54 protein-coding genes, 1 tRNA gene and 1 riboswitch (2 of these 56 running past the window's edge) are annotated in these 55,177 nt (G+C 68.1%); of the genes, 31 read left to right on the forward strand and 24 right to left on the reverse strand.

The features are described from left to right. From RX333_RS04945 to RX333_RS04970, 6 genes are all read left to right on the forward strand, one after another. On the forward strand, window positions 1-263 hold the 3' end of the coding sequence (locus RX333_RS04945; RefSeq protein ID WP_316013814.1) for a crotonase/enoyl-CoA hydratase family protein. Its footprint begins 526 nt before the window's first position; 263 of the gene's 789 nt are visible here — the last part of the coding sequence; its start codon lies off the left edge, out of view; the stop codon is at window positions 261-263. An 82-nt stretch (window positions 264-345) separates the two neighbouring features. Beyond that, window positions 346-1,203, forward strand: coding sequence for an NAD(P)/FAD-dependent oxidoreductase (locus RX333_RS04950; RefSeq protein WP_316013815.1), 858 nt, complete (start codon window positions 346-348; stop codon window positions 1,201-1,203). Next, entirely contained in the window at window positions 1,200-1,547 is a 348-nt protein-coding gene (locus RX333_RS04955) for a hypothetical protein (RefSeq protein WP_316013816.1), read from the forward strand. The genes RX333_RS04950 and RX333_RS04955 overlap by 4 nt, the downstream gene beginning before the upstream one ends. A gap of 15 nt (window positions 1,548-1,562) precedes the next feature. Beyond that, window positions 1,563-1,639 (forward strand) — tRNA-Met (locus RX333_RS04960). Between the two features lie 108 nt (window positions 1,640-1,747). Beyond that, complete coding sequence (locus RX333_RS04965) at window positions 1,748-2,083, forward strand: glycine zipper domain-containing protein (protein WP_316013817.1); 336 nt, start codon at window positions 1,748-1,750, stop codon at window positions 2,081-2,083. Window positions 2,084-2,086: 3 nt separating this feature from the next. Then, window positions 2,087-2,437, forward strand: a complete 351-nt coding sequence (locus tag RX333_RS04970) for a hypothetical protein (protein WP_316013818.1) — start codon at window positions 2,087-2,089, stop codon at window positions 2,435-2,437. 13 nt (window positions 2,438-2,450) lie between these two features. Here RX333_RS04970 and RX333_RS04975 read toward each other — a convergent pair whose 3' ends face one another. The 5 genes from RX333_RS04975 to gcvT all read right to left on the reverse strand — a co-directional run bounded on the left by RX333_RS04975 (window position 2,451) and on the right by gcvT (window position 8,238). Further along, window positions 2,451-3,293, reverse strand: a complete 843-nt coding sequence (locus RX333_RS04975; RefSeq protein ID WP_316013819.1) for a 1-acyl-sn-glycerol-3-phosphate acyltransferase — start codon at window positions 3,291-3,293, stop codon at window positions 2,451-2,453. A 19-nt stretch (window positions 3,294-3,312) separates the two neighbouring features. Further along, window positions 3,313-3,783, reverse strand: a complete 471-nt coding sequence (locus tag RX333_RS04980; RefSeq protein WP_316013820.1) for a DNA starvation/stationary phase protection protein — start codon at window positions 3,781-3,783, stop codon at window positions 3,313-3,315. Window positions 3,784-3,887: 104 nt separating this feature from the next. Further along, window positions 3,888-6,725, reverse strand: coding sequence for an aminomethyl-transferring glycine dehydrogenase (gcvP, locus tag RX333_RS04985; protein WP_316013903.1), 2,838 nt, complete (start codon window positions 6,723-6,725; stop codon window positions 3,888-3,890). 61 nt (window positions 6,726-6,786) lie between these two features. Continuing rightward, entirely contained in the window at window positions 6,787-7,152 is a 366-nt protein-coding gene (gene gcvH, locus RX333_RS04990) for a glycine cleavage system protein GcvH (protein ID WP_316013821.1), read from the reverse strand. Between the two features lie 3 nt (window positions 7,153-7,155). Beyond that, window positions 7,156-8,238 (reverse strand): glycine cleavage system aminomethyltransferase GcvT, encoded by a 1,083-nt coding sequence (gcvT, locus tag RX333_RS04995; protein ID WP_316013822.1) that lies wholly within the window; start codon window positions 8,236-8,238, stop codon window positions 7,156-7,158. 193 nt (window positions 8,239-8,431) lie between these two features. After that, window positions 8,432-8,521, reverse strand: a riboswitch (glycine riboswitch). A gap of 76 nt (window positions 8,522-8,597) precedes the next feature. On the opposite strand from gcvT, the gene RX333_RS05000 reads away from it, so the two are divergent. Continuing rightward, the gene (locus tag RX333_RS05000; RefSeq protein WP_316013823.1) at window positions 8,598-9,803 is read left to right on the forward strand and encodes a class I SAM-dependent RNA methyltransferase; all 1,206 of its coding nucleotides are present in this window, start codon (window positions 8,598-8,600) and stop codon (window positions 9,801-9,803) included. Here RX333_RS05000 and RX333_RS05005 read toward each other — a convergent pair. Both RX333_RS05005 and RX333_RS05010 read right to left on the reverse strand, forming a co-directional pair. Continuing rightward, a complete protein-coding gene (locus tag RX333_RS05005; protein WP_316013824.1) occupies window positions 9,793-10,488 on the reverse strand; it encodes a haloacid dehalogenase type II in 696 nt (231 codons plus the stop codon). The two genes, RX333_RS05000 and RX333_RS05005, sit on opposite strands and share 11 nt — an antisense overlap. Next, the gene (locus RX333_RS05010; protein WP_316013825.1) at window positions 10,485-11,303 is read right to left on the reverse strand and encodes a mechanosensitive ion channel family protein; all 819 of its coding nucleotides are present in this window, start codon (window positions 11,301-11,303) and stop codon (window positions 10,485-10,487) included. Before RX333_RS05010 ends, RX333_RS05005 begins: the two co-directional genes overlap by 4 nt. A gap of 55 nt (window positions 11,304-11,358) precedes the next feature. Here RX333_RS05010 and RX333_RS05015 point away from each other — a divergent pair, with 55 nt between their 5' ends. The 3 genes from RX333_RS05015 to recQ are packed head-to-tail and all read left to right on the forward strand — an operon-like array spanning window position 11,359 to window position 15,501. Then, entirely contained in the window at window positions 11,359-11,802 is a 444-nt protein-coding gene (locus RX333_RS05015) for a thiol-disulfide oxidoreductase DCC family protein (RefSeq protein WP_316013826.1), read from the forward strand. Next, window positions 11,799-13,436 (forward strand): DUF4166 domain-containing protein, encoded by a 1,638-nt coding sequence (locus RX333_RS05020; protein WP_316013827.1) that lies wholly within the window; start codon window positions 11,799-11,801, stop codon window positions 13,434-13,436. Before RX333_RS05015 ends, RX333_RS05020 begins: the two co-directional genes overlap by 4 nt. Before the next feature lie 10 nt (window positions 13,437-13,446). Continuing rightward, a complete protein-coding gene (gene recQ / locus RX333_RS05025; protein WP_316013828.1) occupies window positions 13,447-15,501 on the forward strand; it encodes a DNA helicase RecQ in 2,055 nt (684 codons plus the stop codon). 204 nt (window positions 15,502-15,705) lie between these two features. Here recQ and RX333_RS05030 read toward each other — a convergent pair whose 3' ends face one another. The 5 genes from RX333_RS05030 to RX333_RS05050 form a co-directional block, all read right to left on the reverse strand. Then, a complete protein-coding gene (locus RX333_RS05030; protein ID WP_316013829.1) occupies window positions 15,706-16,287 on the reverse strand; it encodes an SOS response-associated peptidase in 582 nt (193 codons plus the stop codon). A gap of 2 nt (window positions 16,288-16,289) precedes the next feature. Continuing rightward, window positions 16,290-17,459, reverse strand: a complete 1,170-nt coding sequence (gene rlmN, locus RX333_RS05035) for a 23S rRNA (adenine(2503)-C(2))-methyltransferase RlmN (RefSeq protein WP_316013830.1) — start codon at window positions 17,457-17,459, stop codon at window positions 16,290-16,292. Window positions 17,460-17,549: 90 nt separating this feature from the next. Continuing rightward, entirely contained in the window at window positions 17,550-18,053 is a 504-nt protein-coding gene (locus tag RX333_RS05040) for a DUF1993 family protein (RefSeq protein ID WP_316013831.1), read from the reverse strand. Continuing rightward, complete coding sequence (locus RX333_RS05045; protein ID WP_316013832.1) at window positions 18,050-19,291, reverse strand: ABC transporter substrate-binding protein; 1,242 nt, start codon at window positions 19,289-19,291, stop codon at window positions 18,050-18,052. Before RX333_RS05045 ends, RX333_RS05040 begins: the two co-directional genes overlap by 4 nt. A gap of 34 nt (window positions 19,292-19,325) precedes the next feature. Continuing rightward, entirely contained in the window at window positions 19,326-19,856 is a 531-nt protein-coding gene (locus RX333_RS05050; RefSeq protein ID WP_316013833.1) for an invasion associated locus B family protein, read from the reverse strand. Window positions 19,857-20,110: 254 nt separating this feature from the next. On the opposite strand from RX333_RS05050, the gene RX333_RS05055 reads away from it, so the two are divergent. The 9 genes from RX333_RS05055 to RX333_RS05095 all read left to right on the forward strand — a co-directional run bounded on the left by RX333_RS05055 (window position 20,111) and on the right by RX333_RS05095 (window position 28,042). Next, window positions 20,111-20,650 carry a sigma-70 family RNA polymerase sigma factor gene (locus RX333_RS05055; protein ID WP_316013834.1) on the forward strand — a complete coding sequence of 180 codons (540 nt, stop codon included), beginning with the start codon at window positions 20,111-20,113 and terminating at the stop codon, window positions 20,648-20,650. Next, window positions 20,643-21,671, forward strand: a complete 1,029-nt coding sequence (locus RX333_RS05060; protein WP_316013835.1) for an asparaginase — start codon at window positions 20,643-20,645, stop codon at window positions 21,669-21,671. The genes RX333_RS05055 and RX333_RS05060 overlap by 8 nt, the downstream gene beginning before the upstream one ends. 73 nt (window positions 21,672-21,744) lie before the next feature. Further along, window positions 21,745-22,938, forward strand: coding sequence for an ABC transporter substrate-binding protein (locus RX333_RS05065; RefSeq protein ID WP_316013836.1), 1,194 nt, complete (start codon window positions 21,745-21,747; stop codon window positions 22,936-22,938). A 102-nt stretch (window positions 22,939-23,040) separates the two neighbouring features. Further along, entirely contained in the window at window positions 23,041-23,817 is a 777-nt protein-coding gene (locus tag RX333_RS05070) for an ABC transporter ATP-binding protein (RefSeq protein ID WP_316013837.1), read from the forward strand. Beyond that, window positions 23,814-23,996, forward strand: a complete 183-nt coding sequence (locus RX333_RS05075) for a hypothetical protein (protein ID WP_316013838.1) — start codon at window positions 23,814-23,816, stop codon at window positions 23,994-23,996. The genes RX333_RS05070 and RX333_RS05075 overlap by 4 nt, the downstream gene beginning before the upstream one ends. 134 nt (window positions 23,997-24,130) lie before the next feature. After that, complete coding sequence (locus RX333_RS05080; RefSeq protein ID WP_410056048.1) at window positions 24,131-24,811, forward strand: ABC transporter ATP-binding protein; 681 nt, start codon at window positions 24,131-24,133, stop codon at window positions 24,809-24,811. Window positions 24,812-25,258: 447 nt separating this feature from the next. Then, window positions 25,259-25,675 carry a hypothetical protein gene (locus RX333_RS05085; RefSeq protein WP_316013840.1) on the forward strand — a complete coding sequence of 139 codons (417 nt, stop codon included), beginning with the start codon at window positions 25,259-25,261 and terminating at the stop codon, window positions 25,673-25,675. Window positions 25,676-25,727: 52 nt separating this feature from the next. Next, the gene (locus RX333_RS05090; RefSeq protein ID WP_316013841.1) at window positions 25,728-26,738 is read left to right on the forward strand and encodes a branched-chain amino acid ABC transporter permease; all 1,011 of its coding nucleotides are present in this window, start codon (window positions 25,728-25,730) and stop codon (window positions 26,736-26,738) included. Continuing rightward, window positions 26,735-28,042 (forward strand): branched-chain amino acid ABC transporter permease, encoded by a 1,308-nt coding sequence (locus RX333_RS05095; RefSeq protein ID WP_316013842.1) that lies wholly within the window; start codon window positions 26,735-26,737, stop codon window positions 28,040-28,042. The genes RX333_RS05090 and RX333_RS05095 overlap by 4 nt, the downstream gene beginning before the upstream one ends. Window positions 28,043-28,249: 207 nt before the next feature. Here the strand turns inward: RX333_RS05095 and RX333_RS05100 are convergent, their stop codons facing one another. The 3 genes from RX333_RS05100 to RX333_RS05110 all read right to left on the reverse strand — a co-directional run bounded on the left by RX333_RS05100 (window position 28,250) and on the right by RX333_RS05110 (window position 30,709). Then, window positions 28,250-28,975, reverse strand: coding sequence for an enoyl-CoA hydratase/isomerase family protein (locus tag RX333_RS05100; protein ID WP_316013843.1), 726 nt, complete (start codon window positions 28,973-28,975; stop codon window positions 28,250-28,252). After that, window positions 28,972-29,757 (reverse strand): exodeoxyribonuclease III, encoded by a 786-nt coding sequence (locus RX333_RS05105; protein WP_316013844.1) that lies wholly within the window; start codon window positions 29,755-29,757, stop codon window positions 28,972-28,974. Before RX333_RS05105 ends, RX333_RS05100 begins: the two co-directional genes overlap by 4 nt. A 265-nt stretch (window positions 29,758-30,022) precedes the next feature. Next, the gene (locus RX333_RS05110; RefSeq protein ID WP_316013845.1) at window positions 30,023-30,709 is read right to left on the reverse strand and encodes a response regulator transcription factor; all 687 of its coding nucleotides are present in this window, start codon (window positions 30,707-30,709) and stop codon (window positions 30,023-30,025) included. A 181-nt stretch (window positions 30,710-30,890) separates the two neighbouring features. Between RX333_RS05110 and ribA the strand changes: the two genes are divergently transcribed. Both ribA and RX333_RS05120 read left to right on the forward strand, forming a co-directional pair. Then, window positions 30,891-31,955, forward strand: coding sequence for a GTP cyclohydrolase II (gene ribA / locus RX333_RS05115; RefSeq protein WP_316013846.1), 1,065 nt, complete (start codon window positions 30,891-30,893; stop codon window positions 31,953-31,955). Then, entirely contained in the window at window positions 31,952-32,452 is a 501-nt protein-coding gene (locus RX333_RS05120; RefSeq protein WP_316013847.1) for a L,D-transpeptidase, read from the forward strand. Before ribA ends, RX333_RS05120 begins: the two co-directional genes overlap by 4 nt. On the opposite strand, the gene RX333_RS05125 is transcribed toward RX333_RS05120, so the two are convergent. Together RX333_RS05125 and RX333_RS05130 are read right to left on the reverse strand one after the other, a co-directional pair. After that, window positions 32,443-33,093, reverse strand: a complete 651-nt coding sequence (locus tag RX333_RS05125; protein ID WP_316013848.1) for a YggS family pyridoxal phosphate-dependent enzyme — start codon at window positions 33,091-33,093, stop codon at window positions 32,443-32,445. The two genes, RX333_RS05120 and RX333_RS05125, sit on opposite strands and share 10 nt — an antisense overlap. A 115-nt stretch (window positions 33,094-33,208) precedes the next feature. Then, complete coding sequence (locus RX333_RS05130; RefSeq protein WP_316013849.1) at window positions 33,209-34,234, reverse strand: porin; 1,026 nt, start codon at window positions 34,232-34,234, stop codon at window positions 33,209-33,211. 240 nt (window positions 34,235-34,474) lie between these two features. Between RX333_RS05130 and RX333_RS05135 the strand changes: the two genes are divergently transcribed. The 6 genes from RX333_RS05135 (at window position 34,475) to RX333_RS05160 (ending at window position 40,112) form a co-directional block, all read left to right on the forward strand. Then, entirely contained in the window at window positions 34,475-34,966 is a 492-nt protein-coding gene (locus RX333_RS05135; protein WP_316013850.1) for a DUF3576 domain-containing protein, read from the forward strand. Window positions 34,967-35,011: 45 nt separating this feature from the next. Next, window positions 35,012-37,588 (forward strand): leucine--tRNA ligase, encoded by a 2,577-nt coding sequence (gene leuS, locus RX333_RS05140; RefSeq protein WP_316013851.1) that lies wholly within the window; start codon window positions 35,012-35,014, stop codon window positions 37,586-37,588. After that, window positions 37,575-38,090, forward strand: a complete 516-nt coding sequence (gene lptE / locus RX333_RS05145; protein WP_316013852.1) for an LPS assembly lipoprotein LptE — start codon at window positions 37,575-37,577, stop codon at window positions 38,088-38,090. The genes leuS and lptE overlap by 14 nt, the downstream gene beginning before the upstream one ends. Further along, window positions 38,087-39,109, forward strand: a complete 1,023-nt coding sequence (gene holA, locus RX333_RS05150) for a DNA polymerase III subunit delta (protein ID WP_316013853.1) — start codon at window positions 38,087-38,089, stop codon at window positions 39,107-39,109. The genes lptE and holA overlap by 4 nt, the downstream gene beginning before the upstream one ends. A gap of 81 nt (window positions 39,110-39,190) precedes the next feature. After that, on the forward strand, window positions 39,191-39,469 hold the full coding sequence (locus tag RX333_RS05155) for a hypothetical protein (protein WP_316013854.1): 279 nt from the start codon (window positions 39,191-39,193) through the stop codon (window positions 39,467-39,469). Between the two features lie 28 nt (window positions 39,470-39,497). After that, window positions 39,498-40,112, forward strand: a complete 615-nt coding sequence (locus RX333_RS05160) for a glutathione S-transferase family protein (protein ID WP_316013855.1) — start codon at window positions 39,498-39,500, stop codon at window positions 40,110-40,112. Between the two features lie 245 nt (window positions 40,113-40,357). On the opposite strand, the gene RX333_RS05165 is transcribed toward RX333_RS05160, so the two are convergent. Both RX333_RS05165 and RX333_RS05170 read right to left on the reverse strand, forming a co-directional pair. Beyond that, window positions 40,358-41,470, reverse strand: a complete 1,113-nt coding sequence (locus RX333_RS05165; protein ID WP_316013856.1) for a TRAP transporter substrate-binding protein — start codon at window positions 41,468-41,470, stop codon at window positions 40,358-40,360. Window positions 41,471-41,484: 14 nt separating this feature from the next. Further along, a complete protein-coding gene (locus RX333_RS05170; protein WP_316013857.1) occupies window positions 41,485-42,537 on the reverse strand; it encodes a hypothetical protein in 1,053 nt (350 codons plus the stop codon). A 320-nt stretch (window positions 42,538-42,857) separates the two neighbouring features. On the opposite strand from RX333_RS05170, the gene RX333_RS05175 reads away from it, so the two are divergent. Then, window positions 42,858-43,169, forward strand: a complete 312-nt coding sequence (locus tag RX333_RS05175; RefSeq protein ID WP_316013858.1) for an HNH endonuclease — start codon at window positions 42,858-42,860, stop codon at window positions 43,167-43,169. Here the strand turns inward: RX333_RS05175 and RX333_RS05180 are convergent. Both RX333_RS05180 and RX333_RS05185 read right to left on the reverse strand, forming a co-directional pair. After that, complete coding sequence (locus RX333_RS05180; RefSeq protein WP_316013859.1) at window positions 43,166-43,624, reverse strand: hypothetical protein; 459 nt, start codon at window positions 43,622-43,624, stop codon at window positions 43,166-43,168. The genes RX333_RS05175 and RX333_RS05180 overlap by 4 nt on opposite strands. An 83-nt stretch (window positions 43,625-43,707) precedes the next feature. Continuing rightward, a complete protein-coding gene (locus RX333_RS05185; RefSeq protein ID WP_316013860.1) occupies window positions 43,708-44,820 on the reverse strand; it encodes a serine/threonine protein kinase in 1,113 nt (370 codons plus the stop codon). Window positions 44,821-44,966: 146 nt separating this feature from the next. On the opposite strand from RX333_RS05185, the gene RX333_RS05190 reads away from it, so the two are divergent. Continuing rightward, window positions 44,967-48,410, forward strand: a complete 3,444-nt coding sequence (locus tag RX333_RS05190; protein WP_316013861.1) for a pyruvate carboxylase — start codon at window positions 44,967-44,969, stop codon at window positions 48,408-48,410. A 249-nt stretch (window positions 48,411-48,659) separates the two neighbouring features. Next, on the forward strand, window positions 48,660-50,981 hold the full coding sequence (gene clpA / locus RX333_RS05195; protein ID WP_316013862.1) for an ATP-dependent Clp protease ATP-binding subunit ClpA: 2,322 nt from the start codon (window positions 48,660-48,662) through the stop codon (window positions 50,979-50,981). Window positions 50,982-51,074: 93 nt separating this feature from the next. Here the strand turns inward: clpA and RX333_RS05200 are convergent, their stop codons facing one another. The 3 genes from RX333_RS05200 to RX333_RS05210 form a co-directional block, all read right to left on the reverse strand. Further along, entirely contained in the window at window positions 51,075-51,371 is a 297-nt protein-coding gene (locus RX333_RS05200) for a DUF4156 domain-containing protein (RefSeq protein WP_316013863.1), read from the reverse strand. An 88-nt stretch (window positions 51,372-51,459) separates the two neighbouring features. Continuing rightward, window positions 51,460-53,460 carry a peptidoglycan -binding protein gene (locus RX333_RS05205; RefSeq protein ID WP_316013864.1) on the reverse strand — a complete coding sequence of 667 codons (2,001 nt, stop codon included), beginning with the start codon at window positions 53,458-53,460 and terminating at the stop codon, window positions 51,460-51,462. After that, window positions 53,460-54,575 (reverse strand): biopolymer transporter ExbB, encoded by a 1,116-nt coding sequence (locus RX333_RS05210; RefSeq protein WP_316013865.1) that lies wholly within the window; start codon window positions 54,573-54,575, stop codon window positions 53,460-53,462. Before RX333_RS05210 ends, RX333_RS05205 begins: the two co-directional genes overlap by 1 nt. Window positions 54,576-54,725: 150 nt before the next feature. Here RX333_RS05210 and RX333_RS05215 point away from each other — a divergent pair, with 150 nt between their 5' ends. Beyond that, window positions 54,726-55,177: the start of a LysM peptidoglycan-binding domain-containing protein gene (locus RX333_RS05215; RefSeq protein WP_316013866.1), read on the forward strand. 694 nt of this gene lie beyond the right edge of the window; the window shows 452 of its 1,146 coding nt (coding positions 1-452); it begins with the start codon at window positions 54,726-54,728; its stop codon lies beyond the right edge, outside the window.

Raw genomic sequence — 55,177 nt, forward strand, 5'->3', positions numbered from 1 at the left:
TGCGACTCGATCTGATCGCCTCCGCTGTTTCCGGAGAGGAGCTGGATGCGGCGGTGGAGGCCGAGGTCCGACCCTACCTGTCCGCCGCCCCCGGCGCGGTCGCCGAGGCCAAGGCACTGGCCCGCGCGCTCGGCCCGCGCATCGACGAGGACGTCATCGCGATGTCGGTCGAGCGGCTCGCAGATGCGTGGGAGGGCGAGGAGGCGCGCGAGGGAATCGCTGCCTTCTTCGACCGGCGCAAACCCGTCTGGTCGCCGAAATAGATGCAAAGACCGAACTGATCCCTTTGCAAGTAGTCGCAGCGCTCCATCTTTCTTAATCGAAGTGGCGTTGCGGAGAGCAGTCATGAATGTCGCGATCGTGGGGGCGGGTCTGGCAGGGCTGAGCTGCGCACGCGTGCTGCACGACGACGGCCTTGCCGTGCAGGTGTTCGACAAGGGCCGTGCGCCCGGTGGCCGCGTTTCGACGCGGACCAGCGAGGCCGGGACGTTCGATCACGGTGCCGCGATGCTGCACGGCCTTCCTGCAGATTTCATCTCGATTCACGCCGCCACTCTCTCATCGGGCGCGGAGGCGGTGAACCCGGCCCCGGTGGCGAACGCGCTGCCCCGGTCGATGGCCGAGGGGCTGGACGTGACGCAGTCCGCGAAGATCACTGGCATCACTCGGGAAGATGCCTGCTGGTCGCTCTCCTTCGAGGATGGCTCCACGCGGCACGCCGACCGGCTGGGCATCTGCATCCCGCCAGCACAGGCGAAAGCGCTGCTGCCGGAGGATGTCGCGTTCGAGATCGCCGCCGAGATGCGGCCTCAGTGGACCCTGATGGCCGCTTGCCGGACCGGGACCGATCGCGATGTCATCCAACTGGGCGACGGCCATGTCGCACGGCGGCAGGGTGGAAGCGATCCCGAACGCTGGGTCGTGCAGGCCGATGCCGCCTGGTCGGCCGACAATGTCGATACCGCGCGCGACGTCGTGCGTGACCTGTTGTGGCAGGCGTTCCGGACGGTGACCGATGCCGGCGGAGCCCACTATCTGGCGATACATCGCTGGCTCTACGCGCGCACCCGTACCCCACTCGACGCGCCGTGCCTGTGGGATCCAGAGGCCGCCATCGGCGTGGCGGGTGACTGGTGCCTTGGGGATACTGCGGGCGATGCCGTGCTGAGCGGTCGTGCCCTTGCAAAGGAGATGCTGACATGAGCCCTCTCGACGATCCGCGTTTCGCAACCCTCCGCGCCGACTGGGAACAAATGGTCGAGCGGCGCCTGCCGCACGCCGCGCGGTCCCGCCATTGGCCGGTCTCGAACGACACGCCCCTCGGGGACATCCTGCTCAGCGCCATCACCGGGCAGCGGGTCGGCAAGGGCGAAACCATCGATGCCGCGATCCTGCCCGATTCGGTCCTGGAGGACGCGCTGGAACTGGGGGAGGCGGTGCTGGAAGGCGCGGCCGACCTGCCCGGCCTGAACCGGCCTCGGGTCAGGCAGGCGATCGGACATGCCAATGCGCCGAACGCGCTTGACGCCCCCGCGCCCCGCGGATAAGTCAGCACCCGTTGTGGCTGGGTAGCTCAGCTGGTTAGAGCGCGCGACTCATAATCGCGAGGTCGGGAGTTCAAGTCTCCCCCCCGCCACCACAACCCCCCTCTTCTCCGGAACGATCGACGTTGTGGACTTGGAACGCAGCGCGCGGGTCCTAAATGGCGACGGGAAACACATCCCGAATTTCGCGAAGGAGATTTCGCATGGCACAGAGCGGTTCGAACCCGGCCCCCGCAACCACGACCAAGAGCACGGATGATCTGGCCAAGCAGGTCGATGCGCTCAAGGCCGATATCGCGGCCCTGACCGACACGATCACCAAGCTGGGCAAGGAAAAGGCCACCAGCGCGAAGGAAGAGGTCGAGCTGCGCGCGCAACTGCTCAAGCAGCAGGGCGTCGATGCGGCCAATTCCGCGCAGGACGAGCTGACCCGCCTGACCGGCGAGGCGGAGCGTGCGGTGCGGGAGCGCCCCGGCGCGGCACTCGCGATCGCGGCGGGCATCGGCCTCGTGATCGGGCTGCTCAGCGGCCGGAAATAAGCCATGCTGCTGGCGGCAGTCTCACGTCTCGGCGCGACGCTCGAGATCAAACGGCGGCGCGCCGTCGGCGCGATCCTCGGCGGGTTCTTCCTGCTGCTCGCGCTGCTGTTCGGGTTTTCGGCGGTCTGGATCTGGGCGGCGGCGCGTTATGGCGCGGTGGGCACCAATCTGGTCTTCGCGCTGATCTTCGCGATCATCGGGGCCGCGATCCTGGTCCTGGGCCGGCCCCGCCGTCCCGCGCCAGTGCTGGTTCCCCCCGTCGCCCCCGTGGCGGCACCCGCGGGCGGTTTGGTGCCCAGCCTGCTCGCAGCCTATGTTGCGGGGACACAGATCGGGCGCGCCGTTCGCAGGTAGGGGCGGATCGCCGTCAGAACCGGTGGCCGACCCGCGCGGGGTCGATCGGCTGCGAGGCCAGCGCCAGGACAGCCTGTCGCAGATGTTCCGTCAGATCGGGCATATGTGCAAAGCGGTGCGACAGGCTCGCACCGTCCAATGGCTTGCCCACGGTCACGTGGATCGGTCCGTCCATCTGACGGGCGAAGCTGCCGATCTGAAGCGCGTGGCGCAGATTGGGATGCACGAAGCCCGCCCGGTGAAACATCTGCCCATGATGGCCCGCGACATGCAGCGGCAGGATGGTCGGCCGCGCGGACCGGACCAGCTTGCCCGTGAAATGGCTCCACCGGCCCTCGGCGGGCGGGGTGCCGGGGGTCGGTGAGCTTTCGGTCGCCCCGGCGGGAAAGACGGCGACCACACCGCCCTCGCTCAGGATGCGTGTCGCAGTTCGACGGGTGGCGAGATTGCGGGCCTGCCCTTCGCGGCTCTTGTCGAAGCTGATCGGCAGGATGACGTCGCGGATCGGCGGGGCGGCCAGGAAGACTTCGTTAGCGACGATGTGGAACGGTCGCCCGGTCCTCGCCAGCAAGTGCCCCACGGCCAGCGAATCGGCGAGGCCGAAGGGATGGTTCGCGATGACGAGCAGGGGCCCGTGCGACGGCACCTCCTCGCCGGTGATCCTGATCGACAATCCGAAAAGGTCGGGGAGCGCCAGCCAGATGTCCGGTTGCCGGTCGAGCGCCGCAGGCAATCGCGCGAGACGTCTCAGAACCGCGATCCGCCCGGTCAGGTTCTCCACCACGCGGATCGTCGCGCGGCCCAGCGGCCCGCGCGCGATGGAGGCATAGGTCAGGTCGCGGGCACGCAATGTCATGCCCGCGATCCTGCCATGATCAGGTCAGGTGCGCACGCAGCATCCAGGCGAATTTCTCATGGATGCGGCCGCGTTCGATGGCGAGGTCCTCGGTCAGCGGGTCGCGCTGCTCGGTCGCGAGATCGGCAAGCTCGCGCAGGCCCGCGGCGACGGTTTCCTGCGCCTTGGCGAGGTCCTCGACCATTTCGAGCGCGGGCAGGACCTTGGTCGCCTCCTCGATATTGGAGCGTTCCAAGAACTGCTTGTAGCTGCCCTCGGAATAATCTCCCAGAGCGCGGATCCGCTCGGCGATGTCATCCTGCCCGGCGAAATGATCGCCGTAGATTTCCTCGAACAGCGCATGGAGCGAGCCGAATTCGGGGCCGGTCACGTTCCAATGATAGAATTGCGCCTTCATCGTGGTGACCGAGGTATCGGCGAGCGCGTTGTGCAGCCCCTCGACGATCGCGGTCTTCTCGTTCGTGTTCAATTCATGTGCAGTATCGGCCATCGGATTGCTCCATAGGAAGTTTAGAATAATTCCAAGGTAGGGTGTCGACCCGCCGGATCAACACCCGCCCAGATGGCAACGTGACACGAGAACGCCGGTTCCGATTACTCCGCGGCCTCTTGATAGGCGTCGAGCGGCGGGCACGCGCAGACGAGGTTCCGATCGCCATAGGCGTTGTCGACGCGATTGACAGGCGCCCAGTACTTGTCGACCCGGAACGCGCCCGCGGGGAAACAAGCTTGTTCCCGGCTGTAGGGCCGATCCCAGTCGCCTACGAGGTCTTCCATCGTGTGCGGCGCGTGGGCGAGCGGGTTGTTATCCCGGTCCAGCGTGCCGTCCTCGATGGCGCGCGCCTCCTCCCGGATCGAAAGCATGGCGGCGATGAAGCGATCAAGCTCGGCCTTCGGCTCGCTCTCGGTCGGCTCGATCATCAGCGTGCCCGCGACCGGCCAGCTCATCGTCGGCGCGTGGAAGCCGTTGTCGATCAGGCGCTTCGCGACATCATCGACGCTGACGCCCGCCGCGTCCTTCAGCGGGCGAGTGTCGATGATGCACTCATGCGCGACATGGCCGGAGGTGCCGCGATAGAGCACGTCATAGGCGCCCTCCAGACGCTTGGCGATGTAGTTGGCGCTGAGGATCGCGACCTTGGTTGCCTGCGTCAGCCCCTCTCCCCCCATCATGGCGCAATAGGCCCAGCTGATCGGCAGCAGAGAGGGCGAGCCGAAGGTCGCGGCACTCACCGCGCCCGAGCCGCCCTCGTTCACATGGCCCGGCAAGTGCGGTGCGAGATGCGCGCGCACACCGATCGGCCCCATGCCTGGACCGCCGCCGCCATGCGGGATGCAGAACGTCTTGTGCAGGTTCAGGTGGCTGACATCTGCGCCGATCTTGCCCGGCTGGCTGAGACCCACCATCGCGTTGAGGTTGGCCCCGTCGAGATAGACCTGCCCGCCATGCGCGTGGGTGATCTCGCAGACCTCCGTCACCGTCTCCTCGAACACGCCGTGGGTGGAGGGGTAGGTGATCATGCAGGCGGCGAGGCGGTCTCCCGCCTCCTCGGCCTTGGCGCGGAAATCCTCGACGTCGATATCGCCGCGCTCGGTGCATTTCACGACGACGACCTTCATGCCGACCATCTGGGCGGAGGCGGGATTGGTGCCGTGCGCGTTGACCGGGATCAGGCAGACGTCCCGCTGATCGTCGCCATTGGCCGCGTGATAGGCGCGGATGGTCAGGAGGCCCGCATATTCCCCCTGTGCGCCGGAATTGGGCTGCATCGAGATCGCGTCATAGCCGGTGATCGCGCAGAGCTTGTCGCTCAGATCCTCGATCAGGGCCGCGTAGCCGAGCCGCTGGTCGGCCGGGGCGAAGGGGTGGATGTCGGCGAATTCCGGCCAGCTGACCGCCATCATCTCCGCCGTCGCGTTCAGCTTCATCGTGCAGGAGCCGAGCGGGATCATCGCGCGGTCGAGCGCGAGGTCACGGTCGGCGAGACGGCGCATGTAGCGGGTCATCTCCGCCTCGGCCCGGTTGTGGTGAAAGGTAGGGTGGGTGAGGTAGTCGGACTGCCGGATCAGCGCCTCGGGCAGTCGGTAGTCGGCCTCACCGTCCTTGCCGCCGAACACCTCGATCAGCGTGGCGATCTCACTGTCCCAGACCGCCTCGTCCAGCGCGATGCCGATCTGCGTATCGCCGACGCGGCTCAGGTTCAGACCCGCCTCGCAGGCGGCGCGCAGGATCGCCTCGCGCGCGGCGCCGACCTCGACGGTGATGGTGTCGAAGAAGGTTTCAGGCACGATGGCGTAGCCCGCCGCCTCCAGCGCGGAGGCGAGGCGCGCGGCCTTCAGGTGCACCTTCTGCGCGATGGCCCGCAGGCCGGACGGCCCGTGGAACACCGCGTACATGCTCGCCATCACGGCCAGCAGCGCCTGCGCGGTGCAGACGTTCGAGGTCGCCTTCTCTCGCCGGATGTGCTGCTCGCGTGTCTGCAGGGCGAGGCGATAGGCCTTGTTTCCCCTCGCGTCGATGGACACGCCCACGATCCGGCCGGGCATCGAGCGCTTGTAGGCGTCGCGGCAGGCCATGTAGGCGGCGTGCGGTCCGCCCGCCCCGAGCGGCACGCCGAAGCGCTGCGTGTTGCCGATGGCGATGTCCGCACCCATCTCGCCCGGCGATTTCAGCAGGCACAGCGCCAGCGGGTCGGCGGCGACGACGGCCAGGGCCTTCGCCGCGTGCAGCCGCTCGATGACCTCACCGAAGTCGTGGCAATGCCCGTGCGTGCCGGGATACTGGAAGATCGCGCCGAACACCGCCTCCGCGTCGAGGTCCGCGAAGGGATCGCCGACGATCACCTCCCAGCCCAACGGCTCGGCCCGCGTACGGATCACGTCGATGGTCTGCGGGTGGCAGTGGTGATCGACGAAAAAGGCCGTCGCCTTCGACTTGCCCGCCCGCTGCGCCAGCGCCATCGCCTCGGCCGCCGCCGTCGCCTCGTCGAGCAGCGAGGCATTGGCGATCTCCAGCCCCGTCAGGTCGGCGATCATGGTCTGGTAGTTCAGCAGCGCCTCCAGCCGCCCTTGGCTGATCTCGGGCTGGTAGGGGGTGTAAGCCGTGTACCAGGCCGGGTTCTCGAAGATATTGCGCGCGATGACCGGCGGTGTGACCGTGCCATGATAGCCCTGACCGATCAGGCTGCGCTTGACCGTGTTGCGCGAGGCGAAGCCGCGCAGCGCCCGCAGCGCCTCCTGCTCGGACAGCGCCGCGCCGATCTCCAGCGGGTCCTGCTGGCGGATGCCCTCCGGCACGATCCGGTCGATCAGTGCGTCGAGGCTGTCCGCGCCCAGCACCTCCAGCATCTCGGCCATTTCCTCCGGCGAGGGCCCGATATGGCGGCGATTGGCGAAATCATAGGGGGCGTAGTCGGTAGGGGTATAGGGCATCGCAACGGGTCCGGTCATGATGTGCCCCGGACGCGCGCGTCCGGGGTGGGAAGGGGTCGGCTCAGCCGATGAACTTCTTGTAGGCGTCCTCGTCCATCAGCCCGTCGAGCTCGGACGGATCGTCGAGTTTCATGCGGAAGAACCAGCCATCCTCCAGCGGGTCCTCGTTCACCAGGCTCGGGGTCTCGACGATTTTGTCGTTCACCTCCGTGATCTCGCCGTCGAGCGGGGCCATGATGTCGGAGGCGGCCTTGACGCTCTCGATCACCACGATCTCGTCATCCTTGGCGACCTTGGTGCCCGGCTCGGGCAGTTCGACGAAGACGAGATCGCCGAGTTGCGCCTGCGCGTGTTCGGTGATGCCGACGACGACCTCGTCGCCGTCCAGCCGCAGCCATTCATGCTCTTCGGTATATTTGAGGGCCATGTCCTACCTCTTGAAACGATGGGGTACGAAGGGAAGATCCGCGATCGCGACAGGCACGTAGCGCCCGCGCAGATGCGCGAAAAGGGTATCGCCGGGCGCCATGTCGGCGGGCACGTAGCCCATCGCGACCGGCCCGCCGACGCTGGGGCCGAAGCTGCCGGACGTGACCATGCCGATCGGCGCGCCGTCGGGGCGGATATGCAGGGTCGTGCCCTGCCGGATCGGCGCGCGCCCCTCGGGCCGCAGGCCGACGCGCCGCCGCTTCGGGCCATCGCGCAAGGCGGACTGGATCACCGCGTCCCCGGCGAAACCACCCTCCTCGCGCCGCCGCTTCTGCATGGCCCAGGCGAGATCGGCCTCGACCGGATTGGTCTCCGCGTCGATATCGTTGCCATAGAGGCAGAGCCCCGCCTCGAGCCGCAGACTGTCGCGTGCGCCAAGGCCGACGGGCGCGACGCCCTCCTGCTCCAGCAAGGCCTCGGCCAGCGTCTCCGCCTCGTCCTTCGCGACCGAAATCTCGAATCCGTCCTCGCCGGTATAGCCGGAGCGGGTGACGATGCAGTCGCCTTCGATCAGCGGCAGGACGCGCGCGTCCATGAACCGCATGTCGCGCACCGCGCCGTTGAGTGCGGCAAGCGCCGCCTCCGCTCCCGGTCCCTGCAGCGCCAGCAGCGCGCGGTCGATCCGCGTGACCGAGGTTTCGGCCGAGATGTGCGGAATGTCGTGATCGGCCCGCGCGGCGTTGACCACGACGTAATGCCAGTCGCCCATGTTCGCGAACATCAGATCGTCGAGGATGCCGCCATCCGCCGCCGTCAGCAGGCCGTAGCGCTGCCGGCCCGGTTTCAGTTCGGCGACGTTGACCGGCATCAACCGCTCCAATGCCGCGACCCGGTCCGGCCCGTCGAGACGCAGCTGCGCCATATGGCTGACGTCGAACAGACCGGCTTTCTCGCGCGTGTGCAGATGCTCCTGCATCACGCCCATCGGGTACTGGACCGGCATCTCCCACCCGGCGAAGGGCACCATCTTGCCACCCAGGCGCAGGTGGAGATCGTGCAGCGGGGTACGGCGCAAATCGCTCATGCCGAGGCCTCCTTCGGATTGGCGCAAATACTCCGGCGCGTCATCGGCATCGGGCGGTCGAATCGGGTCATGGCGAGGCCCCTCATAGCATCCGGCCGCAATCCATCGTGCGGCGTCCGATGCCCCCTCTGTCCTTTCGCCTGAGATCGTTATCCCGTCGGCGGGCGCGTCCGCGCCTCTCTCCAGAGTGTGTCGTCATCCCACCGGTCCGGTCGGCCTGAGAGTTTCCGGGGCGGTTGCTCCTTCGGCAGCGGCGATGCCGCATTCTCCCCGTGGGACGTCGCATATGTTAGATCGGAGCGCGTCGCCTGACAAGAATTTTGCTGCGCACCGCGGCGCGGCGGGATATGTCCGCGCCCATGAGCACCGTGACGATCGACAGGCTGGGCCACCAGGGCGACGGGATCGCCACCCATGAGGGGCGCGATATCTTCATTCCCTTCACTCTGCCGGGTGAGGCGGTGACGACGACCGATCCGGCCGAGGTCTTGCGGCCTTCGCCTGCGCGCGTCACCCCTGTCTGCCGTCATTTCGGCACTTGCGGCGGCTGCGCGGTGCAACATGCCTCCGATGCCTTCGCGGCGGAATGGAAGGTCGATATCGTGCGCCAGGCGCTGGCGGCGCGCGGCCTCGATGCTCCGGTGAAGGGCGTGGCGACCTCGCCTGCGGGTATGCGGCGGCGCGCGACCTTCGGGGGGCGTCGGACGCGCAAGGGAGCGTTGGTCGGGTTCCACCAGCGCGCGTCCGACACGTTGATCGCGATCGAGGAATGCCCGGTCTGCGATCCGTCCATTCTCGCCGCCGTCCCGGCCCTCGAGGCGCTGACGCTGATCGGCGCGTCTCGTACCGGTGTCGTGCGGCTGTCGGTGACCGCCAGCCTCGCCGGGTCGGATGTGGATGTGCGCGAGGCACAGGCGCTCGATGCGAAGATGCTGCCGGACCTTGTCGCAATCGCCGAGGCGCACGACCTCGCCCGCCTGACCTGGAACGGCGAGGCCATCGCGACCCGCCGCCCGCCCGAACAGCGAATGGGCCGCGCGCTGCTGGTCCCGCCGCCCGGCGCGTTCCTGCAGGCGACCCCACAGGGACAGGCGGCGCTGATCGCGACCGTGAAGGCGGCGGTCGGCAAGGGCAGGCGGATCGCCGACCTCTTCGCCGGCTGCGGGACGTTCACCCTGCCGCTGCTCGACGGGGCCGAGATTCACGCGGTGGAGGCAGAAGCCGACATGCTCGCCGCCGTCGATACCGCCTGGCGGCGCACGACCGGCCTGCACGGGCTGACGACCGAGGTGCGGGACCTCTTTCGGCGCCCCCTGCTGCAGTCGGAGCTGGAGCGGTTCGACGCTGTGGTCCTCGATCCCCCGCGCGCGGGGGCTGCCCATCAGGCGGAAGAGCTGGCGGCGAGCAAGGTCGCCCGCATCGCCTTCGTGTCCTGCAACCCCGTCACCTTCGCGCGCGATGCGCAGATGTTGGTGAACGGTGGCTACGGCCTTCGCGAACTGCGGGTGATCGACCAGTTCCGCTGGTCCCCGCATATCGAGATCAGCGCGCTGTTCACCCGCTGATCCGGCTCGCCAGGGTCGCCAGATCGGGCTCCGCGATGTCCCAATCGTCCGTCGGCTCCAGGTCGCGGGTCTGTCCCGGCCCGTGCTCGGTCGGACGCGGGAAGAAGCCGGTCATCAGCCCCGCCTCGCGCGCCGCGGCGAGGTCGTCGTTATGCGCGGCGACCATCATCACCTCGCCCGGCTCGAGCCCCAGCGCCGCCGCGCTCGCACGATAGACCTCGGGCTGCGGCTTGTAGTTTCGGGCGAGCTCCGCCCCCAGGATCGCATCCCAAACCAGCCCGTTCGCCCGTGCGATCCCGATCATCATCGCGATCGAGCCGTTGGAGCAGGGGGCGCAGGGCACGGCCCGCCGGATCTGCGCGAGCACGTCGCCCGTGTCGGGCCAGGCAGGCAGCGCGGACCAGGCGGCGTTGAGCGCATGCCGCTCCTGCTCTTCGGCCACGACATGCTCGGCCTCAAGCACCCGATCCAGGTTTTCCAGATGCAGCACGTCGAGCGAGGCGTAGTCCCGACCGCCCGCGCGCACCCGCTCCATCCCCGGCTGGTACTCCGCCCGCCACAGGTCGGCGAAGCGATGCGGATCGGCGACGCGCCAGCCCAGAACGTCCTCCACCGCCTTGGCGATGCCGCTGCGCCAGTCGGTCAACGTGCCGAACACGTCGAAGAGGCAGGCGCGCGGGGTCATGCCTGCACCACGGTGCGGGTGGGGAAGGGGATGTCGATGCCGTTCTCGTCGAGCGCCACCTTGATCTCCTGCAACAGGGCGCATTTCACGTCGAGATAGTCGGCCCGCGCGACCCAGACCCGCACCTCGAAATCGACCGAGCTGTCGCCGAGGTTCATCACCTTGACGAAGATCGGCCGGTCGTCGTGGATGCGCAGTTCCTCGCCCAAAACTTCGCGGATCACGGTCTCGGCCTTCTTGAGGTCGGCGTCGTAGCCCACGCCGATGGTCAGGTCGATGCGCCGGTCTTCGTGGGCGGAGTAGTTGTGGATCGGCCCCGACCAGATATCGCTGTTGGGCACGAAGATCTGCACGTTGTCGGGCGTCGTCAGTTCGGTCGTGAACAGGCTGATATCGGTGACGGTGCCGCCCTCTCCGCCCGCGTTGACGTAGTCGCCCACCTTGAACGGCCGGAAGGCCAGCAGCATCAGACCCGAGGCGAGGTTCGACAGCGTGCCTTGCAAGGCCAGCCCGATCGCCAGACCGGCGGCACCGATGACGGCGACGAGAGAGGCCGTCTGGATCCCGAACCGCGCGAGGATGAAGATCGCCGCGAAGGTCAGCACCGCATAGCGCGCGACGGTCCCGAGGAAGTTGAACAGCGTCTCGTCGAACCGCGCATGCGTCCGTCCGATCCGCCGGATCTGCGCCTTCACGAAGCTTCCGAGGATGAAGGCGACGACCGCGATCACCCCGGCCACCAGCACGTCGAATATCAGTTCCAGCCACCAGGCCATGTCGTCCTCCGTCACGTCTCGCGTTGCAATATGCCGCATTCCGCGCAGATGCAAAGCGGCGGGCGTCCGGATAGACATGCACCGGAGGTCAACGATGATTCTGGCAAGCGACTGGATGAGCGAACCCGGCCTGCCGACGGGCATCACCCGGCTGGCGGTCATGGACGGGGATTGCGCGCTGTGCTCGCAAGGTGCGCGCATGATCGCCCGGCACGACAGATCGGGAGAGATCCGCATCTGCACGGTGTCGAGCGCGCTTGGCACCTCCCTCATGAGACGTCACGGCCTCGATCCCGCCGATCCCGAAAGCTGGCTTTTCCTGGAACCCGGACGCGCGACGACGGGCATGGACGGCTTCATAGCGGCGGGACGCGCCTGTGGCGGCATCGGCCACGCCGTCCGCGTTCTGGGCGTGCTGCCGCGTCCCGTGCGCGATTGGCTCTACCGTCGGATCGCGCGCAACCGCTATCGCCTGTTCGGGCGACGGCAGATGTGCGAGCTTCCCGATCCCGCGCTGCGGGCCCGCCTGATCGGATGAGCCGCGTCCTGATCCTCGGGGGCTACGGCGTCTTCGGCGGGCGGCTGGCGCGGCTGCTGCTGGCGGACGGGCACGATGTGACCGTCGCGGGCCGTTCGATCGACAAGGCGCGGCGGTTCTGTCGGCGCTGGGGCGGCAGGCCGCTCGCGCTCGACCGGTTCGGGCCGCTCGACGCGTTCGAGGGCGTGGAGGTGGTGGTGGATGCCTCGGGACCGTTCCAGGCGACCGGTGACGATCCTTACCGAGCAGCGCGTGCTGCCCTGAGCGCGGGCGCGCATTATCTCGATCTGTCCGATGATGCGGGCTTCACCACCGGTATCGCGGCCCTCGACGAGGAGGCGAAAGCGGTGGGCCGCGTCGCCCTGTCGGGCGTGTCCTCCGTCCCGGCCCTGTCGGCGGCGGCGGTACATGCGCTGGCAGAGGGGCTAGACCGAATCGACCTCATCGAAAGCGCAATCCTGCCGGGGAACCGCGCCCCGCGCGGACGCGCCGTGATGGGCAGCATCCTCGCACAGGCAGGGGAGCCGATGGTCCTCTATCGTGACGGGCGGACCGAGACTGCAACGGGGTGGAGCGACCCCGCGCCCTTCACCCTCGCCCCCGGTCTGACACGGCGTGCGCGTCTGATCGGCGCGCCGGACCTCTCCCTTTTTCCCCGAGCCTTCGACGCCCGCACGGTCCTGTTCCGCGCGGGACTGGAGCTGTGGCCGCTCCGCGCGGGTCTCGCCGCGCTTTCCGCCGGACGGGCGCGAGGTTTGCTGCCGCGTCTGACCCGCTTCCTGCCCATCCTGCAGCCGCTCGCCGCGCTCTTCGCGCCCTTCGGTTCCGATCGGGGCGGCATGGTGGTGCGCGTCGTCGGCCCCCGAGCGGGCAAGATTGTCGAGCGGCGCTGGCACCTCTTGGCCGAACGGGGTGAAGGGCCGTTCGTGCCCGCGATACCGGCGCGGGCGCTGATCCCTCGCCTCGACGCCCTGCCGCCCGGTGCACGGCCCTGCCTCGCCGAACTGACGCTGGATGCGGCGGAGGCCGCGCTGGCCGATCGCGAGATCACCTGCACCCGTCAGTCGGAGCGCCCGGCCCGTCTCTTCGCGACTGTGGCCGACCTTGAGCTCGAGGCTCTGCCGCCCCCTGTCCGGGACCTCCACGCCGTCCATGACCGGCGCATCTTTACCGGGCGCGCGCGGGTGGAGCGCGGCAGAGCACCGCTCGCCCGTCTCGCCGCGTGGTTGTTCCGCTTCCCGTCCGCAGGTCACGACAGCCGTGTCTCCGTCCGAATGCAGCGCGATGGGGACGGGGAGCGGTGGGAGCGGAGCTTCGATGGCAACCGGTTCCGCAGCCACCTCCGCGTCTCCGACGGCCGCATGACGGAGCGGTTCGGCCCGTTCACCTTCACCCTCGGCTTGCATATCGCGGACGGCGCACTGCACTTCCCCGTCACCGCTGGCCGGATCGGACCGGTCCCGATCCCGCGTGCGCTACTTCCGCGATCGACCGCGCGCGAATATCTCGACGGACAGCGCGCGGCCTTCGACGTGGCCCTCGACCTGCCGCTCGGACTGGGGCGCGTCGTGCGTTATCGCGGCTGGCTGGACCCGATGGACGAGGCTCTGGCCCTCGACGCGCAGGACCGCTAGACCGACCTTCATGTCCGATCTCGCGCCGCTTCTCTCCTCCGTCTTCGGCTTCTCCGCTTTCCGTCCCGGCCAGACCGAGATCGTCGAGGCCGTGGCGGCGGGGGAGGATGTGCTCGCCATCATGCCGACCGGCGGCGGCAAGTCGCTGTGCTACCAGTTGCCCGCGCTGGCGCGCGACAATATCACCGTTGTCATCAGCCCGCTGATTGCCCTGATGCGCGATCAGGTCCGCGCGCTGAAGGCCGCCGGTGTCACGGCGGGCCACCTGACCTCGGCCAATACCGAGGAGGAGACCGACGAGGTCTTCGACGCGATCGAGGCGGGTACGCTGCGCCTGCTCTACATCGCACCCGAACGGCTCGCCGCGGGCGGGACGGAGCGTCTGCTGCGCCGCGCGGGCGTCGGCATGATCGCGGTGGACGAGGCGCATTGCGTCAGCCAGTGGGGCCACGACTTCCGCCCCGACTACCTGCGCATCGGCGAGTTGCGCGCCGCCCTCGGCTGCCAGATGACGGCCTTCACCGCAACGGCGGATGCCGAAACGCGCGCCGAGATCGTCGAGCGTCTCTTCGCCGGGCAGGAGCCTCGCACGTTCCTGCAGGGCTTCGACCGACCGAACCTGACGCTGGCCTTCCTGCCCAAGGACCAGCCGCGGCGGCAGCTCCTCGACTACGCGGTCGCGCGCAAAGGCCGTTCGGGGATCATCTACGCCGCCTCGCGCAAGAAGACCGAATCGCTGGCCCAGGCGCTGCGCGAGGCCGGGGTCGCCGCGATCAGCTATCATGCCGGGATGGACCCCGACGACCGGCGCGAGGCCGAGGCGCAATTCCAGACCGAGGACGGGCTGGTCGTCGTGGCCACCATCGCCTTTGGCATGGGCGTGGACAAGCCCGACATCCGCTACGTCCTCCACGCCGATCTGCCCAAATCGGTGGAAAGCTACTATCAGGAGATCGGCCGCGCGGGCCGCGACGGCGACCCGGCCGAGACGCTGACGCTCTACGGGCCCGACGACATCCGCCTGCGCCGCGCACAGATCGAGGAAGGCCTCGCCCCGCCCGAACGCAAGCAGGCGGATCACGCACGGCTCAACACGCTGCTGGCGCTGGCCGAGGCGCCGATCTGCCGCCGCCAGACCCTGCTCGCCTATTTCGGCGAGGTGCTGGCGGAGCCTTGCGGCAACTGCGACCTGTGCCTCGAAAAGCCCGAGACCTTCGACGCGACCGAGGTGGCGCGCAAGGCGCTCTCGACCGTGTTCCGCGCCGACGAGATGTACGGCGCGGGCCATCTCATCGACATCCTGCGCGGGGAGGAGACGGACAAGGTGCGCGCGCGTGGGCACGAGAGCCTCTCGACCTTCGGCATCGGGCGGGAGTTCAGCAATAAGCAGTGGCAGACCCTGTTCCGGCAATTGATGGCGCTCGATCTCGTGCGGCCCGATCCCTCCCGCATGAACGCGCTGCGCCTGACCGAAGCCGCACGCCCCGTCCTGCGCGGGGAGCAGTCGCTGACGCTGCGCAAGGACAGCCTGACGCGCCGCGATGCAAAGCGACCGCGCGTCGAGGCGCTGGTGCAGGCCGAGGACGAACCGCTGCTCTGGGCACTGAAATCGAAGCGGCGCGAACTGGCCGAGGCGGCGAGGGCCCCGGCCTATGTCATCTTCCCCGACCGGACTCTCGTGGCGATGGTCGAGGCCAAGCCGCGCACGCTCGACGAATTCGGCCGCCTGCCGGGCGTCGGCACCAAGAAGCTGGAGAAGTTCGGCCGCGTCTTCCTCGAGGTTATAACTGGCGAGGCCGAGCCCGAGGCGCACCCGGCCAAGATAAAGGCCGCGGCCCGCGGCGATGCCGCCCTGATCGACCGCCTGCAGGAGATTGCGCGGGACCTCGCCTACGGCATCGATGGTACGCAGAAACGGCTCGACTGCCCGATGGCGACGCTCGCCCGCATAGCCGAGGCGAAACCGGCGACACCTGACGAACTCGCCCGCACCCGCGGCATGGACGACGCCCGCGTGGAAAGGTTCGGCCCCGGCTTCCTCGACGCGATCGCGCAAGGCGGCTGATCCGCCTGTCACGACCCTGCGCCTCCGGCGGGGATATTTGCCGGAAGTGAAAGGCCACCGCCCCGCGGCGCTACGTCGCCGACGAGGTCGCCGGGGGCGGCTTTCACTTCCACGGTCATCGGCGTCCCCGCCTGTACCGTGCGACGAGGATGCGCCGCCAATCCTTTCACTTCCGTTAAATATCCCCGCCGGAGGCATCCGACCTCAGGGCAGGGTGCTCCGCTCGACTTGGAGCAGGCCCGCGACGACCGGCACCATCTCGACATCCGCGCCCGCGAGCCAGGCGGATGGATCGTCGAGGATCACCGGCATGCGATGGTGATAGTCGCGGACATCCGCGTTCGGCGCGCAGGTCAGCGTGGCGAAGTTCACGACCTCGATCCCGCCGGGGGCCTGCCAGATGTCGTAGATCGCCGCGAAGCTCAGGATGGGCCGGTCGGGCGCGTGGATGGCCCACCGCGTCTTGCGCCGCGTCTCGCCGGTCCATTCGTACCAGCCGGAACAGGGAAGGATGCAGCGATTGTGGCGGACGTCCTCGAAGGCGCGCTTCTCGTGCAAGGTCTCGGAGCGGATATTGACGAGCTGTTCGAGCACGGGCCGCCCGCGGGCATTCACCGCTCCCTTCGGGATCAGGCCCCAGCGGGCCCTCACCAGCCGTCCGGGCACCACCAGCCCCAGCATATCCTGCGGGGCGAGGTCATCGCCGGTCGGCACGTCCGATCCGGCGACATCGTAGAAGCGGGCCAGTGCCGCGCCGTCCGTGTGAAGGAAGACGCGGCCGGGCACGCTTACAACCCGGCTTCGGCCGCGATCTGGGCGCGGGACTTGCGCGCGCGCTCCGTGGCCGATTTCAGCTGACCGCAGGCGGCCATGATGTCCTCGCCGCGCGGACGGCGGACCGGGCTCGCATAGCCTGCATCGTTGACGATCTTGCCGAAGGCCTCGATCCGCTTCTTGGTGGACCGCTCATAGGGCGAGCCGGGCCAGGGGTTGAAGGGGATCAGGTTGATCTTGGCCGGGATGCCCTCGATCAGCTTCACCAGCCGTCGCGCGTCCTCGTCGCTGTCGTTCACGTCCTTCAGCATCACGTATTCGAAGGTGATCCGCTCGGAATTGCTGAGCCGCGGGAAGTCGCGGCAGGCCTGCAGCAGGGCTTCGATGTTCCAGCGCTTGTTGATCGGCACCAGCTTGTCGCGCACTTCGTCCGTCGTCGCGTGGAAGGAGATGGCGAGCATGCAGCCGATCTCGTCCCCCGTGCGCGCGATCTCGGGCACCACGCCGGAGGTAGAGAGCGTGATGCGACGGCGCGAAAGGGCGATGCCCTCGGGGTCCATCGCGATCTTCATCGCGTCGCGCACGGCCTCGAAATTGTAGAGCGGCTCGCCCATGCCCATCAGCACGATGTTCGACAGCAGCCGCTTGTCGTCCGGGCCCTTCTCCCACTCGCCCAGATCGTCGCGGCAGACGAGGACCTGGCCGATGATCTCGGCAGGCGTGAGGTTGCGCACCAGCTTCTGCGTGCCGGTGTGGCAGAAGGAACAGGTCAGCGTGCACCCGACCTGCGAGGAGATACACAGCGTTCCGCGATCGGTCTCGGGGATATAGACCGCCTCGACCTCGTGCCCGCCCTCGATGCGCAGGAGGTACTTCCGCGTGCCGTCGGTGGAGACCTGGCGCGTCACCACCTCGGGCAGGGCGATGCGGAACCGCTCGGCCAGCATGGCGCGGAAGGGTTTGGCGAGGTTGGTCATGTCGGCGGGATCGTAGACGCCCTTGTTGTAGACCCAGCTCCAGATCTGGCCGACGCGCATCTTCGCCTGCTTTTCGGGCGTGCCCGCCTCGATCAGCGCGTCGCGCATGGCGGCGCGGCTCATGCCGACGAGGTTCGGCAGGGCGGGGGCGGTCTTGCGCGGGATCGTCAGGACGTCCTGCGTCACGGGGGCGGTCGCTTCGGTCATCATGTGCACTCCAACGAAGACGCCTCCCGGATGAAGGGGAGGCGTTTGAGCCGACATAGCAATTCGCGGGCCATTTGGCCAGATGGGGCGTCACAGGAACGAAAAGCCGGGAGCATAGACATGCAGCCCGTCGAAATCGCCCTTGCCGAGCGGTACGCCTTCGCCCCGCAGGATTGCGTAGGCCATGGCCGCGTGGAACAGCATGTTGGGCAGGATAAAACGATGGACGAGAGCGTCGACTGAAAGGTCCAGGATGGCATCGCCGGCCTCGACCCGAACCGTGTCGACTTCGGCCGTGCGGATGTCGGCAGGGGTGATGCTCGCGAGCGTCACACGGTAGCTCTCGACGATCCGGGCCACGTCAACGAGACCGCCTTCCGTCGTTCGATCCGATGGGATCGGCCTGCCCGCGAGGGGAAATGCGCCGCGCAAGGGGAAGCGGGCAGCGATCAGGATCTGGTCGGAGAGCGCAAACATGTCGGGCGCGAGCGTTGCGTAAGGCGACACGCCCGTCTCCACCCCCAGATGGCAGAAGCGGACCAGACGCGCGAGCGTCCGGTCCGCCTCGACGACCAGCAGGTCGTGCGGTGTCACTGGGCCGAGACGAACCGCTCGATGGCCAGGCGGGTGATGCCGGGGTTGCCGTAATACCCGCCCGGACGTCCGACGGCGAGGATGTAGGTGCCGACATTCACGCGCGCGGCGATCTGCGCGTCGTAGCTCTGCCCGTAATCGTCGTTCTGGTCGATCCGGCGGCCCAGATCGTCGAACAGCGTCAGCATCGGGTCGTTGCCTGCCGTGGCGATGCCTTCGATCAGGATCAGCCCCGGCTCGGTCACGTCGAAGCTGAACCACTGCATGTTCTCGCTGTCGCGCACATCGCGCCGCGCGCGCTGCTCGATCGGGCCGAGCGAGGTAACGGGGTAGGAGCCGTCGAGCGGCGGGCTCGCCTCCGCCTGGTTGTAGAGCCCTTCGAGGTAATCGGCCTCGGAATAGCTGTTCACGCTGACCGTCACCGGCGCATTCTCGTCGCTGAGCGCGCGCAGCCCGATGCAATAGGTGCCAGCCGGGAGCGGATCGATGAAGTCGAGGCGGGAGTTCAGGCCATCGAAATCGTCGTTCTCGCCCAGCAGCGTGCCCGCACCGTCGTAGAGCGTCAGGATCGGGTCGGCGCTCGGGTTCTCCGCCGTCAGGCTCAACGGCTGTGCCGCGTCGAGGGTGAAGCGGTAGTAGGGCGTGCCCGCGATCGAGGCCGTCCGCGACAGGCCCTGCTCCAGCATGTCGTCGAGCGGGCCCTCCTCGCGGAACGCCACCGCGTTCGTGTCGGCGGTGCAGGCCGAATCGGCGAAGCCCGTGCTGCCGCCGGCCGTCAGCGCCTCCTGCTCGGGGCGGGAGACGCGCAGTTCCGCCATCAGCGGGGTATCGTCGAAGCTGGTGCCGGTCAGGCAGTAGGTGCCGGGATCGAGTTGCAACTCGGTGCGCGAGGTCAGGAACCCGCCGCCGTCATCGTCGGATGCGATCACCGTTCCAGCCGCGTTGCGCAGGTCGAGCACGGTGTCGCCCGCGTCGGTGGGGGCCGCCTCGACCCGCACCATCTGCGGTGAACCGACCGAGAAGACGATGGTCAGCCCGCCACCGGCGGGGATGTTGCCGATCGTGCCGAGATAGTCGGATGCCGTGCCGATGTCCGAGGCGGAGGCGTCGCCCCCGGCCCAGCTCGCCCCGGCGCCCATGCCGCCGCACAGGCTCGCCAGGTCTTCCTGCGCCAGGGCAGGTGCGCTCAGCGCGCAGAATGCGGCGCCGCAGATCGCGGTCAGTCTCGTCACGGTCATCCGGTCTCTCCCGTTTCGGTTGGGTTTGGGGGTGTCAGCCGCTGCAGCGCGACGACGCGTCCTCGAGCGCGGCGGTGAAGCCGATCAGCGACACGGTATCGACCGTCGTGGTCCCGCGCGAGGAGGTGCCCGTCACCTGCGCGTCCGAGCCTGCGCGCATCGCGGCGACCGCGCGCTGGTCATCGGCGGCGGAGGAGGGCCAGGCCCATTCGCCCGCCGTGTCGAATTCGAACTGCGATCCGCCGACATTGACCGTCACGGTCGAGCCTTCGCGGAACGGGTAGCCACCCGTGTAGCTCACCTCGTTGGCGATGTCCTGGCCGGGCCGGTTCGAGACCATCAGCCGGATCTTGCCGCGGCGGACCTGCACGGTCGAGCCGTTGCGCGACGCGGTGCTGGTCTGCGGGGCGGAGGCGATCCAGCATTCCTTGCCGCCTGCATCCGTCTCGAAAACGCTCCAGTCGTCGTGGACCGCGACGCGCGTGATCTCGTCCTGCGCGCTCGCTCCGGTCACCGCGACCACTGACAGGGCCAGGCCCAGGGCTGCCGTCCTCACCGAAATCATCTCATGCTCCTCGCTCGAGCGGCCCGCCACACCTCGATCCGGGTGGGTGCGGACGCGCATAACCTCTTCCAAGAACCTTGCCTCCGGCGGGTTCCGCGCGGATAATGTAGCGGCAAGCGGGCCTCCAGCGCCACCCCGCAAGGGCGATTTTTCCGCGGCTCGCTCTCCTGTCGCGACAGGGGGCGAGGCGCGACGACACGGGGGACCCCACGATCCACGCCGACGACCTTCCCGAGCTTTCCGACGAGGAGCTGGTGTCGCGCATCGCCCGCCGCGACCGGGCGGCGTTCGCGGCCTTCTTCCGCCGCTATGCAGGCCGGGTGAAGGCGATGCTGATGCGGCGGGGGATCGCGGGCGACCGGGCCGAGGATCTGGCGCAGGAGGTCATGGTGCAGCTGTGGAGGCGGGCCGAGACCTTCGATCCCGCCCGCGCCTCCGCTGCGACGTGGCTCTACACCATCGCGCGCAACCGACTGATCGACGAGGCCCGCCGCGCCGCGCGCCGGGTGATCGACCCCGAGGAGCCGACGCTCGACCCCGGTCCCGAGCCGGGAGCGGAGCGCGTCGTGGGCGAGCGCGACCGCGACGCGCAGGTGCGCGCGGCGCTCGACGCTTTGCCCGCAGCACAGCGCGATGTGCTCTATGCCAGTTTTCACGGCGGGCTCAGCCAGCAGGAGATCGCCGCGCGCGACGGCGTGCCGTTGGGCACGGTCAAGAGCCGGGTGCGCCTTGCCTTCGCGCGGCTGCGCGCGCAGTTGGGAGAGGATATGCGAGAGGAGCTGACAGATGACTGACCGATCCGCCGAAGCCGTGGACCTCGTCGAACTCTGGCGCGGGGGGATCCTGGAATCCTCCCATCGCGGTCACGCGGTCGTCGCGCGCGCGGACGGCGAGATCGTCGCGCAGTGGGGGGCGCCCGAGGCGATCGTCTTCCCGCGCTCCTCGTGCAAGATGCTGCAGGCCCTGCCGCTCGTGGAAAGCGGTGCGGCGGACGGGCTGAGCGAGGCGCATCTGGCGCTGTCCTGCGCATCGCACCAGGGTGCGCATATTCATGTCGAGCGGGTCGCGGCCTGGCTGAAGGACATGGATCTGGGCGAGGAGGCGCTGCGCTGCGGCGTCCAGTTCCCGCAGGACAAGGCGGAGGCCGACCGCGTGCGCCGGACGGGCGAGCCCGCCTGCCAGTACCACAACAACTGCTCCGGCAAGCATGCGGGCTTCCTGACGCTCAACCGTCATCTGGGCGGTGGGGAGGAGTATCACGAGATCGACCATCCCGTGCAGCAGGCCGTGAAGGCGGCCTACGAGGAGATGGTCGAGGAGACCTCGCCCGGTTTCGGCATCGACGGCTGTTCCGCGCCGAACCATGCAAGCTCCCTGCACGGGCTGGCGCGGGCGATGGCGAAGATGGCTGATCCGTCCGGGCTGGGCCGGGCGCGCGGCGCGGCGGCCGAAAGGCTGGTCGCGGCAATGAAGGCGCACCCGCTGCTGGTCGCGGGCGAGGGGCGGGCCTGCTCGGAAATGATGTCCGCGCTGCCGGGCCGCACCGTCATCAAGACAGGGGCGGAGGCGGTGTTCGTCGCGATCCTGCCCGAGCAGGGCTTGGGCATCGCGCTGAAGATCGAGGACGGCTCGACCCGTGCCTCGGAATGCGCGATTGCGGCCATCCTCGCGCGTCTCGGGGCCGCGGACCCGGCGCACCCGATGATCGCGAAGCGCCTGACCCCGCCGCAGCGCAACTGGCGCGGGATCGAGACGGGCGTCATTCGTCCCGCACCCGGTTTCTGGTCCGATGGCGCGGCGTTGCAGGGGATCTGACGCGCGATAGCCCTTGTGTTCGGCGCGCGGGCGGATTTTCATGCGGCACGGTCCAACCCAAGGGAGAGACATAATGAAAAAATTCATGATTGGCACGGCGCTCGCCGCGCTCACCGCAACCGGCGTGATGGCGCAGGACGAAACCGTCAATATCGGCATCATCCTCGGCTTCACCGGCCCCATCGAATCCCTGACGCCCGACATGGCCGCGTCGGCGGAGCTGGCCATCGCGGAGGCGAACAAGTCCGAGCTGTTCATGGGCGGCGACATGCTGATCGCCCCCGTGCGCGCCGACTCCACCTGCGTCGATGCGGCGGCGGCCTCGGCGGCGGCCGAGCGTCTGATCACCGGCGACAACGTGATCGGCATCATGGGCGCCGACTGCTCGGGCGTGACGACCGCCATCGCGTCCAACGTGGGCGTGCCGAACGGTGTCGTGATGGTCAGCCCGTCCGCGACCTCGCCCGCGCTGTCGGATATCGAGGATAACGGCTACTTCTTCCGCACCGCGCCCTCCGATGCGCGTCAGGGGCAGGTCCTCGCGGATGTCGTGACCGAGCGGGGCGTGAACTCCGTCGCGATCACCTACACCAACAACGATTACGGCCTCGGCCTCGCCGATGCGTTTCAGGCGGCCTACGAGGCGGCGGGCGGCTCGGTCGAGATCGTCGCGGCGCACGAGGACGGCAAGGGCGACTACTCCGCCGAGGTCGGCGCGCTGGCCGCATCGGGTGCCGAGGCGCTGGCCGTGTTCGGCTATGTCGACCAGGGCGGCCGCGGCATCATCCAGTCGGCCATCGACACGGGCGCGTTCGACACGTTCATCCTCGGCGACGGGATGATCGGCGACAGCCTGACCGAGAATTTCGGCCCCGACATCAACGGCACCTTCGGCACCGCGCCCGGCTCCGACAGCGAGGACTTCGCCAATTTCGACGCGATGGCCAAGGAGAACGGCATCGAGGGCGACGGCCCCTATCGCGGCGAGAGCTACGACGCGGCGGCTCTCATCATCCTCGCGGCACAGGCGGCCGGATCGGTCGACCGGGCCGAGATCCAGGCCAACATCATGAACGTCGCCAACGCGCCCGGCGAGCAGATCGGCGCGGGCGAGCTGGAGCGCGCGCTGCAGATCCTCGCCGATGGCGGCGAGATCGACTACCAGGGCGCGACCGGCGTGGAACTGATCGGCGCGGGCGAGGCCGCAGGCTCCTACCGCGAGCTGGAGGTCATGGAAGGCCAGTTCTCCACCGTCAACGTTCGCTGAGGCGAGCCGACGACATGAAACCTGCGGCCCGGGGGCAACCTCGGGCCGCTTTCGATAAGAAGACCACCAAACCATGAAGATTCGGTTGACGAGAGGGCTGCCATGATCCGGGTCGAGGACCTGCACATGCATTTCGGCGGCATCCGCGCCGTTGACGGGGCCAGCATCGAGATCGAGAAGGGCTCGATCACGGGGCTGATCGGCCCCAACGGTGCGGGCAAGACGACGCTGTTCAACGTGGTCGCCGGGCATTACAGCCCCACGCGCGGGAAAGTATTCCTCGACGGAGAGGACATCACCGGCCTGCCGCCGCATGAGCTGTTCCATCGCGGGCTGCTCAGGACCTTCCAGATTGCCCATGAGTTCTCGACACTTACCGTGCGCGACAACCTGATGATGGTGCCCGGCGGGCAGCGGGGCGAGGGCTTGTGGGACGCCTGGTTCAAGGGGGGCGAGGTCCGCGCGCAGGAGCGGGAGATCCGCGCCAGGGCCGACGAGGTGATCGAGTTCCTGGAGATCTCCCACGTCGCGGACGAGCTGGCGGGCAACCTGTCGGGCGGGCAGAAGAAGCTGCTGGAGCTGGGGCGCACCATGATGGTCGACGCCAAGATCGTCTTCCTCGACGAGGTGGGCGCGGGCGTGAACCGGACGCTGCTCAATACGATCGGCGATGCAATTCAACGACTTAATCGCGAGCGGGGTTACACGTTCTGCATGATCGAGCACGACATGGACTTCATCTCGCGGCTCTGCGATCCGGTGATCGTGATGGCCGAGGGGCGCGTGCTGGCGCAGGGCGATGTGGAGAGCGTGAAGGCCGACGAGCGGGTGATCGAGGCCTATCTCGGCACCGGTCTGAAGAACAAGGAGCCGGCGTGAATATCGTTCTTTTTTCGGCGGCGCAGGCCGTCTGCGCCCGGTCTGCGATGCGTATGGCACGCGTATGGCACGCGTATGGCCGAACATCGTTCCGCGCGGATGGTCGCGCGGTGGCCCGCTCGGTAACGCTTTCTCAAGATTTTCCTGATCTGGTCGGCATTGCGCGGAGGATGGCATGAGCGATCCGTTCGACGGCCGCGCGAACCATGACGCGAGCATCGTGAACCCTGCGGCCGGGCCGCGGGAGGTGGGCGCGCAGGAGGAGGGTGAGATCCGGTCGGGGCGCGGGGACGCGTTCCTCGACGCGAGCGGCATGACCGGCGGCTACGGGGCCGCGGACATCCTGCACGGCTGCGACATCTCGGTCGAGCGCGGCGAGATCGCGGTGATCGTCGGGCCGAACGGCGCGGGCAAGTCCACGGCGATGAAGGCCGTGTTCGGGATGCTGCCGTTGAGGCAGGGTGCGGTGACGCTCGACGGCGACGACATCACGGCGCTGAGCCCGCAGCAGCGGGTGGCGATGGGCATGGGCTTCGTTCCGCAGACGGGCAACGTGTTCACGTCGATGAGCGTGCAGGAGAACCTGGAGATGGGGGCCTATCTGCGGCGCGACGACATTTCGGGCGTGATGGAGCAGGTGTTCGAGCTGTTCCCGATCCTGAAGGAGAAGCGCCGCCAGCCCGCGGGAGAGCTGTCGGGCGGGCAGCGCCAGCAGGTCGCGGTGGGCCGGGCGCTGATGACCGAGCCGAAGCTCTTGATGCTCGACGAGCCGACGGCGGGGGTCAGCCCGATCGTGATGGACGAGCTGTTCGACCGGATCATCGAGGTGGCGCGCACCGGCATCGCCATTCTGATGGTCGAGCAGAACGCAAGGCAGGCGCTGGAGATCGCGGACAAGGGCTACGTCCTCGTGCAGGGGCGCAACGCCTGGACGGATACGGGGGCTGCCCTGCTCGCCAACCCGGAGGTCCGGCGGACCTTCCTCGGCGGATGAGGGCAGGCGCGCGCTACCCTTCGGGCGGACCGTGCGGGGCCTTCAGGGCGGCCCCCTTTGCTGGCGTTGCTGCGTATTTGGAGGAAGTTGAAGGGCGCGGGGCGGTCCGTACTGGTGGCGCTTGTCGGTCCGGCGGAACCCTGGATGCGGGCGCGCCGCCGCCCGGAATGGCCGCTGCCGGGATGTCGGTGCGGGCATGGCCGACGGTCGCGAGCAAGTCGCGGGGCGCGGCAGCCGTCGATCAGTCGTATGGCCGGCACGGCCCCGCTGCGGGATGCGGCGATGCGTGAGCCGTTCTCGGGCAGTCGATCACGATCCGGCAGGCACGCGAAGCCGCGTCGGTTCGGAGGCAATCCGGGCGGATGGGGCAGGGGGAGCGCCAACTGGTATTTCGCGGCGTTCCTTGCAGGCATTTTCGGTCTGATCGCCTATGGCGTCTGGTGGAACGTGAGCGACATCCGCGCGCGGTCCGCGGCGCGGGCCGAGGCGGCGCCGCGCATGGCGTGCCGCTTTGCCGAATGGTGCGTGGCCGGGACCTGCGATGTGCCGCCACCCGGCGATTTCGTTTTGGTGACGCGTGGCGAGTACGACCGGGCCTATCTGCGTATGGCCGAGCGCAGCGGCGACCTGAGCCTGTTCGTCGGCGAGACCGACCGCTTCGCCCGCGCGGCGCGCGAGGATGCACGGTGGCCGCGGCGCTACATGCACACGCAATCCGGGCGTGGCATCGTTAATATCCACTTGAACGCGGCGCTCGATTTCGTGATGACCTACGCGTTGCGCCCGACCGACACGCCCGATCTCGGCCCCGCCTCGGGCGAAGGTCGCGGAACCTGCGCGTGGATCGTGGAGGAGGCGGCATGAGCGGCTGCCGCCGGAAAGACAGGGCGCGCCTTTCGGGTGCGGAGCGAATGACATGACAGATATCCTCAACGCCATCGTCCTGCTGTCGAATTTCGTGCTGATCCCCGGACTGGTCTACGGCTCGCAGCTGGCGCTGGGTGCGCTGGGGGTGACGCTGATCTACGCGGTGCTGCGGTTCTCGAACTTCGCGCATGGCGATCTGATGGCCTTCGGCACGGCGGCGGTGATCCTGATGACCTGGTGGCTGCAATCGCTGGGGGTGAGTGCCGGGCCGCTGCCCACGGCGCTGATCGCGCTGCCGGTCGGGATCCTGGCGGCGGTGCTCCTGAGCCTCGGGATGGACCGGGCGGTCTATTCCTTCTACCGCGAGAAACGCGCCGCGCCCGTCGTCTTCGTCATCGCGAGCGTGGGCGTGATGTTCGTGCTAAACGGGCTGACGCGGTTGATCATCGGGCCGGACGACCAGCGCTTCGCCGACGGTGCGCGCTTCGTTATCAACGTGCGCGATTTCCGGGAGATGACGGGGCTCGATCAGGGGCTGGCGCTGCGCACGACGCAGGTGCTGACGGTGGTGGTGGCGATCGCGCTGGTGGTGGCGCTCTTCGCCTTCCTCAACCGCTCGCGCATGGGCAAGGCGATGCGGGCCTATTCGGACAACGAGGATCTGGCGCTGCTGTCGGGGATCGATCCGCAGAAGGTGGTGTTCTGGACCTGGGTGATCGCGGCGGGGCTCGCGACGGTGGCGGGGACGCTCTACGGGCTCGACAAGTCGTTCAAGCCGTTCACCTATTTCCAGCTGCTGCTTCCGATCTTCGCCGCCGCCATCGTGGGGGGCATCGGCAACCCGGTGGGCGCGGTCGCGGGCGGCTTCCTGATCGCGTTCAGCGAGACGACGGTGACCTATGCCTACAAGCAGTTCGCCGGCTATCTGGTGCCGGGATGGCAGCCGGAGGGGCTGCTGCAACTGCTGTCGACCGATTACAAGTTCGCGGTCAGCTTCGTCATCCTGGTGGTGGTGCTGCTGATCCGGCCGACCGGGCTGTTCCGGGGGAGGGTGATATGAGCCAGGGCGTGCGGATCGCGGTGCTTTACGCCGCGATGGCGGCGATCCTCGTCGTCATCGGGCTGGTCCAGTCGGTGCCGCTGGCGCTGCAGATCGTCAACCTGTGCCTGATCTCGGCGATCATGGCGCTGGGCGTGAACATGCAGTGGGGCTATGGCGGGCTGTTCAATGTCGGGGTCATGGGCTTCGCGGCGCTCGGCGGCGTGGCCGCGGTGCTGGTGAGCGAGGCGCCGCGGGCCGAGGCGTGGTCGGCAGGCGGGTTGGGCCTGCTGGCGGCGGGGCTGGCGCTGGTGGTGACGGTCGTGGTCGCGATGCAACTGCGCAAGGTTCTGCCCGCGCGGCTGCGCACCGTCGGCACGCTGGTCATCGTGCTGATCGGTTATTTCATCGTGCGGCGGCTGTTCGGCCCGGCGGTGGATGCGATCGAAGCGCTGGATCCGGCGCGGTTCGGCAATATCGGTGGGCTGGGCCTGCCGGTGGTGCTGAGCTGGGCCGTGGGCGGGCTGTTCGCGGCCGGTGCGGCGTGGCTGGTGGCGAAGATCGCGCTGGGGCTGCGGTCCGATTACCTCGCCATCGCGACGCTGGGCATCTCGGAGATCATCATCGCGGTGCTGAAGAACGAGGACTGGCTGGCGCGGGGCGTGAAGAACGTGTCGGGCCTCGACCGGCCCGTACCCGACGCGCTGTCGCTGCAGCAGGCGGCGTGGTTCCAGGACCTGGCGGCGAGCGTCGGGATGGGCGTGGTCGAGGCATCGACCATCTTCGTGCGGCTGGCCTATGCGGCGATGTTCCTGATCGTGCTGGCCGTGCTGATGTGGCTGGCGGAGCGGGCGCTCAACTCCCCCTGGGGACGGATGATGCGGGCGATCCGCGACAATCGCGACGCGGCGGAGGCGATGGGCAAGGACGTGGTGCGGCGGCACCGGCAGGTCTTCGTCCTCGGCTCGGCGGTGGTCGGGATTGCGGGGGCGATGCTGGTCAGCTATGACGGGCAGTTCACGCCGGGGACCTACAACCCGTTGCGCTATACGTTCCTGATCTGGGTCATGGTCATCGTCGGCGGGTCGGGAAACAACTGGGGCGCGATCCTCGGCGGCTTCCTGATCTGGGTGACGTGGATCGAGGCGGAGGCGCTGGCGCCACTGGCGATGGACTGGGCGACGGCGGCGATGCCGGACAACGCGCTGGCCGATCACCTGCGCGACACGGCCCCGCATCTGCGGCTGTTCATCATGGGGCTGGTGCTGCTGGTCACGCTGCGCTTCTTCCCCAAGGGGCTGATCCCGGAGCAGGTGCGGCGGTAGGTGTCTGTGAGGTGCTAGAGGCGCGGAATCAAGGCGAAGCCGCCGCGCATCGGTCGTGCTGGAAGCACGCCTTCGGCGTGACCCGCCCCCCGGCACGGCGATTTGGTTGATGCAGGCGCGTCGCGGCGAGGTTTCGCGGACTTTGCCACTATAACGTACGAAGCTCGAACGTCGGATCGCCGCACCGCGGCCCGTCGATCCGCGAGGCTAACGCCCCTCGAACACCGCCATCGATTTCGCGCGCCGCGCCTTCAGGGCCGAGCGGTGGTCGGCGCTGTCGAAACAGGCGGTGACGCGGGCGCTGGCGTCGTCGGCTAAGACGAGGCTGCGCTTCATGCCCTGCACGGCGAGCGGTGCGAGGGCGGCGATGCCCTCAGCCAGTGTTTCGAGACGCTCGGGCAGCGCGACCTCCGGCACGGTTTCGGACACGATCCCGCAGGTGCGGCAGGCGGCGGCGTCGAGGCGCTCCGCCGCCAGGAACAGCCGCGCGGCGGTGGCCTGACCCAGCCGTGCCTGCGCGCGGGCGATGGCGGGGCCGGGATAGTGCACCCCGATCGCCGCGGCGGGCACCTGCGCCGTCAACGTGTCGGTGCCGATACGGATGTCGCAGGCGAGCGCGAGGTCGAGCCCCGCGCCGTAGACCCCGCCATTGATCCCGGCGATGACCGGCACGCGCAGACCTTCGATCCGATCGCTGAGCAGGGTCAGCGGCAAGTCGGGGCGGTGGCCCGATTCGAGCTCGGCGAAATCGGCCCCGGCGCAGAAGGTGGCGCCCTCGCCGGTGAGGATCAGAACGCGCAGGGCGGTGTCGCTCTCGACTTCGGAGAGGGCGACCTGCATCTCGTCCATCGCGGCGATGGTCAGGGCGTTGCGCCGTTCGGGGGCCGCGAGGGTCAGTCGCGCGATGGCGCCGTCGCGCTCGAACCGGATCACGGGGCGAAGCTCGCAAAGACGGGTGCGTGGTCGGAGGGTTTCTCCCACCCGCGCGCGTCGCGCAGGATGCGGGTGGAGCCTGCGATGTGGCCCGCATCGGGGGTGGCCCAGATATGGTCGAGACGGCGGCCCTTGTCCGCCGCATCCCAGTCGCGGGCGCGGTAGGACCACCAGGAATAGAGCTTGCCGCCCGGAATGTCGGCGCGGGTCGTGTCGATCCAGCCGCCCGCATCGCGCGCGCGGTCGAGCGCCTCGACCTCGATCGGCGTGTGGGAGACGACCTTCAGCAACTGCTTGTGCGACCAGACATCGTCCTCGCGCGGGGCGATGTTGAGATCGCCGACCATGACCTCCCGCGCGCGGCCCTCGGCCCCCCAGCGGGCCATCTCGGCCAGGAAGTCGAGCTTGTGCGCGAATTTGGGATTGCTCTCGCGGTCGGGCTCGTCTCCGCCGGCGGGGACGTAGAAGTTGTGGACGACGAGGCCGTTTTCCAGCCGGGCGGCACAGTGGCGGGCATGGCCCGTGTCGCAGAAGGCGCGGGTGCCCGCATCCTCCAGCGGCAGGCGCGACAGGATCGCGACGCCGTTATAGCCCTTGTTGCCCTCGGCGATCATGTGGGGGTAGCCGGCCTCGGCAAAGCGCTCGAGCGGGATCTTGTCCACCGGGCTCTTGGTTTCCTGAAGGCACAGCACGTCCGGCGCCTCCTCTGCCAGCAGGCGCAGCACGAGGTCGGCGCGCAGGCGGACGGAGTTGATGTTCCAGGTGCAGATCGTGACGGTCATCGGGCTCTCCGGTTCAGGTTGGGCGGAGAGTTGCGGAGCGGGCCCGCGGGCGCAAGATGCGATTGCCCCAAAAAGAGAAAGCGCCCGATCTGGGGTCAGATCGAGCGGCAATCCCTTTTTCCGGCCACCTTGGAGGGGGGGTGTGGCCGTGAGTGACCGTCAAGTGTGGGGGGGACGGTCCTCCTAGGTTATGGGCAGGTCTTTTGCATTTTTCAATCGGACTCTGCGCCGGTTGCAGAAAATTGCCCGAATTTTGCCATTTTTGTTACGCGACGAGCCGGTAGCCGCCCGACTCTGTAACAAGTAGCGCGGCGTTCGAGGGGTCCGCCTCGATCTTCTGCCGTAGGCGGTAGATGTGGGTTTCCAGCGTATGCGTGGTGACGGCGGCGTTGTAGCCCCAGACCTCGTGCAGCAGCACGTCGCGCCCGACCACGCCGTCATTGGCGCGGTAGAGGAACTTGAGGATGTTCGTCTCCTTCTCGGTCAGGCGGATCTTCCGGTCGTCCTCGGTGATCAGCATCTTGGCCGACGGCTTGAAGGTATAGGGGCCGACGGTGAAGACGGCGTCCTCGCTCTGCTCGTGCTGACGTAGCTGCGCGCGGATGCGGGCCAGCAGGACGGGGAACTTGAACGGCTTTGTGATGTAGTCGTTCGCCCCCGAATCGAGGCCGAGGATGGTGTCGGCATCGGTGATGTGCCCGGTCAGCATGACGATGGGACATTTCACGCCCTGCTTGCGCATCAGGCGGCAGACCTCGCGCCCGTCCATGTCGGGCAGGCCGACATCGAGGATGACGAGGTCGTAGAGGTCCGCCTTCGCACGGTCCAGCCCGGCGGCGCCCGTGTCGGCCTCGAACACGTCGAACTCCTCGGTCACGACCAGCTGGTCGGCGAGGACTTCGCGCAGGTCGACATCGTCGTCCACCATCAGGATCTTCTTCAAATTGCTCATGACACAGGCCTCCCGTGAACTTTTGCTCTGCCGCGAGAGATGCGGATGGCGGGTCGGCTCTGCAAGTTCTTGCGACGGCGACTCACGGATGCGTGTCGTCGGGGCGGCATTTGTTTCACATCGCGCGACAGGCGGCTTATATCCGGGGGCGGACCGCTTCAGCGTTCGAGAGGGACATTCGATGAGCCTGCGCCCCACCGATGACGAACGCATCGCGCGCGCCCGCAACGATCTGCGGATGGGCCTGCCCGTGCGGGTGGGCGGCACCCTCGTCGCGGCGCTGGAGAGCCTGACGGAGGCGCGGCTCGCCGACCTGCTGGCGCTGGGGCGCGGGGTGATCGTGCTTACGGCCCGGCGCGCGGCGACGCTGAAGGCGGTGGCCTATGATGGCGACGTGGCGCGGATCGCCCTGCCGGCTGGCGCGACGCTCGACTGGCTGACGGCGCTGGCCGACCCGGCGCGCGACCTGTCGGCGCCACTCAAGGGACCGTTCCGCGCGCTGCGCGAGGGCGATGCCAGCGTGCACCGCGCGGCGGTGATCCTGTGCAAGCAGGCGCAGCTCTTGCCCGCAGCGCTGGTGATCGAGAACGTGGCGGACATGCCCGAGGACCTGACGGGGGTGGCGCCCGCGGCCCTGCTGCACCAGCGCGACGACGTGGTGCGCCTGGACAAGACGGCGGCGGCGCGGGTCCCGCTCGACGTGTCGCAGGCGAGCCGGGTCCACGTGTTCCGCCCCCGCGACGGGACGGAGGAGCATTACGCGATCGAGATCGGCAGCCCGCGTCGGGATGCGCCGGTGCTGTCGCGGCTGCACTCGGCCTGTTTCACCGGGGACGTGATCGGCTCGCTGAAATGCGATTGCGGTCCGCAGCTGCGCGCGGCGCTGGCGCAGATGGGGGCGGAGGGGCAGGGCGTGCTGCTCTACCTCAATCAGGAGGGGCGGGGGATCGGGCTCGCCAACAAGATGCGGGCCTATTCGTTGCAGGATCAGGGCTTCGACACGGTGGAGGCGAATCACCGGCTGGGCTTCGAGGATGACGAGCGGGACTTCCGCATCGGGGCGCAGATCCTGCGGGAGCTGGGCTTCGCCTCGGTGCGGCTGCTGACCAACAACCCGCGCAAGGTCGCGATGATGGAGGGCGAGGGGATCGCCGTGGCCGAGCGCGTGCCGCTGAAGGTCGGGGAGACGCCGCAGAACGCGAACTACCTGGCCGTCAAGGCGCGCAAGAGCGGGCATCTGCTGTGAGCGATCTGGTCGTGACCCGCTGGGACGCGCGATTCGCCGGGCGTCGTTTCGCGCGTGCGATCGGCAAGGGCGGTTTCACCTCGGACAAGCGGGAGGGGGACGGCGCCACCCCGGTCGGCGCGCACCGTCTGGTCGGCGGGATGTGGCGGGCGGACCGGCTGGCGCGGCCGGAGACCATCCTGCCGCTGCGCCCGGCGGGACCGCGCGACATCTGGTCGGACGATGTGGACCACGCGGGCTACAACCACCTCGGACGGGCCGGGGAAGGCACCTTCCGGCACGAGCGGATGCGGCGGGGCGATCCGCTCTACGATATCGTGTTGTTCAGCGACTGGAACTGGCCGGAGGCGGAGCGGGGGCGCGGCTCGGCCATCTTCGTGCATTGCTGGCGCGGCGTGCGGGTGCCGACGGCGGGCTGCGTCGCGTTCGCGCGGGCGGATCTGCTATGGATCCTGGCGCGCTGGCAGCCGGGATCGCGGCTGGTCGTTCAGCCGTAATCCCGCTCGCCGAAGATGGCGGAGCCGACGCGCACATGCGTCGCGCCGAAGCGGACCGCTTCCTCGAAATCGCCGCTCATCCCCATGCTGAGGCCGGTGAGGCCATTGCGCTTCGCGAGCTTGGCGAGCAGGGCGAAATGCAGGCTGGGCGCCTCCTCCGCCGGGGGGATGCACATGAGGCCGGTGAGCGGCAGGTCGAGGCTGCGGACCTCGGCCACGAAGGCGTCGAGATCGGCGGGGGCGAGCCCTGATTTCTGCGGCTCCTCCCCCGTATTCACCTGAATGAACAGCTCGGGGCAGTGGCCGAGCTCCTGCGCAAGATCGGCGATGCGCTGCGCGAGCTTGGGCCGGTCGAGCGTGTGGATCGCGTCGAAGAGCTGCATGGCGGGGCGCGCCTTGTTCGACTGCAGGGGGCCGATCAGGTGGACCTGCGTGTCGGGGTAGGTTTCGCGGAAGGCGGGCCATTTGCCCTGCGCCTCCTGCACCTTGTTCTCGCCGTAGAGGCGGTGGCCCTGGTCTAGCACCGCCGTCACGCGGGCGTCGGGCTGGACCTTCGACACGGCGATCAGGTGGACGGGATCGGTGCGGCCCGCGGCGGTGCGCGCGGCCTCGATCCTTTGCTTCACGTCGTCGAGCGGCATGGTCCCTCCCCGGTTTCCGGCCCGGTCATTGGCCGGGTTATGGAAGAGCGGGCCGCAAATGAAAAGAGCGGGCACATGGCCCGCTCTTCCCTGACTTCCGTCTGATCCGGGTGGATCAGAAGGACATGCCGATGCCTGCGCCGAAGCGGGTCTCGTCGGCTGCGCCGTCGACTTCCAGGTTACCTGCTGCTGCGACGAAGTTCGCGCCGCCGCCGAGGTCCATGGAGTAGAAGATGCCGTAGCCGTCGACGTCAAACTCGCCACCGCCGTCAACGTCGGTCTCAGCGGTGTGGTAGTTGATGCCGAGCGAGCCTGCGCCGATGTCGAACTGCACAGACGCCTGCAGCGAGTCCTGCTCAAAGTCGTCGCCTGCAGCCGAACCCGCGACCAGGCCAGCAGTTTCGAGGTCAGCTTCGGCACGCTCGTAGCCGATGTTGAAGTCGACTGCACCGAAGGATGCGCCCATGGTGATGCCGTAGACCTGCGCGTCGTCGATCGTACCTGCAACTGCCACGGGCACTTCTGCGATACCGATGGTGTCGCCGACTGCGAGTGCGGCGCCGTCAGAGGTCTGGTAGCCAACACCGAAGTCGAAGCCGCCGAAGTTGAAGCCAGCGCCGATGCCGTAGACATTCTCTTGACCGTCGTCTTCGCCATCTTCGTAGGACGCGGACAGGGTCACGCCGCCGAAGGTGATGTCGTAACGGCCGACCTGGCTTTCCGCATCGCCGGTGCCGTCGAGGCCAGAGTAGCCATTGGCGTAAAAGTCGGCTTCGTCGACCAGACCGCCGGTTGCGATTTCGATCATCGCCTTGTCGTAGGCGCCGTCGGTGTCACCGATGGTGATGGTGCCGAAGCTGCCGGAGATGAAGGCCGAAGTGTCTTCTTCGACATTCGCCTCGTCCCAGTCGCCGGATGCGCCGAACGCCATGCCGCCGTCGGTGACGCCGGTCAGGGCCCAGGTCAGGTCGAAGTCGTTGTGCAGCTGGATTTCACCGTCCTGTGCGCCGCCGTCGTCGACGGAGGTGAAGCCGAGCTCGGCCGAGCCGGAGAGCGTGATGGAGGTGGAAACTTGAGCAAACGCGGTGCCCGCGAAGCCGAATGCAACAAGCGCCGTCGAGGCGAAGAGCACGTTTTTCATGGGAAGTCCCTCATGTGTTTACAGTCACCGACACTCACACCCCTGTGAGCCGGATGAATGCAAATTCCGCAAACCGCCCCGACTCGTCAAAACCTTTCAGGGGGTGCCGTGGCTAAACGCAAGGTATGATGCGGGGATGCCACAGTGGCGGGACCGGGGCCACGGGGGCAAAAGCCTTGTCGCGCAAGGCCCCCGCCGATATGAGGTGGACTACATACTATAGGGAGGCCAGCCGAGCCGATGTCCGCGAAGATCGTAGTGAGCCTGACCGTCGCCATGCTGGTCCTCGGGGCGTGCAATCGCTCCGGCCCCGAACAGCCCGCCGTCACCGCCGCGCGTCAGGCGCAATCGGATGGTGTCCGCATCAACGACCTGCTGTCGGGCGAAATCTTCCGCGACCGGGGTCCCGAGCTGAACGTCAACCGATTCCTGTGGCAGGCCTCGCTGGAGACGCTGGACTTCCTGCCGATCGCCTCCACCGATCCGTTCGGCGGGGTGATCACGACCGACTGGGGCACGCCCTCGGGGGCGGGCAACGAGCGGTTCCGCGCGGTGGCGGTAATCGATTCGGATGCGCTCGCCGTCAGCTCGCTGCGCGTGGCGCTGTTCCGGCAGGTGCTGACGGGCGGTGTGTGGACCGACGCGCCGGTGGCCGATGCCACGGTGCGCCAGATCGAGGACGCGATCCTGTTGCGCGCGCGCCAGCTGCGCCGCGAGGACGCGCTGCAATAACCGCCGCCCCCCGCGGGGGCGTGGCGACAAGATACGGATAAGATGATGTCACGCTACAATGCGCGCACGGCGGAGCCGAAATGGCAGCAGGCCTGGGACGAGGCGCGCGCCTTCGCGGCCGAGGCCGATCCCGAGAAGCCCAAATATTACGTGCTGGAGATGTTCCCCTACCCGTCGGGGAAGTTGCACATGGGCCACGTGCGCAACTACACGATGGGCGACGTCGTGGCGCGCTACAAGCGGGCGACGGGCCATGCGGTGCTGCACCCGATGGGTTGGGACGCGTTCGGCCTGCCGGCCGAGAACGCGGCGATGGAGCGGGGCGTCCATCCCGGCGACTGGACCTACGACAATATCGACGCGATGCGCAGCCAGTTCTCGAAGCTGGGCTTCAGCCTCGACTGGAGTCGCGAATTCGCGACCTGCGATCCAGATTATTACGGTCAGCAGCAGGCGCTGTTCCTCGACATGCTGGATGCCGGGCTGATCACCCGCAAGAAATCGGTGGTCAACTGGGACCCGGTCGACATGACCGTGCTCGCCAACGAGCAGGTGGAGGACGGCAAGGGCTGGCGCTCCGGCGCGCCGGTGGAGCGCAAGGAACTGACCCAGTGGTTCTTCAAGATCTCGGACATGGCGGACGAGCTTCTGGAGGCGCTGGACGGGCTCGACGACTGGCCGGAGAAGGTGCGCCTGATGCAGGCCAACTGGATCGGGCGGTCGCGCGGGCTGCAATTCGCCTTCGACTTCGCGAGCGGTCTCGACGGGTTCGAGACGCTGGAGGTCTACACCACCCGGCCCGACACGCTGATGGGCGCGAGCTTCGCCGCGATCAGCCCGGATCATCCCTTGGCGAAGGCGCTGGAAGCGCAGCGCGAGGACATCCGGGAGTTCAACGAGGAGTGCCGCCGCACCGGCACCTCGGAGGAGGAGATCGAGACGGCGGAGAAGCGCGGCATCGACACCGGGCTGACCGTGACCCACCCGCTCGACCCCGATTGGGAGCTGCCGGTCTGGATCGCGAACTTCATCCTGATGGATTACGGCACCGGCGCGATCTTCGGCTGCCCGGCGCATGACCAGCGCGACCTCGACTTCGCGCGGAAATACGACTTGCCGGTCAAGGACGTGTTCCTGCCCGCCGAGGGTGGGGAGCCGGTGGCGAACGAAGCCTTCGTGCCACCGAAGACGGAGCCGGTGCGCTACGTCAACGGGCTGGGCCAGGTCGAGACGATGACCGGCGAGGACGCGGTCGCCAAGGCGATCTCGCAATGCGAGGCGCAGGGCGTCGGGCAGGGCGTGACCAAGTACCGGCTGCGCGACTGGGGGCTGAGCCGCCAGCGCTATTGGGGTTGTCCGATTCCGGTCGTGCATTGCGACGCCTGCGGCGTGGTCCCCGAGAAGAAGGAGAACCTGCCGGTCGAGCTGCCCAAGGACGTGACCTTCGACCGGCCGGGCAACGCGCTCGACTGGCATCCGACCTGGCGCGACGTGGCCTGCCCGAATTGCGGCGGCGCGGCGAAGCGCGAGACGGACACGATGGACACCTTCGTCGATTCGTCCTGGTACTTCGCGCGCTTCACAGCACCTCGGGCAGAGACGCCGACGGACATGGACGCCGCGCAGTACTGGATGAACGTCGACCAGTATATCGGCGGGGTGGAGCATGCGATCCTGCATCTGCTCTATTCGCGCTTCTTCGCCCGCGCGATGGTCAAGACCGGCCACCTGCCCGAGAGCGCGTCCGAGCCGTTCGACGCGCTGTTCACGCAAGGTATGGTGACGCACGAGACCTATGCCACCACCGGTCCCGACGGTCGGGCGCGCTGGCACGAGCCGGGCGAGGTGATCCGCGAGGGCGACACCGCGCGGCTGGAGGACGGCACCCCGGTCGAGGTCGGCCCGGTCATCAAGATGTCGAAGTCCAAGCGCAACACGGTCGACCCGTTGGAGATCATCGACCAGTACGGGGCGGATACCGCGCGCTGGTTCGTCATGTCCGACAGCCCGCCCGAGCGGGACGTGGAGTGGACCGCCGCCGGGGCCGATGCGGCGTGGAAGCACCTGCAACGGGTCTGGCGCATGGTGGCCGAGTTGGAGGACACTCCGCCCGCGGTCGACGTGGCCGACGGGGCGGACGCGATCGCGCTGCGCCGCGTGCTGCACCGGACGATCGCGGACGTGACCGCCTCTATCGAGGGGTTCGCGTTCAACAAGGGGGTCGCGAAGCTCTACGAGTTGACCAACGCGATCGGCAAGGCGAAGGGCGGCGCGGACGTGTCGCGCGCGAGACGCGACGCGCTGACGATGCTGGCGCGGCTGATGCAGCCGATGACGCCGCATCTGGCCGAGGAGATGTGGGCCGCACTCGGCGGCGAGGGGCTGGTGCTCGACCAGCCCTGGCCGGTGGCGGACGAGACCTACCTGGTCGACGACACGGTGCTGATGCCGATCCAGATCAACGGCAAGAAACGCTCCGAGATCACGGTGGCGAAGGACGCGGACAAGGCCACGGTCGAGGCTGCGGCGCTGGCCGATCCGGCGGTGGTCAAGGCGCTCGACGGTGGCAGCCCGCGCAAGCTGATCGTGGTGCCGGGACGGATCGTCAATGTCGTGGTCTAGGCGCGGCCTGATCGGTGCGGCGCTGGCGCTGGGGGCCTGCGGGTTCGAGCCGCTCTACGGCACGGGCGGAGCGGCCTCGGCCCTGCGCGGTCGGGTTCGGGTCGGGCACATCGCCAGCCGCGAGGGCTATTTCCTGCGTCAGCGGCTTTTGCAGCGGTTCGGCTCGCCCGAGGCGGATGCGCCCTTCGTGCTCGACGTGACGCTGGCCGTGACGCGCGAGGCGCTGGCGATCACCCAGAATGACACCGTCACGCGCTTCAACCTCGCCGGGATCGCCGCCGTCACGCTGCGGGAGATCGGCACGGCGGAGGTTCTGCTGCGCGAGGATTTTCGGGCGGAAGCGCGATTCAACGCGCCCGCCTCGGTGCCGCCGGCGCCACCGACCGCGTCGCAGATCGCCGCGCGCGCGGCGGAGGAGGACGCGGGGCGCCGGTTGGGCGAGTACCTCGCCGAGCAGATCGCCGACCGGATCCTGATCGCGCTGGAGCAACCGGCGCGATGAAGCTGGGGCCGCGCGACGTTGCAGGCTTCCTCAAGAGACCCGACCTGACGCGCGCGGGCATCCTGCTCCACGGCCCGGATGCGGAGCGGGTGGCGCAGCGGCGCCGCGCGTTGGCAGATGCGGTGGTCGGCCCCGACGGCGTGCAGGACATGCGGCTGGAGCGGATGAGCGGGGCCGAGCTGCGCGGCGACGGCGCGAAGCTGACGGATGCGATGAAGGCGCAGGGCTTCTTTCCCGGTCCGCGTGCCGTGGTGGTCGAGGATGCGACCGATACGCTCGCCAAGACCGTGGCGGCGGCGCTCGACGACTGGCGGGAGGGGGACGCGTTTCTGATCGTCTCCGCCGGGCAGCTGACGGCCCGCTCGGCGCTGCGCAAGCTGTTCGAGGGTGCGGGCAATGCCTATGCGCTCGCCATCTATGCCGATCCGCCGGGGCGCGAGGAGATCGAGGCGGCGATCGAAAAGGCGGGCCTGTCGGTCGAGGCCGCCGCGCGGGAGGAGTTGACGGTGTTGGGCCGCGGTCTGCCGCCGGGCGATTTCGCGCAGTTGCTGGAGAAGCTGGCGCTCTACAAGCGGGGCGACGACAGTCCGCTCGCCGTGTCGGAGATCGCGCTGCTCGCCCCGCAGAGCGTCGATGGCGACGTGGATGCGCTGGTCGCGGCGGTCGCGAACGGCGATGCGGCCACGATTGGGCCCGAGATGGCGCGGCTGTCGGCGCAGGGGACGAACGTGACCACGCTGTGCATCGGGCTGACGCGGCATTTCCGGCAGCTTCATGCGGCCGCGGGCAGCAAGGGACGGCCCGAGGAGGCCTTGCAGCGCCTGCGTCCGCCGGTCTTCGGCCCGCGCCGCGACGCGATGGCCGCGCAGATCCGCAGCTGGGGTCTGCCAAGGCTGGAGCGCGCGCTGACCACGCTGACCGATACGGACCTCACGCTGCGCTCGGCCAGCCGCGCGCCGCAATTCGCCATGCTGGAACGCGCGCTGATCCGCGTCGCCATGATGCGCCCGCGCGGCTGAACGCGGGTCGGAAGGCTTGCCCGGACGGGCGGCGATATGGCTTGATGGCCCGAACCGCACCACCCGAAAGGAGCATCTTTCATGGCCGACACGCTGCGCATCTACGACCGGGCGATCATCCTGCAGGACGCGGAGCAGATCGCCGCCCTGTCCGCGGACCCGCGCGGATTCCTCGAAAGCGTCGGGGCGCTGGAGGGGCTGGACCAGTTCAACGGCCTGTTCGACCTCGACGACGCGCCGATCTCGGATGTCAGCGCCTATCTCGCGGAGGATGACGGGGTGCAGAAGCTGACGCTGGTCCATCGCGGCATTCCCTACGCAGATTACTGCGGCTGGACCGTCATCAAGGTCGCGCCGTGAGCGGCCCGGACCGGACGGAGGCGCTGCGATGACCGACTACACCCTCTACGGCCACCCGCAGAGCCGCGCGATGCGGGTGATGTGGATGCTGGAGGAGTTGGGACAGGACTACGAGCTGGTCCCGGCCAAGCCGCAGAGCGAGGAAATCCGCGCGGTCAGCCCGGCGGGCAAAGTGCCGGTGCTGCGCGTGGGAGCGGCATTCCTGAGCGATTCGGTCGCGATCATCCAGTTCCTGGCCGACCGTCACGAGGCGCTGACGGCACCTGCGGGCACGATCGAGCGGGCGGTGCAGGACGGGCACACGCAATTCCTGTGCGACGAGGTGGATGGCAGCCTGTGGACGGCGGCCAAGCACGCCTTCGTCTGGCCCGAGGAGATGCGGGTGCCCGAGGCGAAGGAGGCGGCGCGGATCGAGTTCTCCCGCGCGATGGCGCGGCTGGAGGAGCGGCTGGGCGAGGGGCCCTACCTCGCGGGCAGCGACTTCGCGGTGCCGGACCTGTTGGCGGCGCATTGCCTGTCCTGGGCGAAATCCGCGAAGTTCGAGGTCGAGAGCGAGGTCGTGACGGCATACGGCAAGCGCTGCCGTGCGCGCCCCGCGTTCCGTCGGGCGCTGGAGCGGGCGGCGGAGCTGGGCAAGGGGTAGGGGCTGCACGAAGCGGACTTGCGCGGAATCAAGCCGAAGGCGCAGCGCATCGGTCGTGCTGGAAGCACGCCTTCGGCGTGACCCGCCCCCCGGCACGGCGATTTGGGTGATGTAGGCGAAACGCTTCGACGTTATACGGATCTGGCCGGCATAAAGTGCCATGCTCGACCGTCGGATCGCCGCACCGCGGCCCGACGCTGCGCGGCTCACACCCAGATCGACCAGTGGGAGCCGCGCGTTTTCGCTCAAAGCCTCTCGTCGAAGACCGGCACTGCGGCGTCGCGGCGGTTGAAATAGGCCGCGAAGCTCTCGTTGTTCCAGTCCATGATGCTGCGCTGGTAGGCGAGGAAGCTCTCGTTCACGCGACCGCCCAGCTCATCCTCCTCGGCCACCGAGGCGCGGACGCGGTAGGCGATCTCGGCCAGCTGGTCGAACACGTCGTCGGGCAGCTTGGTCGGCTGCGTGCCGTATTCCTGCAGCATCTGGCTGAGCGCCTTGCCGTTGCCGCCGTAATAGTCGGAGCATTGGCGCGTGTTCTCGCGGTCGGCGGCGGCGCGGATGATGGCGCGGTCGCGGTCGTCGAGGCTCTCCCACAGCTCCAGATTGGTGCCGAGGCTCGACACCGTGTGCGGCTCCTGAAAGCCGGGATAGATGTAGGTGGCCAGAAGCTTGGGGAAGCCGAAGGCGAGGTCGTCGGCCGGGCCGACCCATTCGAGTGCGTTGATGTCGCCCGCGAAGAGCGCATCGACGATCTGGCCGCCGGGGGTGACGACCGTGCTCGCCCCCAGTTCGCGCAGCACCGCGGCGCCGAGGCCGGGGATGCGCATGGTCAGATTCTCAAGGTCCGACAGGCTCTCGATCGGGTTCTCGTACCAGCCGCCCATCTGGACGCCGGTGCCGCCGCAGGCGACCGACCGGACGCCGTAGCGGGCGGCAAGCTCGTCCCACAGGGCCTGGCCGCCGCCGAATTCCAGCCAGCCGAGCATCTCGGTCTGCATCAGGCCCAGCGGCACGGCGGTGAAGAAGTTGAAGGCGCGGTGCTTGCCTTGGAAATAGTAGTCGGCGGCGTGGTAGAACTCGATATCGCCGTTGCCGACCGCATCATGCACGTCGAAGGCGCCCATGAGCGTTCCCGCGGGGAAGACCTCGACGGTCAGGCGGCCATCCGACAGCTCTCCGATCGCCTCGGCGCAGCGGATGGCGGAGCCGGAGAGGAAGGCGAGGTCGCCGGGCCAGCTGGTGGCCATGCGCATCTCGCGGCGACCTTGCGCGTAGAGCGGGGCGGCAAGCGGAAGCGAGGCCCCGGCGGCGGTGGCGGCGAGCGCCTGGCGGCGGCTGATGTTCTGCATCTTCGTCATCGTTTCTACTCCGCTCAGGCCGGGACGTTGCGCGCGCGCGCGACGGTGAAGGCGGCTTCGCTGAGCCGGGTCCAGTTCTGCACGTCGCGGGCGAAGCGGAAATAGGCGCGCCAGGCGCGGCGGGCCTCGCCCTCCTGCTCTCCGAGCGCCTCGTAGGTCTCGCGCGCGGCGTCCATAAGGGCGGTCCAGACCGGTTCGGGCAGTTTCTCGACCGTGGTGCCGCCGAGGCGGACGGCCTGGTGGGCGAGCGCGTTGGCCTGCATCGAGCGGGCATTGGTGCGGAAGGTCACGGCATCGGCCGCGTAGTCGAGCACGCGGCGCTGCGCGTCTGTCAGCCCCTCCCATCGCGGCAGCGACAGGCTGAGCGACACGGCGGAGGTCGGCCGGGTGGGCGTGTCGAGATAGAGGCGGGCGGGCGCATTCTCACGCGCGGCATATTGCTCGGCCAGCGGGGCGGTCTCGTAGGCCTCGACGCCGGTGGGGAAGGGGGCGGGGTCGGCGCTGGAGGGAGCATTGGCCCCCGCCGCGCGCCACGTGGCGGCGGACATGCCCCGCGCGGCGACCGACAGGCCATCCAGGGCGGAGGGGTCGGTGAGCGCGACCGAGGACCACAGCATCTCGCCCCCGGCATCGCCGAGATAGAGCGGTTTCATCCCGTATTCGGCGGCGAGCGCGTCCCAGCGCTCCTGCCCGGTGTCGGACCGGATCCAGGCCTCCAGCTCCCGCTCCATCATTCCGCCCGGCACGGCGGCGAACAGCGAGAATGCGGGGGAAAAGGAATACCAGTCGTCCTGCGAGCCGAGCACGCCGTCGACCTCATTGCCCGACAGCCGATCCATGAGCTCGGCGCCCTGTGCGCCCGCCTCGACGATCTGCACGGTGATGTCGCCGCCCGACAGCATGGCGACCCGCTCGGCGAAATCGCGGCCGGTCTGGGCGCGGCCGCTGCCGGGTGCGTAGGTGCTCTCGATGGTGAGCGTGGTGGCGGTTTGCGCCTTCACGGCGGGTGCCGCGCCGAGCGCCGCCCCAGCGACTCCCGCCCCGGCGACGAACTGACGTCGTTTCATTCTTCCCTCCCTCGCCGCGTCGCTGCGCGGCGTTCAGTCAAAGGATGCCCGCGCCCCGCCGATCTGAAGCCGACTGAGATCCACGACGGGCACCATCCATTGCCGCACATTCCATGACATTGCGTTGAATTTATGACGCCGCGTCAAAACCCGCAGGGCGGCCTGCGGAATTCGGCGAGGATAGGGGCGGGTCGCGCGAGGTGGAATACCCACTACCCGAAGAGCAAGGATGCGGCTGCCCGTCGCGGGTCGCATCGGGGCCCTCACCGATTATATCGTGTCGGGGCGACGGGTGCGCGGAACGGCAAGGAGGATCGCGGATGGACGGGACCGATCCGATCTGCCCGCTTTGCGGCCGTCCGATCCCGCCCCATGCACGGCAGAGCCGCCACCACCTGATCCCGCAGCTGCGCGGCGGCAAGGGCGGGCCGGTCGTGCTGCTGCACCAGATCTGCCACAACGAGATCCACTCCGTGCTGACAGAGACGGAACTGGCGCGCGATTACCACACGATCGAGGCCCTGCGCGCGCACCCGCCGCTGGCGAAGTTCATCCGCTGGCTGGCTCGCAAGGACCCCGCCTTCCACGCGCCGACGGTCGGCAACCACCGCAAGGCGCGCAAGCGGCGTTAGGGGCGAAGCGCGCAGGCGGTATCGTCGGCGGCGGTCAGGAAGGTCCAGCGACGCGTGCGGCCACTGGGCCGAGTGGCGCGGAAATCGAATCTGCCCAAGTAGGTTGCATCGGTGAACGTCGCTCCGAGATCGTCGCAGGATGCCGAGCCTGTCAACCTGACGACATGAGTGCGGCCGTCACAGTCGCGCTGCAAGCCGTCGGTGGCAAGGGCCACCTCCCCGTTCGCACAGAGAATGAGTGCGGCGCGTCGGGCGCCTCCCGCATCGACATGGGTTTCGCGCCACAGTTCGGAGCCAGCGCCATCCCGCAGGACGAAGCTGACATCATACTCCGCGAGGAAGCGGTGGATCGGGGTCAGTGTCGCCGTCACCTCCCTCCCCTCCGGTAGCCGCGCGATGGCGTCGAGCGTGTCGTCGTCCCAAATGCCGCGCAGGCTGCCCCCGAGGATCAGCATGGGCGTAAGGAAGGCGAGCGCGACCGGTATGGTGCCGAGGCGGGTCAGGGTCCTTTTCGTTTTGCGGGCATCGGTCCCTTCCGTCACTGATCGGGGAAGTAGTCCTGCAGCCCGCCCTCGCGCCGGACATCCGCCGTGCAGCAGTGCAGGCCGCCGCCGAAGGCGTAGGCGTCGCGCAGCTCGACCGGCACCACCTCGAAGCCCAGCTTGTCGAGCTGGTCCTGCTGGTAGACCTCGGAGGCCTCGACGCAGACGGTCTTCTCGTCGAGCGCCAGCACGTTCATCGACAGCCAGACGCTCGAATAGCACAGCGGGGGCGGCGTGTTGTGGGCGGGCTGGGCCGCGTCGACGATCTGCCAGCCGTTGCGCTCGAACAACCCGCGCTGGTCGTCGGGCAGGCGACGCTGCGGGTTGTTGAGGATGAGGCCGGGACGCAGGGGCGTGAAGGTCGCGTCGATGTGGATCGGGTAGGGGTCGCCGGGGAAATTGACCGTGTGCACGCGGTGCTCGGGGAAATGGCGGCGCAGCCACTCGATGCCCTTGAGGTTGGTCGTGAAGCCATGCTGCACGACGAGATCCCGCCCGAAGCGCAGCACGTCCGCCGCGTCGAAGAGCGGCTCCTCCTCCGTCGTGACGAAGTGGCGCTCGGCGGCCCATTTCAGGCGCTGCTCCACCCCGATCGAGTCGCTGAGGTAGTTGTCGTGGTAATCGGCGTCGGTGAGGCGCGGCTTCGGCGCGGCCTCGTGTCGGAAGTTCGGATCCTCGTCGAAATAGCGCTGCATGAGCGGTCGGTAGCAGAGATATTCGAACCAGCGACAGCGATAGGACATCGTCGCCTCCAGGATCTCGTGCCCCACGGTCAGCAGCACGTCGCGCGGCGGCATGCAGCCAAACTGGCTGTCGGTGTGGAAATCGGGCGTGGTGACGGGCTGCGAGAAGTCGATGGGCGTCGGGCGGTCGACGGTGATGCCGCGCGCCTCCAGCTGGGCGGCGAAGGTGTCGAGCAGCTCGTTGGCGCGGTCGATGGTTTCCTGCGGGCGGCGGCCGTGCTGGCCGCGCATGTCGCTGTCCTCGGGGACCTTCGCCTCCAGCGCGGGCTCGTTGGGCGGGATGTGGCAGTCGGTGGCGCGCCCGACGATGACGTGGCGCAGCGGATCCCACTCGGTCCAGGACTCGACGGTTGTTTTATTGCTCATTCCGGGGCCTCGCAGACATGAATGCGTATTCAGTTTCCGCATACGCCATCGGAACGGGTGATACCAGTTATTGCGTATTGTGAGGTATTTGTGCGCTTGCTAACACTTCGCGCAACGCGACCCCCAGATTGCCGGGAGGCCTCCTCATGCCCGACTTCAAGAAGATCCTGATCGCCAATCGCGGCGAAATCGCCATCCGCATCATGCGTGCGGCCAACGAGATGGGAAAGACGACCGTCGCCGTCTTCGCCGAGGAGGACAAGCTGGGTCTGCACCGCTTCAAGGCGGACGAAGCCTACCAGATCGGCGAGGGGATGGGGCCGGTTGCGGCGTACCTGTCGATCGAGGAGATCATCCGCGTGGCCAAGCTGTCGGGCGCGGATGCGATCCATCCCGGATACGGCCTGCTGAGCGAGAACCCGGACTTCGTCGATGCCTGCGTCAAGGCGGGGATCACCTTCATCGGGCCGAAGGCGGAGACGATGCGTGCGCTGGGCGACAAGGCCTCCGCACGGCGCGTCGCCATCGCGGCGGGTGTGCCGGTCGTGCCCGCGACCGAGGTGCTGCCCGACGACATGGACGAGGTGCGCCGCATGGCCGACGAGGTCGGCTATCCCTTCATGCTGAAGGCGAGCTGGGGCGGCGGCGGGCGCGGGATGCGTCCGATCATGAAGCCCGACGAGCTGGCGGAGATGGTGCTGGCCGGTCGGCGCGAGGCGGAAGCCGCCTTCGGCAACGGCGAAGGCTATCTGGAAAAGCTGGTGCAGAACGCGCGGCATGTCGAGGTGCAGATCCTCGGCGACAAGATGGGCAACATCTACCATCTGTATGAGCGCGACTGCTCGGTCCAGCGCCGCAACCAGAAGGTCGTGGAGCGGGCCCCCGCCCCGTACCTGTCCGAGACCCAGCGAGAGCAGCTTTGCGAGCTGGGCCGCAAGATCTGCGCGCATGTGAACTACGAATGCGCGGGCACGGTCGAGTTCCTGATGGACATGGATTCGGGTGAATTCTACTTCATCGAGGTGAACCCCCGCGTGCAGGTCGAGCATACGGTGACCGAGGAAGTCACCGGCATCGACATCGTGCGTGCGCAGATCCTGATCGCCGAGGGCAAGAGCCTGACCGAGGCCACGGGTGTCGCCAGCCAGTACGACGTGAAGCTCGACGGCCACGCGCTGCAGTGCCGGGTCACGACCGAGGATCCGCAGAACAACTTCATCCCCGACTATGGCCGGATCACCACCTACCGTTCGGCCACCGGCATGGGCATCCGGCTCGACGGCGGCACGGCCTATTCGGGCGCGGTCATCACGCGCTACTATGACAGCCTGCTGACCAAGGTGACGGCCTGGGCGCCGACGCCGGAGGCCGCGATCAGCCGCATGGACCGCGCGCTGCGCGAGTTCCGCATACGCGGCGTCGCGACGAACATCGCCTTCGTGGAGAACCTGCTGAAGCACCCGACCTTCCTCAACAACACCTACACCACCAAGTTCATCGACACGACGCCCGAGCTGTTCGCCTTCGAGAAGCGGCGCGACCGGGCGACGAAGCTGCTCAACTACATCGCCGACATCACGGTTAACGGGCACCCGGACGTGGACGGACGGCCGAAGCCCCCGGCGCATGCCAAGCTGCCGAAGGCACCGCGCATGCCGGTGGACGCCCCGCCGCCGGGCACCCGGACGCTGCTGGAGGAGAAGGGTGCGCAGGCGGTCGCGGACTGGATGCTGGAGCAGGACCGGGTCCTCATCACCGACACCACGATGCGCGACGGGCACCAGTCGCTGCTCGCCACCCGGATGCGCAGCGCGGACATGATCGCCATCGCGCCGGCCTATGCGCACCAGCTCTCCAACCTGTTCTCGGTCGAGTGCTGGGGCGGAGCGACCTTCGACGTGGCCTACCGCTTCTTGCAGGAATGCCCGTGGCAGCGGCTGCGCGACATCCGCGCGAAGATGCCCAACATCATGACGCAGATGCTGCTGCGCGCCTCGAACGGGGTGGGCTACACCAACTATCCCGACAACGTGGTCGTGAGCTTCACCAAGCAGGCGGCGGAGAGCGGCGTGGACGTGTTCCGCGTGTTCGACAGCCTCAACTGGGTGGAGAACATGCGCGTCGCGATGGACGCGGTGATCGAGAGCGGCAAGATCTGCGAGGGGACGATCTGCTACACGGGCGACATCCTCGACGCGGACCGGGCGAAATACGACCTCGCCTACTATGTCGACATGGGTAAGAGCCTGCGCGACGCGGGCGCGCATGTGCTGGGGCTGAAGGACATGGCGGGCCTGTTGAAGCCCGCGGGCGCGCGCGTGCTGATCAAGGCGCTGAAGGAGGAGGTCGGCCTGCCGATCCACTTCCACACGCATGACACCTCGGGCATTTCCGGCGCCACCGTGCTGGCGGCGGCCGAGGCGGGCGTCGATGCGGTCGACGCGGCGATGGACGCGTTTTCGGGCCTGACGGCGCAGCCGCCGCTCGGCTCGATCGTCGAGGCGCTGGAGAATACCGAGCGGGCGACCGGCCTCGACCCGGCGGCGCTGCGCCGGATCAGCGAATACTGGGAGGACGTGCGCGACCAGTATGCGGCCTTCGAGACCACGATGAAATCAGGCTCCGCCGAGGTGTTCCTGCACGAGATGCCGGGCGGCCAGTTCACCAACCTCAAGGCGCAGGCGCGCAGCCTGGGCCTTGAGGATCGCTGGCACGAGGTCGCGCAGACCTATGCGGACGTGAACCAGATGTTCGGCGACATCGTGAAGGTGACGCCGTCGTCCAAGGTCGTGGGCGACATGGCCCTGATGATGGTCAGCCAGGGCCTGACCCGCGCCGAGGTGGAGGATCCGAAGGTCGACGTCGCCTTCCCCGATTCGGTCGTGGACATGATGCGGGGCAATCTCGGCCAGCCGCCAGGCGGCTGGCCCGACAAGCTGCAAAAGAAGGTGTTGAAGGGCGAAAAGCCGATGACCGACCGCCCCGGCGCGCATCTGTCGCCGGTCGATCTGGAGCAGACCCGCGCCGATCTGTCCGAACAGCTCGACGGGATGGAGATCGATGACGAGGATCTGAACGGCTACCTGATGTATCCCAAGGTCTTCCTCGACTACATGGGCCGTCACCGCGATTACGGCCCCGTGCGCATCCTGCCCACCAACGTCTATTTCTACGGCATGGAGCCGGGGCAGGAGATCACGCCGGAGCTCGATCCGGGCAAGACGATGATCATCCGCCTGCAGGCGATCGGGGAGACCAACGAGGACGGCGAGGTCCGCGTCTTCTTCGAGCTGAACGGCCAGCCGCGCGTGATCCGCGTCGCCAACCGCAAGGTCGCGGCGACGGCGGCCAAGCGTCCGAAGGCGGAACTGGGCAATGCGAACCACGTCGCCGCCCCGATGCCGGGCGTCATCGCCTCGGTCGCCGTGACGGTGGGCCAGAAGGTTGCGGCGGGCGACATGCTGCTGACCATCGAGGCGATGAAGATGGAAACCGCGATCCATGCCGACCGCGACGGCGAGGTGAAGGCGATCCACGCTCCTGCCGGCAGCCAGGTCGACGCCAAGGATCTGCTGATCGAGCTTGGCTGATCCACGATGCGCCCTGTCCCGTGAATGCGGGGCGGGGTCACCCTCTTGAAGCGCCGCGCGCCCGTCCCGATATGGAGATCATGTCGCGGACGGGGCGCTAGGTCGCAGGCTGATCCGCTCAGTTTCAGGTGATCTTAGGCGTTTTGCCCTTGATCCCCTCCCAACCAGACCGAATTGTTAAAGGGAGCGCCGTCGTCGCGCTCGCCCGCCGTGCCCTCACGCGCGGCGGCAGACGAAAGGATACGCGGTATGCCGTCATTCTCGAATACACTCGAAGCCGCAATTCACAACGCGCTGTCGCTGGCGAACGCGCGCAAACACGAACTCGCCACGCTGGAGCATCTGCTGCTCGCGCTCATCGACGAACCCGACGCGGCGCGGGTGATGACGGCCTGTTCGGTGGACCTCGACCAGCTGCGCGCGACGCTGACGGATTTCCTGGACGAGGAACTCGACGCGCTCGTCTCCGACATCGAAGGGTCCGAGGCCGCGCCCACGACCGGGTTCCAGCGCGTGATCCAGCGCGCGGCGATCCATGTGCAATCCTCGGGCCGGACCGAGGTGACGGGCGCCAACGTGCTGGTCGCCATCTTCGCCGAGCGCGAGAGCCACGCGGCCTATTTCCTGCAGGAGCAGGACATGACCCGCTATGACGCGGTCAACTACATCAGCCACGGTGTCGCCAAGGATCCCGCCCATTCCGACAACCGACCGGTGCTCGGCGCCGAGGACGTGTCGGAGGAGCAGGCGCAGGGCGGGCCCTCCGGCGGCAAGGAGGAGACGGCGCTGCAGAAATACTGCGTCGACCTCAATGCCAAGGCCCGCTCGGGCGACGTGGATCCGCTGATCGGCCGGGCCGACGAGGTGGAGCGTTGCGTGCAGGTGCTGTGCCGCCGCCGCAAGAACAACCCGCTGCTGGTGGGCGATCCGGGCGTGGGCAAGACGGCCATCGCCGAGGGCCTCGCGCGCAAGATCGTCGACGGCGAGACGCCGAAGATCCTTGAGGATGCGACGATCTACTCGCTCGACATGGGTGCGCTGCTCGCCGGAACCCGCTATCGCGGCGATTTCGAGGAGCGGCTGAAGGCCGTGATGAAGGAGCTGGAGGAGCATCCCGACGCGGTGCTGTTCATCGACGAGATTCACACCGTGATCGGCGCCGGGGCCACCAGCGGCGGCGCGATGGACGCGTCGAACCTCTTGAAACCCGCGCTTCAGAACGGCGGCCTGCGCTGCATGGGCTCCACCACCTACAAGGAGTTCCGCCAGCATTTTGAGAAGGACCGCGCGCTGTCGCGGCGCTTCCAGAAGATCGACGTGAAGGAGCCGACCGTGGACGACGCGGTGAAGATCCTGCGCGGGCTCAAGCCGATTTTCGAGGAGCATCACGAGATCCGCTATACGCAGGAGGCGATCAAGTCGGCGGTGGAGCTGGCCGCGCGCTACATCCACGACCGCAAGCTGCCCGACAAGGCGATCGACGTGATCGACGAGGCGGGGGCCGCACAGCACCTGTTGCCCGAGAGCAAGCGGCGCAAGACGATCACAGCCAAGGAGATCGAGGCCGTGGTCGCCAAGATCGCGCGCATCCCGCCGAAGAACGTGTCGAAGGACGACTCGGCCGTGCTGAAGGATCTGGAGGCGTCGCTCAAGCGCGTCGTCTTCGGGCAGGACGCGGCCATCGAGGCGCTGTCGGCCTCCATCAAGCTGGCCCGCGCCGGTTTGCGGGAGCCGGAGAAGCCGATCGGCAACTACCTGTTCGCCGGTCCCACGGGCGTGGGCAAGACCGAGGTGGCCAACCAGCTCGCCGCGACGCTGGGGGTGAAGCTGCTGCGGTTCGACATGTCCGAGTACATGGAGAAGCACGCGGTCTCCCGCCTCATCGGCGCGCCTCCGGGCTATGTCGGCTTCGACCAGGGCGGTCTGCTGACCGACGGGGTCGACCAGGATCCGCACTGTGTGCTGCTGCTCGACGAGATCGAGAAGGCGCATCCGGACGTGTTCAACATCCTGTTGCAGGTCATGGATCACGGGAAGCTGACCGACCATAACGGGCGGCAGGTCGATTTCCGCAACGTGGTGCTGATCATGACCTCCAACGCCGGTGCGGCGGAGCAGGCCAAGAACGCCATGGGCTTCGGTCGGCAGCGGCGCGAGGGCGAGGATACCGCCGCGATCGAGCGGACGTTCAGCCCCGAGTTCCGCAACCGCCTGGACGCGGTGATCTCGTTCGGCGCGCTGCCGAAGGAGGTGATCCTGAAGGTGGTCGAGAAGTTCGTGCTGCAACTCGAAGCGCAGCTGATGGACCGCAACGTGACCTTCGAGCTGACGCGCGAGGCGGCGGAATGGCTGGCCGACAAGGGCTATGACGACCGCATGGGCGCCCGCCCGCTGGGCCGCGTGATCCAAGAGCACATCAAGAAGCCGCTGGCCGAGGAACTGCTGTTCGGAAGACTGGCCAAGGGTGGCGTGGTCCGCGTCTCGGTGGTCGAGGATGCGCTGAAGCTCGACATCGCCGAGGATGGCAAGCGCCTGTCGAACGACCGCCCGCCGCTGTTGACGGCGGAGTGATCTTGAGCAGGTGAGTTTGGAAAGGCGGCCCCAGTGGGGCCGCCTAATATCCATCTAAAACTCGTCCTTAGGAAGATCTAAGAGCGCTTGGGTTCAGCAGTTGTACGCATCGGCTTGAACAACAGTACTAAACTCTGATGTGGAGGAAGCGGATACCACAAACGCATTACCTCCGCGCAACGCGACTTCATTGCGGACTTGATTAAATGCGCTTTCCATATCCATAGCGATATCGAGCCCCATGCTTTCCGATGCGGTGATCGGGCCGAGAAATTCGCAACTCTCCGAAGTTCCGCTCGATATTTGCCGCACAGTCTTTCCTTGACTAGTAAGCTCCGTGCTGCATGACGAAATTAGCATGAACGCAATTAGTGCAATGTAGTCTCTCATCTCTTTTCCTTGGTCTTGCTCCCCAAAATGCACTCTACTTCGCTGCTAGAATGCCGAGAGCATCTCAATTGAACCGATCCACACTTGCCTACCGCTCCGTAAACTTAAGCTCGATCCGGCGGTTGCGGGCTAGGGCCTCGAAGCTGTCGCCCTCGTCGATCGGCTGGTACTGGCCGTAGCCCGCGGCGGCGAGGCGGCCGGGGGGGATGTTTTCCACTTCGGCGAGGTAGCGGACGACCGACAGGGCGCGGGCCTGGCTCAGCTCCCAGTTGTCGGCATATTCGGAGGTGACGCCGACCGGGATGCGGTCGGTATGGCCGTTGACCTGAAGGACCCAGTCGATGTCCTCGGGGATCTCGTCGGAGATGGACTGGATCACGCGGGCGACCTCGGTGATCTGGCCGCGCCCGTCGAAGCCGAGCTGGGCGCTGCCCGGCTCGAACAGCACTTCCGAGGAGAACACGAAGCGGTCGCCGACGACGCGCACGCCGTCCTGATTGCCCAGAAGCTCCCGCATCCGGCCGAAGAACTCGGAGCGGTACTGGCGCAACTGCTCGGCCTCGTCCTCCAGGGCGGCGGCGCGCCTGCGCTGGTCGGCGGCGACCTGGGCGAGTGCGGTGTTGAGCTGCGAGCCGAGCGCCTCCAGCCGGACCTCGTTCTCCTCGTCGCGGGCCTCGGCCTCGTCCAGCAGGCCCTGCAGCGAGGAAAGCTGCTGGCGCAGGGCCGCGGATTGCTGATTGAGCAGCGCGATCTCGCGGCGCGCCTCCGATGTCTCCCCCCGCTGCTGCGACAGCAACTCGTTGGCCTGCGCGAGGAGCGCACGCTGGCGTTCCAGCTCGCTGAGGTCGTCGGCGCGGGCCTGATCGACGAGGCGGCGGGCCTGTTCCTCCGCCGCGAGCAGGGTCAGCGTCTCCTCCGCCTCGCGGCGGCGTTCCTCGAGCGCGAGGGTCATGGCCGTCAACTCGGCATCGGCCCCGGCAAGACGTTCGCGCAGGGCTTCGGCGGCGGCGGCTTCGGCCAGGCGGGCGGCTTCCTCCTCCGACAGGGCACCTTCGGCATCGGCGAGCCGTTCGCGAAGGGCCTGGGCGGCGGCGGCCTCCTCCAGCCGCGCGCGCTCCTCCTCGGTCACGGCTTCGGCGGCGGCGTCGAGGTCGGTCTCGAGTGCTGCGATGCGGGCGGCGCGCTCGGCGCTCTCGCCTTCGGTTGCATCGAGCCGCGTCGACAGGTCGGCAAGCTCGGCGCGCTGCTCCTCGGACAGCGATTCGAGCGTGGCGATCTGCGCGGCCCGTTCGGCATTCTGCTCGGCCGTGCGGTCCAGCTGGGCGGCGAGGTCGGCGAGGCTGGTCTCGCGCGCGGTGGCCTCGGTTTCGAGATCAGCGATCAGCGCTTCGAGCGCCTCGCGCTGCGCGGCGGCGAGGCGGGCCTGCTCGGTCTGCTGGTCGATCTCGGACCGGGCATTGGCGAGTGCGAGCTGCAGGGCCTCGGCCCGACTGATCTCCTGTGCGTTGGCATCGCGCAGGCGGGCGATCTCCTCGGCGCTGGCGGTGAGCGCTTCGTCCCGTTCGGCGAGCGTCGCATCGCGCTCGGCCAGCGCGGCCTCCTGCTCCGCCAGGGTGGCGTCGCGCGCGGCCAGCGTATCGTCCCGCTCGGAAATCGCGGTGCGCGCCGCGGTCAACGCGCTGTCGAGATCGGTATTGGCGGCCAGCAGCGAGGCGACCTGCGCCTCGAAATCGGCGATGGTGGCGTCCGCGTCGCGGATATCGGCCTCCAGGGAGGCGATCAGCAGGCGGCGGCTCTCGGACAGGTCCTCGCTCTCGGCCAGGGTGCCGGTGAGGCTGCCGACCTCGGTTTCCAGTTGGTCGGTCAGCTGCTGTTCCAGGCCCAGCGCCTCGGCCAGCGAGGTGATCTCCACCCCCAGCTCCTGCAACTGCCGGTCCTGACCCGAGATGGTTTCCTGCAGCACGAACTGCATGACCATGAAGATCGTCAGCACGAACATCAGCACCAGCAGGAGCGCCGTCATCGCGTCGACGAAGCCCGGCCAGATATTGGCCGTAAAGCGTTGCCCCGATCGCCTGAGAAGCGCCATCAGTCGCCCCTCACCGCCGCCGTGAGGCCCGCGATCTCGGCCCGGATCTCGGAGATGCTATCCTGCCGCCCGGCGGAAATCTCCTCCAGCACCCGCAGGAGCTGGGTGTCGATGCTGCGCAGACGCTCCCGCGTTTCGGCGTCGAGCGCGCCGCCCTCATCCTCGCGCGATTCCATCAGGGCGATCAGACGATCCTGCCCCTCGGCGATGCGGGTCAGCGCGGCGTCGGACGCACCCGTCTCGACCGGGCGATCGCCCATCGCGGAGACAAGCCGTTCGAGTCGGGCCGCATCCTCCTGCCGACGCTCCTCGGCACGGATCAGGATCTCACCCAGACCTTGCAGGTCGTAAGCCTGATGCGCGGCGGACCCGCCCTCGCCATCGCCCGACACGCCGATCCGGGTGATGGAGGACAGCCATTCCTCCAACTCCATGTAGAAGCGGTTCTGCCCGTGGCCGGCGAAGAGCTCCAGCATGCCGACGACCAGCGAGCCCGCCAGACCCAGCAGCGATGAGGCGAAGGCCGTGCCCATGCCGCCGAGCTGGCTTTCCAGCCCGCTCATCAGCCGGTCGAACACGGCGATGCCCTGCTCGCCCTCGCCGGGGGCGAGCGAGCGGATCGTCTCGACCACGGCGGGAACGGTGGTGGCGAGCCCGTAGAACGTGCCCAGAAGCCCAAGGAAGATCAGTAGGTTGATAATGTAGCGAGTGATATCGCGCGCCTCGTCCAGGCGGGTCGCGACCGAGTCGAGGATCGAGCGGTTGGAGTTCGCGGTGATGCCCCGCCGCGCGCGCTGATCCTTCAGGAGCGCCGCGAGCGAGGCCAGCAGGCGCGGCGACTGCACGAACTCGTGTCCCGGCCGGTTCATCGCGAACCCTTCGATCCAGTTGACCGCGCTGACGAGTTGCAGCACCTGCCAGAAACAGGCGAGCACCCCGATCACGAACACGGCGAGGATGAAGCCGTTGAGATAGACGTTGGCGAGGAAGATCGGCGCGACGCTGCCATAGATCAGGAAGCCGCTGAAGCCGGTCAGCGCCAGGATCAGCACCATCAGCACGACCTGCCGGATCGGCTGGGAAAATTGCGGTTCTTTTTCGCTGTCCAGAAGCATGGTGCCCGTTCTCTCTTTTTGCGGGCAGTCTACGCAGGCGAAAAGGGCAATCCAATGACGAACTGGTGGGGGGGCGGCTTTGCCTTTTTTTGGTACGCATTTGCATGCATGCTCGCGGTGCAACATCGTCATCAAGAGCGAGGGACAGCCGTGAAGACATTTCTCAGGATCGGGGCCGCGGGGGCCGTACTTCTATCCGGGACGGGCATCGCGCAGGCGCAGACCGCGTGCGAGCCCTACACGATCCAGCCGGGCGACACCCTGCGGGCGATCAACCTGCGCGCCTATGGCGACGGCGGCTTCCGTTCGCTGTTCGAGGCCAACCGTGCCGTGATCGGCGACGATCCGAACCTGATCGAGGTCGGCGACGTGATCGAGATCCCTTGCGACGGCGATGCCCCGGTCGTGGCCGCGGCCCCGGCGCCGGAGCCCGAACCGCAGCCCGATGCCGAACCCGTGCCGGTGGTGGAGCCGCTGCCGCAGCCGGTCGCGGAGCCCGAGCCGGAACCCGAGCCCGAGCCGGAACCGGAGCCGGAACCCGAACCGGAGGTCGCGGCCGCGCCCGCCGATATCCGCTTCGTCACCTATGACGGCAACGCGCC

Source organism: Roseobacter sp. HKCCA0434 (assembly GCF_032464675.1).
Lineage (GTDB): Bacteria > Pseudomonadota > Alphaproteobacteria > Rhodobacterales > Rhodobacteraceae > Pontivivens.

What these genes read in the sequence shown, in the direction of transcription:
- RX333_RS04950 (WP_316013815.1), top strand. Translation starts at nt 346, where the DNA reads ATGAATGTCGCGATCGTGGGGGCGGGTCTGGCAGGGCTGAGCTGCGCA.
- RX333_RS04955 (WP_316013816.1), top strand. Translation starts at nt 1,200, where the DNA reads ATGAGCCCTCTCGACGATCCGCGTTTCGCAACCCTCCGCGCCGACTGG.
- RX333_RS04965 (WP_316013817.1), top strand. Translation starts at nt 1,748, where the DNA reads ATGGCACAGAGCGGTTCGAACCCGGCCCCCGCAACCACGACCAAGAGC.
- RX333_RS04970 (WP_316013818.1), top strand. Translation starts at nt 2,087, where the DNA reads ATGCTGCTGGCGGCAGTCTCACGTCTCGGCGCGACGCTCGAGATCAAA.
- RX333_RS04975 (WP_316013819.1), bottom strand. Translation starts at nt 3,293, where the DNA reads ATGACATTGCGTGCCCGCGACCTGACCTATGCCTCCATCGCGCGCGGG.
- RX333_RS04980 (WP_316013820.1), bottom strand. Translation starts at nt 3,783, where the DNA reads ATGGCCGATACTGCACATGAATTGAACACGAACGAGAAGACCGCGATC.
- gcvP (WP_316013903.1), bottom strand. Translation starts at nt 6,725, where the DNA reads ATGCCCTATACCCCTACCGACTACGCCCCCTATGATTTCGCCAATCGC.
- gcvH (WP_316013821.1), bottom strand. Translation starts at nt 7,152, where the DNA reads ATGGCCCTCAAATATACCGAAGAGCATGAATGGCTGCGGCTGGACGGC.
- gcvT (WP_316013822.1), bottom strand. Translation starts at nt 8,238, where the DNA reads ATGAGCGATTTGCGCCGTACCCCGCTGCACGATCTCCACCTGCGCCTG.
- RX333_RS05000 (WP_316013823.1), top strand. Translation starts at nt 8,598, where the DNA reads ATGAGCACCGTGACGATCGACAGGCTGGGCCACCAGGGCGACGGGATC.
- RX333_RS05005 (WP_316013824.1), bottom strand. Translation starts at nt 10,488, where the DNA reads ATGACCCCGCGCGCCTGCCTCTTCGACGTGTTCGGCACGTTGACCGAC.
- RX333_RS05010 (WP_316013825.1), bottom strand. Translation starts at nt 11,303, where the DNA reads ATGCGGCATATTGCAACGCGAGACGTGACGGAGGACGACATGGCCTGG.
- RX333_RS05015 (WP_316013826.1), top strand. Translation starts at nt 11,359, where the DNA reads ATGATTCTGGCAAGCGACTGGATGAGCGAACCCGGCCTGCCGACGGGC.
- RX333_RS05020 (WP_316013827.1), top strand. Translation starts at nt 11,799, where the DNA reads ATGAGCCGCGTCCTGATCCTCGGGGGCTACGGCGTCTTCGGCGGGCGG.
- recQ (WP_316013828.1), top strand. Translation starts at nt 13,447, where the DNA reads ATGTCCGATCTCGCGCCGCTTCTCTCCTCCGTCTTCGGCTTCTCCGCT.
- rlmN (WP_316013830.1), bottom strand. Translation starts at nt 17,459, where the DNA reads ATGACCGAAGCGACCGCCCCCGTGACGCAGGACGTCCTGACGATCCCG.
- RX333_RS05045 (WP_316013832.1), bottom strand. Translation starts at nt 19,291, where the DNA reads ATGACCGTGACGAGACTGACCGCGATCTGCGGCGCCGCATTCTGCGCG.
- RX333_RS05050 (WP_316013833.1), bottom strand. Translation starts at nt 19,856, where the DNA reads ATGATTTCGGTGAGGACGGCAGCCCTGGGCCTGGCCCTGTCAGTGGTC.
- RX333_RS05060 (WP_316013835.1), top strand. Translation starts at nt 20,643, where the DNA reads ATGACTGACCGATCCGCCGAAGCCGTGGACCTCGTCGAACTCTGGCGC.
- RX333_RS05065 (WP_316013836.1), top strand. Translation starts at nt 21,745, where the DNA reads ATGAAAAAATTCATGATTGGCACGGCGCTCGCCGCGCTCACCGCAACC.
- RX333_RS05070 (WP_316013837.1), top strand. Translation starts at nt 23,041, where the DNA reads ATGATCCGGGTCGAGGACCTGCACATGCATTTCGGCGGCATCCGCGCC.
- RX333_RS05080 (WP_410056048.1), top strand. Translation starts at nt 24,131, where the DNA reads ATGACCGGCGGCTACGGGGCCGCGGACATCCTGCACGGCTGCGACATC.
- RX333_RS05090 (WP_316013841.1), top strand. Translation starts at nt 25,728, where the DNA reads ATGACAGATATCCTCAACGCCATCGTCCTGCTGTCGAATTTCGTGCTG.
- RX333_RS05095 (WP_316013842.1), top strand. Translation starts at nt 26,735, where the DNA reads ATGAGCCAGGGCGTGCGGATCGCGGTGCTTTACGCCGCGATGGCGGCG.
- RX333_RS05105 (WP_316013844.1), bottom strand. Translation starts at nt 29,757, where the DNA reads ATGACCGTCACGATCTGCACCTGGAACATCAACTCCGTCCGCCTGCGC.
- RX333_RS05110 (WP_316013845.1), bottom strand. Translation starts at nt 30,709, where the DNA reads ATGAGCAATTTGAAGAAGATCCTGATGGTGGACGACGATGTCGACCTG.
- ribA (WP_316013846.1), top strand. Translation starts at nt 30,891, where the DNA reads ATGAGCCTGCGCCCCACCGATGACGAACGCATCGCGCGCGCCCGCAAC.
- RX333_RS05125 (WP_316013848.1), bottom strand. Translation starts at nt 33,093, where the DNA reads ATGCCGCTCGACGACGTGAAGCAAAGGATCGAGGCCGCGCGCACCGCC.
- RX333_RS05130 (WP_316013849.1), bottom strand. Translation starts at nt 34,234, where the DNA reads ATGAAAAACGTGCTCTTCGCCTCGACGGCGCTTGTTGCATTCGGCTTC.
- RX333_RS05135 (WP_316013850.1), top strand. Translation starts at nt 34,475, where the DNA reads ATGTCCGCGAAGATCGTAGTGAGCCTGACCGTCGCCATGCTGGTCCTC.
- leuS (WP_316013851.1), top strand. Translation starts at nt 35,012, where the DNA reads ATGTCACGCTACAATGCGCGCACGGCGGAGCCGAAATGGCAGCAGGCC.
- lptE (WP_316013852.1), top strand. Translation starts at nt 37,575, where the DNA reads ATGTCGTGGTCTAGGCGCGGCCTGATCGGTGCGGCGCTGGCGCTGGGG.
- holA (WP_316013853.1), top strand. Translation starts at nt 38,087, where the DNA reads ATGAAGCTGGGGCCGCGCGACGTTGCAGGCTTCCTCAAGAGACCCGAC.
- RX333_RS05155 (WP_316013854.1), top strand. Translation starts at nt 39,191, where the DNA reads ATGGCCGACACGCTGCGCATCTACGACCGGGCGATCATCCTGCAGGAC.
- RX333_RS05160 (WP_316013855.1), top strand. Translation starts at nt 39,498, where the DNA reads ATGACCGACTACACCCTCTACGGCCACCCGCAGAGCCGCGCGATGCGG.
- RX333_RS05165 (WP_316013856.1), bottom strand. Translation starts at nt 41,470, where the DNA reads ATGACGAAGATGCAGAACATCAGCCGCCGCCAGGCGCTCGCCGCCACC.
- RX333_RS05170 (WP_316013857.1), bottom strand. Translation starts at nt 42,537, where the DNA reads ATGAAACGACGTCAGTTCGTCGCCGGGGCGGGAGTCGCTGGGGCGGCG.
- RX333_RS05175 (WP_316013858.1), top strand. Translation starts at nt 42,858, where the DNA reads ATGGACGGGACCGATCCGATCTGCCCGCTTTGCGGCCGTCCGATCCCG.
- RX333_RS05180 (WP_316013859.1), bottom strand. Translation starts at nt 43,624, where the DNA reads ATGCTGATCCTCGGGGGCAGCCTGCGCGGCATTTGGGACGACGACACG.
- RX333_RS05185 (WP_316013860.1), bottom strand. Translation starts at nt 44,820, where the DNA reads ATGAGCAATAAAACAACCGTCGAGTCCTGGACCGAGTGGGATCCGCTG.
- RX333_RS05190 (WP_316013861.1), top strand. Translation starts at nt 44,967, where the DNA reads ATGCCCGACTTCAAGAAGATCCTGATCGCCAATCGCGGCGAAATCGCC.
- clpA (WP_316013862.1), top strand. Translation starts at nt 48,660, where the DNA reads ATGCCGTCATTCTCGAATACACTCGAAGCCGCAATTCACAACGCGCTG.
- RX333_RS05200 (WP_316013863.1), bottom strand. Translation starts at nt 51,371, where the DNA reads ATGAGAGACTACATTGCACTAATTGCGTTCATGCTAATTTCGTCATGC.
- RX333_RS05205 (WP_316013864.1), bottom strand. Translation starts at nt 53,460, where the DNA reads ATGGCGCTTCTCAGGCGATCGGGGCAACGCTTTACGGCCAATATCTGG.
- RX333_RS05210 (WP_316013865.1), bottom strand. Translation starts at nt 54,575, where the DNA reads ATGCTTCTGGACAGCGAAAAAGAACCGCAATTTTCCCAGCCGATCCGG.